The sequence below is a fragment of the Planococcus sp. TJ-302 genome, assembly GCF_058268455.1.
Genome location: NZ_JBZDOI010000003.1, coordinates 111,670 through 168,492, shown reverse-complemented (window position 1 = coordinate 168,492; position 56,823 = coordinate 111,670). Strand labels below are relative to the sequence as shown.

Sequence of the window (56,823 nt, the reverse complement as noted above, 5' to 3'; positions counted from 1 at the left end):
CGCCCATCAATTCAGGCAGTGTCAGCAAACGGATAGTGTGCCCGGTCGGCGCCGTATCAAAGACCAGCTTATCAAAATTTTTGCGCTCTTCCAAAATGATATGGATCAATTTGTCGAACAACGCCGCTTCATCCGCGCCTGGTGATGCTTTGGCCGTATCGAGCTGGCGATTCACTTCCTCCATCATGCTCGTATGGACCGTCCCTTTGATATTGGCTTTAACCCCTTTGATGTAATTATCTGTTTCGATTTCCGGATCAATTTCAAGAGCAAAGAGATTGTCAGCGATTTCGATGGTCTTGCCACCGATTTCACGGTTAAAGATGTCGCCGACATTATGTGCCGGATCAGTCGAAATCAATAAGGTTTTATTGCCTTCCTTAGCCGATTTCCAGGCGATTGCGGCTGCCGAAGTTGATTTTCCGACCCCGCCCTTGCCGCCGACAAAGATGATGCTTTTTGTTAAGACATCCATTATTTCCCCTCACTTCCTCAATGTTCAACAGCAGCGGATGCCGCTTAAAGGAGACTTTTCCATTCCCATCCGCAAGTGCCAATCGTGAAATTCTTCGATCATATACGGATACAATTCAAGCGTGTAATAGTAGACAGGATTCGGGATTCCGAGCATTTCCGAATACAGCATCAACAGGAACATGTCATCTTCAGCACGCAATTCGCGCGCGATTTCGGTGCGGTGCGGCAATTCCAAGACTTCCTCGTAATAAGCGATCAATTTTTTTAGCTTATCAAGCATGTCTGCACACCTCCTTCTTATGTATAAAGAGAAGGGATCACAACGTACATGATCCCTTCCGGCAGTCAAACCAGTTTATTCAATCTCTTCAAATCCAGGATCTTTTTTGCTGAGCAGCGCTTGTGCCGCTGTCAAGATGATCCACAGTGTAAAGACGAAAATGATAGCTCCGAAAACAAAGAGCAATGTATTAGGTGAATCTGCATACCAAGCCCACTGCAGGAATACCTGCTGGAACATCGCCCAAAGGGTCATGAACATAAGGAAAATCATCGGTATGATAGTGATCATATAATTTCGCCCGAGTTTTCTCAGCCAGATCGAGATCAGCAGCAAACTGATGCCGGCAAGCAGCTGATTGGCTGTACCGAACAGCGGCCACAGCAAGTATCCGCCTGAGCCGAAACCGTTCGGCCCTTCCGGAATCAACACAAGTGCTGCACTTGCCACAACAGCGATTGTTGTCGCTACGTGTTTTTTCTCCAATGAAGGAACATTGTACTCGACGCCCAGTTCCGAGATGATATAGCGCATCAAGCGGACAGAAGTATCGAGCGTCGTTGCAGCGAATGACACGACAATGATGGATACGATAGTCGCCGCGACATCACCAGGGATCAGCAGCCCTTCAGCCAATTTCGAAGCCCCTTGAATGAATGCCCCAAGGCCAGCTCCACTTGATGCCTGGAAGCTGCTGTAAGTCGCAAAGAATGTTTCGCGGTCCGGGAAGAAAGTAATAACAGCAATGATCGAGATCAGTGCCAGAACCCCTTCGCCTATGGCCCCTAGATAGCCGACAAAACGGGCATCGGTTTCTTTATCCAGCTGTTTTGATGAAGTCCCGGATGACACAAGTCCGTGAAAGCCGGAAATGGCGCCGCAGGCAATTGTGATGAATAACAGCGGGAACCAAGAGACATCTGCGTCAGGGTTTGACATTGGCGCTGTGATTTCCGGATTCGTGAACAATAGGCCAAGATATAGAATGGCCAATCCGACGATCAATTGATGCGAGTTGATAAAATCTCGCGGCTGGAGCAATTGCCAGACCGGCAACGTAGAAGCGATATAAACATAAATCATCAAGATGATGATCCAAATAAAGAACGCTGTTGAAATTGCGCCAAGGCCGAATAATCCTGCGCCTTCTTCCCCGCCCATATAGCGGACCAAGTCGATTTGCAAGAAATCTATCTGGCTCGAAATGACAGCAGTGAAGTACATGACCGCTAACGCGATAAGCGAAGGGACCAGCATTTTCTTGTTTTTCTTATAAACCGCATGGCCGATCCAAACTGCCAATGGAATTTGGATGAATACCGGCAATACGCTTGCCGGGAATGAAATGAATAAGTTCGCGATTACCCAAGCGAATACGGCATTGACCATAAGCACAAGGATGAGGATGATAAAAAGGAACAATATTTTTCCGCGCTGGCCGATTAGGCGATGTGCCAATGTTCCGACCGATTGCCCTTTATTGCGGACTGACAACACCAAAGTTCCAAAATCGTGGACTCCCGCTGCAAAAACTGTTCCCAGCACCACCCACAAAACGGCAGGCAGCCAGCCCCAATAGACAGCGATTGCCGGTCCAAGAATCGGCGCCGCTCCTGCCACAGATGTAAAATGATGTCCCCACAAGACAAATTTATTCGTCGGGACGAAATCCACGCCATCTTTGTACTTATGTGCCGGTGTCACGTAATTGGGATCCAATTTGAAAATCTTCTCCGCTACGAATTTCGAATAAAAACGGTAACCTAAAATGAATACAAAAATTCCGATTGCCGCTAACGCGATTGCATTCAAGCACCTCAACTCCTCGTCATTTTTTCAAGCAAAGTGCACGCTTGTTCTTCAAGCATAAATAACTTTCAGAAAAATGTAAACGTTTTCAGAGTAATTAATCAATTATTCCGTAAATTCATTTCGTAAATTTTTAATTTCGTATAAATCGCATCAAGAACTGGCACGGCGATTTTTTGGGCCAATGCTTTTTCCAAAAGGTATCCTTGGAGGTGGTCGGCTTCAATTGCCTGTCCCTTTTCTATGTCCCGCTGCATCGATGATTTCATGCCAGGCTGCAACGAATTGATCTTAGCCAGCTGGTCTTCTGCAATCGTCTCTTTTACAGGTGCACCGATCGCTTTCATCACCGATACAAGCTCATGCAAGAGGGCGGAAATGGTGCGCTGGCCGGATTCCAAATCGCGGATGGGGCCAATCGGCGATTCCATTGCCGCAGTGATGCCGGACATCGCTGTGATGAATAAATATTTATGCCACATGTCCTGTTCGATATTCGCGCTCAAAGCAAAATCTGCTTTTGTGCCCTCGAACGCTCCTTGCACTTCGAGGATGCGGGCTGTCTCTTTTCCTGATCGCTCTCCGAAGACTAACTGATTCATCGGGCTCGTCTGGACGATTGTACCGTTTTCGTCGAGCGTAGTTTCGATAAAGCAAAGTCCCCCGAGCACCCGCTCTTCCCCGAACGCTTCCACTAAGTCATCGACATGTGAAATCCCGTTCAATAATGGAAGAATCATTCCTGTTTCTCCTACAAACGGGCGAATATCTTCGATTGCCGCTTCCAGCTGGTAGGCTTTCGTCGTCAAGATGACCAGATCAAAGGGCTCGCCTTGCCGCTGTGCAGTAATCAGTTTCGGAACCAGCTTCACATCGCCGTTCACACTATTGATATTCAAGCCTGTCTTTTCGAGCTGCTCTTTCCTGCGGCTGCGGACCAAGAATGTGACATCCTGTCCAGCCTCCATCAGCCTCGCTCCAAAATAACCGCCGATTCCTCCGGCGCCCACTATTAAAATTTTCATCTTTATCCTCTCCCTTCGCTATATTGTCTCATTATTCTTGCAAATACCCAAAAGGTTTTTTCAACAGGCCCATTCAAAAAAGACAGAACGCCTATGCGCCTGCCCTTTCCGTGTGTCAATTTTCTAATCCGTTCCAATTGATTTCGCCTCAACAGTTTCTATCTTTGCAAAAACCGGCCGCTCCTTCTGCCCCTTTTAAGGCTTGAGTATGAGTTTGCCGATCGTCTTCCGGCCCTGGAGCATTTGATGGGCGTGCGCCGCTTCTTCAAGCGGATAACTCCCACCTATCGTCAATGTCAGTTGCCTGTTCGCCATATAGCCGAGCAGCTCTTTGAAGCTCTGGTGGAACAACTTCTGTTTGCGCATGATCTGCGGCAGGAAAAATCCGATGACGGATTGGTTCTTGCGCATTAATTGGCCTGGATTGAACGTGGCTTGCTGGCCGCTCGCCGCTCCAAAAATCACCAGACGGCCGAACGGGGCGAGGCATTTCACCGTTTGGTTGAAGACATCGCCGCCGACCATTTCCAAGGCGACATCAACGCCTTTTCCTTCGGTAATCTCTTTTACTTTCTCCACCCAGCCGTCTTCCGAATAATTCACCACATGCGTAGCGCCCATCTTTTTCGCGTGCGCCAACTTTTCATCAGTGCTTGCCGTAGCGATGATTTTGCCTGCTCCGAAGATTTTTGCCAATTGTACAGCAATTGCGCCCACTCCGCCAGCCGCCGCGTGGATCAACACGCTTTCGCCCGGCTCCAGGCGGCCCATTGTTTTCAGGATATGATAGGCACTCAGCCCTTGCAGCGGCAGGGCAACCGCTTGATCAAAGCCGACATTATCCGGTATCGGCGTCAACACTCGTTCGTCGACCGCAGCATATTGCGAATAGCCGCCGGATTCGATGAGCGCCACCACGCGCTGGCCTTTGCTGAAATTCCGGACTTCGCTTCCCGTTTCCACAATAACGCCTGCCACTTCCGAACCCGGCACATAAGGAAGCGTCGTCGGAACGACATACTGCCCTTCGCGCCTCGCCGTATCTGCATAATTGATGCCGCTCGATTTCACTTCAATCAAGACTTCGCCGCTCTTTGGCTGCGGTTTTTCTGCGTCGCTCCATTTAAGGACATCCGGTCCGCCGAATTCTTCAAATTTGATGACTTTCATTCCGTTCCTCCTTATGACGTGTATTGTTCCGCCGATAGTATTTTCTGTGCAATGCTGCGTTTCGCTGCTTTGGCTCCTGCACGCTGAAGCCTGCTCAACTCTTTCGTTATGACAGGAACATAATCATGCAGTTCTCTTTCAGAAGCCGTGCCTTGAAGAAGCTTGCGGGCGTTGATTTCAGTTTCGAGCAATGCTTCATCTACCAGCGCGTTTGCCAGCTTAGCCTTCAAAGCCTCCTGCTGTTCGCCATTAGCCTCCATCGCTTTTACTGTTCTCAAGACAGCCGATTCAACAGCGAACAAGGTAATGGCAATATCCGCCAATTTCATCAGTGTTTCCTGTTCATCCGCTAATTGGGGGCCATACGTCCGAGATGCGATGCCTGCACATAGCAGAAAGACGCGGCGAATCGCTTGTACCGCTTCTATTTCCCGGGAAATAACACTGATTGATCCGACTTTAGGCGACTGAATTTCTTCAATAGCCTTGGCTGCAGCGGCTTCAAGCGGCACTTGCCCTTTTGCAGCCGCTTTAAAAAGATTCCCTGGAATGAGCAGCCTATTCACTTCATTGGTGCCTTCAAATATACGGTTGATGCGCGAATCGCGGTAAATCTGCTCAATTTTATATTCTTTTATAAAACCGTAGCCCCCGTGCAATTGAAGCGCTTCGTCGGCCACAAAATCCAAAGTTTCTGAACCGTACACCTTGCAGATGGCGCATTCTGTTGCGTATTCCATCATCCGTCTGGCGGTAAGGCCATGGTCCCCTGAATCATACAGCCCTTCCAATGCATCTTCGAGATGCCCTCCTGTTCGGTATTGCAACGATTCCGCCGCATAAATCCGCATCGCCATGTCCGCGATTTTTTCTTGCGTTGCAGTGAAATCCGCAATCGCTTTGCCGAATTGACGGCGTTCTTTCGTGTATTTCACAGCTAGCTCCAAAGCGTATTTGGCTGCCCCCATCGTAGCCGAACCTAGGTTATAACGCCCCAGATTCAAGACATTCAAAGCGATGACATGGCCTTTTCCGACTTCGCCCAGCAAATTTTCAACCGGCACTTCGCAATCTTCGAAAATCACAGCACGGGTGGAAGACCCCTTAATACCCATTTTCTGTTCTTCGGCCCCAAGCGCCAATCCTGGAAAATCCTTTTCTACGATAAAAGCCGTAAAGGCACTATTGTCCACTTTTGCGTAGACGATGAACGTATCGGAAAATGCCGCATTCGTGATGAATATTTTTGTGCCGTTCAGCACATAATGGGTCCCCTCGCTATTCAGCGTTGCCGTCGTCTGGGCTGCCAAGGCATCCGATCCCGCATTTGGCTCTGTCAGGCAATACGCTCCGATAAATTCACCGGAGGCAAGCTTCGGCAAATACCGTGCCTTCTGATCAGCAGTACCGAAATAAGTGATCGGCAATGTTGCGATACATGTATGATTCGAATGCGCGACGCCATAGCTGCCGGCTGGGCCCAACGCCTCTCCGACGATGCCTTTGCTGATTTTATCCAAACCGAGTCCGCCGTACTGTTCTGGCACACTATGCCCCAGCAAACCAAGTACCCCTGCTTTATCTAATAAAGACTTGACCAACGTAAAATCCTGCAGCTCGATTCTCTCGTTATGCGGCCGCACTTCGCTTTCCAAAAAACGTTTCGCCGTCTTGTAAATCATTAGGTGTTCTTCTGTAAAATCTTCGGGAGTGAACACCTGCTTAGCAGCCGACGCTTCATATAAGAAGCTGCCGCCCCGGTATGCCAAAGTTTTATCACTGAACATTTCCGTCTGCCTCCTTTTTCTTCGCCGTCTTAAGGGCGTGGTGAATGAGGATTTTTACGAACGGGGCAAGCTGCGCAAACCGTTTGTCAGCGGTTTGCCCTTTTTTATACCGGTAATAAATTTGCTGGCAGATAGCTGCCAATTTGAAAGTTGCGAACGTCACATAGAAATCGATATTCGATACGTCACGTCCGCTTTTTTCCGCATAACGCTCGATAAATTCCTGTCTCGTATAAAACCCTTCCGTAACTGTCACTGGCGCTTTCCCAAAGCCTTTCTTCAATGCTTCCGGATCATCCGCTTCCATCCAATAACTCATTGCCGCGCCAAGATCGGCTAGCGGATCGCCGACAGTCGTCATTTCCCAGTCGAACAAGCCGGTAATTTCGCTGAAGTCTTCGGAAAACATGGTATTGTTCAATTTGAAGTCGTAATGGATGATAGCGGGTTCCGGCGATTCCGGAATATGCGCAAGCAGCCAACTGGCCAACTCTTCCGCTTCCGGTATGTCGTCCGTTTTTGCGCGTTCATAGCGGCTGATCCAGCCTTCCACTTGCCGTTCCATAAAGTCCTCGGGTTTGGCCATCTCAGCGAGTGGCGTTTCTGTGTAATCTATGGCATGCAGCTTCACTAGCTGCTCCACCATCAACTCTGAAATCCGGCGCCCCAAGTCAGCGGACGGCTCAACGCCTTCCGGAAAATCCGTATCGAGCACGAAGCCGTACCGCCTCTCCATGACAAAAAAAGGGCTTCCGATGATTTCCGGATCATGCGAAAAAACATAAGGCCGAGGTGCAGCCGGAAACAAAGGATGCAGCGCCGAAAGAATGGTGAATTCGCGTTCCATATCATGGGCTCTTGGCGCTACAGGTCCAAGCGGCGGCCGCCTCAATACCGCTTCCCAGTTGCCAATAGCTAATGCATAAGTCAAATTCGAGTGCCCTGCGCCGAATTGCCGGATTTCCAATTCACCTTCTGGCAACCCTTTAATCGATTTTTTCAGAAATTGATGCAGTTTGGCGTTGTCCAATTCCTCACCTGTCCGCACCGCAATCGTACCGTTCGAAGTTCCTGCCATTTCTTACACCTCTTCCACAAACTTTTCAAGTTGGCTGCGGATTGCGCTTGGAAGGCGTTCACTTTTCTGATTTTTAAAATCAAAGCAAACAGCCCCTGCCTCGCCTTCCGCAATCAATTGGCCCGTTTCAGCATCCTCAATCCGGTGGCCGGTCATGAAACTCGAATTACCGATTTTGGTGATAAATGAACTGACTTTCAACTTCTGGTCAAAAAATGCCTGATTGTTGAACGTACAGGCCGCAGACAGCAAGATGACATTCCACTTTTCAAGCTCCATCTCGAACCCCAGTGCTCTGAACAATTCAATCCGGGCTTCTTCCAAATAAATGAAATAACTGATATTGCTGACATGCCCGAGGGCATCTGTTTCGCTGAAGCGGACCTTTACCGTGATTTCATGTGCTGCCATCTCTGCTGCACCCCTTTACCTGTTTTTGAATTGCGGTGTTCTTTTTTCGATAAAAGCCTGTACGCCTTCCCGGACATCGGCAGTCTGAAACACCTCTTCGAATAATCCGGCTTCGAGTTCCACCCCTTGTCCGACTGTCAATTCCATCCCTTCGCCAACCGCTTTTTTGATGCGGGACAAAGCGGGAAGAGAAAAGCCGCCGATGCGTGCCGCCATTTTTCTGGCAGCTTCCATGCCTTGGCCTTTAGGGGCTACTTTGTTGACCAGGCCGATTTTTTCCGCTTCTACTGCAGAAACAGCTTGCCCTGTAAACATCAATTCCTTGGCTTTCGATTCTCCGACAAGGCGCGGCAGACGCTGGGTTCCCCCTCCGCCCGGAAACAGCCCAAGCGTTATTTCAGGGAGTCCAATTTGGGCATGTTCCTCGGCAATCCGAATATCGCAGCAAAGCGCCACTTCGCATCCCCCGCCGAATGTCAGTCCGTTCAGCATGGCAATCACCGGTTTTTCAAAGCGTTCAATCCGATTTAAAATCTCATGCGTTTCCATGAACTTGCCCTTCAGTGCAGGCTGCCCGATCAGGTTCGGGAACTCTTTTATATCTGCGCCTGCGGCGAATACGTTTTCCCCTTGGCCGGTTAGAATAACCGCATTAACACTGGCGTCTTCTCCCAACTCGCCGAACGCTTCATCCAGCTCTTTGAACACTTGGCTGCTGATAACGTTCATCGGCGGATTCGCGATTTTGACCACCGCATAGCCTTCCCGTTTTTCTATATGTACAATTTGCGCCATTCCTCTTACACCTCAACTTTCTGATAATCGTAAAATCCTTTGCCCGTTTTCCGGCCCAGCTCGCCATTATCCACTTTTTCTTTGATGAATCCTGCTGGTTTGTCCGCAGGGTCGCCAGTTTCCGCGTATTGTTGCTGCATGACGTCGTAGACGATATCAATGCCCGATAAATCCATCAGTTCAAACGGACCGATGGGATGGCGCAGCGCTTTTTTGACAATCAAATCGATTTCCTTGAAATCCGCTATGCCGCCTTCATATAAATGGAGTGCTTCTTTTTGAAGCGCCCCCAGCAAGCGGTTCGCTACAAAGCCTGAAATTTCTTTGCGCAATAAAACGCCAGTCCTGTTTATGCGTCTGCAAAGCTCCAGTGAAGCTTGGGCTGTCGCTTCCGATGTTTCATCGCTCATGACGACTTCCACGCAGTCCATGACCAGCGGCGGGAAAAAGAAATGCAGGTTGCAGACCCTATCCGGCCGCTCTGTCGCTTCAGCAATCAGCGAATTGACGATAGTCGAACTATTGGATGCCAAAATGGCGTGAGGCGGTGCAAGCTGGTCTAAGCGTTCGAAAATCCCGCGCTTTACATCCAATTTCTCAACAACTGCTTCGATGACATAATCTGCGTCCCCAGCTGCAGTCTCCAGACTTTCAGTAAACGACAAATTGCTGAATGCGGTGTTTTTTTCTTCTTCCGTCAACTTCTTTTTGGCGACCCATTGATCCATTATTTTACGGAGCGCGCCTTCCGCTTTGGCCAATGCTTCAGCATTGACGTCGTTCAATGCTGTTTGGAATCCGCCCAACGCACAAAGCATTGCGATCTGCTGGCCCATCTGCCCTGCTCCGACGACGCATACTTTAGTGATTTGAAATTCTGCCATGCCCTTTTTCCCCCTCGCTCATAATGCCATTCAAAATCATATCGCTGAAAATTTCAGCGAGCTTTCCAGCTGGAATGCTGCCGCCCGGATTGAACCATTGGTAGCTCCAATTGGTCGCGCCCAGAATCGCGAATGCCGCCATGTCTGGCTGGATTTGGCGCCTGAATTCCCCGGACGCCACGCCTTCACGCAGCACTTCTTCAATATTCATGCGGAACTGTTCCCGCTTTCTTTTCACAGCCTCTGCATTGTCTCTTTTCAGGTGTCGCATTTCCCGGAAAAACACCCGTCCGCTTGGGCCATGCTGCTCAATGTCGCCAATCAGCAAGCCAATGATGCCGGTAATCTTTTCGCGGCTACTTGCCTCCGACTGCCGGATAGCCTCCTGCCGCATAAGCAAGTCGCCGATATAATCCGAGTGGATGTCCATCAGCAATTGCTCTTTGCTTTGAAAATAATAATAGAACGTTCCTTTCGTCACGCCAGCAGCTTCGACAATGTCTTGCACTGATGTCTCGCTAAATCCCTTTTCTTCAAACAACCGGATGCTTCCCTCTTTCAGTTTCGTTTTCATCCCAAGCCCCCGCATTCTAGATGGCGTGCATGCCGCCGTCGACAATGATGACATCACCTGTCACGTAATCCGAAGCTTTAGATGCCAAGAACAGTGCGGCTCCTTTCAAGTCTTCTTCTGTCCCGAAACGATTGAGCGGCGTCAGGTCCAATAGCCCGCTGCCTCCTTTTTCAATGAGCCCTTTCGACATCTTCGTCGGAAAAAATCCAGGCGCAATCGCATTGACGTTGATATTGTGCTGGCCCCATTTAGCAGCCAAGTCTTTCGTAAACGTGATGACTGCTCCTTTGCTGGTATTGTAGCCGATGGTGTCCATCAAACGCGGATCAATGCCGCCAAGACCCGCGACAGATGCGATATTGATGATTTTCCCGCTGCCTTGCTTGACCATCGCTTCGCCCGCTGCCTGGCTCATCAGAAATGTCCCGGTGATATTGACATCGAGCACTTTGCGCCAAGCGTCAAGCGGCATCTCCAGCACAGGAGCTCCCCATGTCGCGCCTGAATTATTAACGAGAATATCAATCGTCCCAAACTCTTCCAGCGTTTTCCTTACGACGTTCTCCACATCTTCCGGTTTGGTGACGTCGCATTCCAGCGCCAATGCCCTTACACCTTTTGCTTTCAGTTTTTCTGCCATTTCTTCGCAAGCTTCCACTTTCCTTGAGCACAGCACCACGTTTGCTCCAGCCTCTGCAAAGCCTTCGGCAATTTGCGCACCGAGCCCTCGCCCGCCCCCTGTCACGATAGCCGTCTTGCCATTCAATTTAAAAAGATCCATTACGTTCATTGGCCATTCCCCCATCCAAATTAACCGTTTTCCACATACTAACTAGTTGGTATGTTCAGAATACTTAATTTAATGGTACCGTTTTCATTTGATGATTGCAAGACCGGCGGAATTTATACGGTCATATAGAAAAAAGGGCTGTCCAATAAGTCGAATAACAGACTTATTGGACAGCCCTTTTTTCTACCGTAGGGTAAGGGAATACTATTGCTCCTGTTCCTGTCTCTGTCTCTGTCTCTGTCTCTGTCTCTGTCTCTGTCGCTGCATCGCTGCGCTAGCTTCGACGCAAAGGAGGTCCCCCGAATCACTTTTGGGGCACTTCCTTTATTCCGGCAAAAATGCTTGCAGCCTTTTCAAGTCAACGTTGCCGCCAGACAGCACCACCGCAGCTTTCAGATTCGCGCCTTTCAATTCCCCAAACAGCAGCGGGGCTGCCGCCACTGCACTTGACGGCTCCACGAGCTGCTTGGTTCTTTCCGCTAAAAATTGGAACGTTTTTTTAATGTCGGCTTCAGACACTAATAGAAGGTCGTCTAGGTATTGCTGCAAAATCGGGAAGGTCATGGCTCCGGGTTGAGTTGTCCGGAGCCCGTCCGCAATGGTAAAGCTTTCCGGAATCGATGTGATGTGCCCGTTTTGGAGCGACAGCCACGTATCATTCGCCTCCTTAGGTTCTACGCCGATTACCTTGATGCCGGGATTCACGTTTTTCACAGCTGCCAGAATGCCGCTTATCAATCCGCCCCCTCCAACTGGCACCAGCAACACATCGAGCCCCTCCACTTGCTCGAGCAGTTCGAGCCCGATCGTTCCTTGTCCCGAAATGATGTCTTCATGGTCGTATGGCGGAATATAAATGCCGCCTTTTTGCGCAGCCAATTGCTGCGCTTTCGGGATCCTGTGAGCTGAAGTCGAGCCGCAATAGACGACTTCAGCGCCGTACGATTCAATGGCTGCCACTTTAACCCGGCTGGCATTTTCCGGTACGACGATGACAGCCGGAACACCAAGCTGTTTTGCTACATAGGCTACCGCTTGTCCGTGATTGCCTGAAGAAGCAGCAGTAATCGACGCCGCTCCACCCCGCACCGCGTTTTTGACAGCGTTAGCAGCTCCCCTGATTTTAAAAGAACCGGTTTTCTGCAAATGCTCCGCTTTAAAACAAGTCCTGTTGCCGCTTGCCAGATCGAATTGTTCAGAAGTCAAAATCGGTGTGCGGTGGATAATATCCGCAATGTTCACTTGAGCCCTTTTTACACTTTCGAGGTCCACCATGGTTAACGCCTCCTTTTATGCCCTCATTTTAACACAACGCAAAAAAAGAGTAATCGATGTGTATTGAATCTAAGTTGTTTCGCAATTTAGCTTTATTATTGTTGCCCAGTGGGTAGTATATACTGATAGAAGAATGCGGAAAGGAAGGTTACAATGATTAAACGTTTAGTGGTGACCGGCTATAAGCAGCATGAGCTCGGCATCTTTGACGACAAAAACCCCGGCATACGCATCATTAAAAAAACCCTTAAAGACCGGCTTCGGGTGTTTCTGGACGAAGGCCTTGAATGGGTGATTTTAAGCGGCCAGCTCGGCGTAGAGACATGGGCAGCGGAAGTCGTGCTTGATTTGAAAGAAGAGTTTCCTCACTTGCAATACGCCATCCTCACCCCTTTTGTCGATCAGGAAAAGAAATGGAATGAATCTAAGCAAGAAAAATACCAAATGATCTTAGAGCTGGCGGATTTCCATCGCAGCCTCACCAACCGCCCATATGAAGCGCCATGGCAATTTATCGAGAAAAGTAAGTTTTTCCTCCGCAACTCGGATGCCATGCTCATTGTCTACGATGAGGAAACGGACGGTTCCCCAAAATTCACAAAACGGGATGCCGAAACTTATGCGGAAACCCATGACTACAAAGTGTTCACCATAACGGCGGATGATTTGCGCATTGCCGCTGAAGAAGAACAAATGAACGAATGGGACTGATCGACCCGACCTTATTGTTTGACCTGATGTTGGTTTATCGTTACGTTTACAAGTCATCTAGAAAATATCCACAGAAGGAGAAACTATGAAAAAAGCTTCGAAAGTCTTTTACATCGCATTCACTTTAGTCATCTTGACCGTCGCATTCGGCGTCATCGCACCCCAAGCCTTTGAAAAAATTACAGGCGATATCCGTTCTTTCATCGATACAGGATTCGGCTGGTATTATTTAATGCTTATGGCTTTGATTTTAATCTTCACATTCATCATCATCATCAGCCCTTACGGCAAAATCCGGCTCGGCAAAGATTCAGACCGCCCGGAATTCTCGACCATTTCCTGGATTTCCATGCTGTTCTCGGCAGGAATGGGGATCGGCCTCGTCTTCTACGGAGCGTCAGAACCTCTTAGCCATTTCGCCGTACAGCCGGCCACTGCTGAACCAGGCACTGACGCCGCATTCAAGGAATCCTTGCAGCGCACATATTACCATTGGGGAATCCACGTCTGGGCAATGTACGGCATCGTGGCATTGGCACTCGCCTTCTTCCAATTCCGTAAAGGAGAGCCTGCGTTAATTTCATCAACACTGAAGCCGATTTTCGGCAAAAAAATGGACGGCCCGCTTGGCACCCTCGTAGACGTACTCGCTGTTTTCGCAACCGTCTTCGGCGTGGCCACTTCACTCGGCTTTGGCGCTGCTCAAATTAACGGTGGGCTTGCCTACCTATTCGATGTACCGCAGTCTTCAACCGTGCAATTCATCATTATCGCTGTCGTAACCGTGCTGTTCATCAGCTCTGCATGGTCCGGGCTCAACAAAGGCATCAAATACCTGTCCAATATCAATATGATACTGGCTGTTATTCTACTGATCTTGATGCTTGTCCTCGGTCCGACATTGCTGATTTTGAATATGTTCACCGAGACTTTCGGCAATTACGCACAGAATTTAATCAGCCTGAGTTTCCAGTCAGCGCCGCTTGATGCAGAAAACCGTCAATGGCTCAACAACTGGACAATTTTCTACTGGGCTTGGTGGATTTCCTGGGCGCCGTTTGTCAGCATGTTCATCGCCCGTATCTCGAAGGGCCGTACGATTCGCGAGTTCCTGATCGGCGTCGTCTTGACACCGACTATTTTCGGAGCATTTTGGTTTGCAGCTTTCGGCACAACCGCCATCGACTTGCAAAAAAGCGGAACTGATCTGGCCGGATTCCCGCCGGAACAAACTTTGTTTGCGATGTTCAATGAAATGCCTCTCGGATTCGCTATGTCGATCGTCGCTATATTGCTGGTCAGCACGTTCTTCATCACGTCAGCTGACTCCGCAACATTTGTTCTTGGCATGCAGTCGACAAAAGGGTCGCTGCACCCAAGCAACCAGATTAAGATCCTTTGGGGCATTGCGCAATCCGCAATCGCGGCCATTTTACTCGCTGTCGGCGGATTAGCCGCTGTGCAAAACACCATCATCGCAGCAGCTCTGCCGTTCTCGCTGGTCATGATCTTAATAATTGTGTCCTTGTTCAAGGCTTTGAATACTGAGATGAAAACAAACAGGACCCGTAAATAAAAAGAGCTGTCGAGAAATTCTCGACAGCTCTTTTTTACGTTCCTTCCGTCCGCCTTTCATGGGAAATGGAATATGCCAGTGAACGGAATGCGAGAATCCGGTCTTCCGAACATGCTATTCCAGGGACCATCACTGTTGGATCAAAAAGAATGTGGTCATCCCTCAGCTGATTGCGGCTTATTTCCAAATGCCCCGCGACGATTTTCCGCCGTTCTTTCGGCCATTCTTTTGTCGGGTCTCCCGTCGGATCTTCCGGCTCGCCGATGATGACGTTCAGCCTGAAACCGGCCGGCCCGTTTTTCAGACGGCTTTCAAGCTCTTGTTCAAAATGCCCCCGTCCCATTGCTTTTGCATCTTTCGGCGATAATGTCGCCACTCCGGCGTCTGGCTCCCACTCGTATTTGACAGGTGTGCGGCGCCCTTCCTGGTCGATGAAATAAAATGCATGCATAGAATAATAACGCCCTTTGGCAAAGCTTGCCGGCGCATGCATTTTCCGCAATACTTTAATAGCCGCGCGGCTGTCCGGGTATTTGATCAGCAATTTTGCTATTGCAAACAGCCGCAGCCTGCCTTTTTTGAGCGATTTCGCAATGCCGAGCATTTCGGTGAAGGTTTCCGGTGTCTTGGCGAAAAAAACCGGCGCATTGACGCCGACAATATTCGTCAGCTCTCCACCGGGCAGCTGAAACTGCACCGCCATTCCTTTGACCGGCGACATGGCGTCGGTCCATACCGGATCCGGTGAACTGTGCGAAAAGCGTACGGCCGCCTTCGTTTCCTCTCTTGCTTGCAGATGCGCCGCTGTTGTCAAATGAGCCACATCTCCTGTAGCTGTGAACACTGCTTCATAAATGACACCGCGCGCATGCGCCCGCCGATAGCCATTATGCTTGCCGAAAACTTTCTCAATGCGGTCGATGGCCATTCCAGCCAATTGCTTTTTCTCCATGCTATCACCTCTTTATTAAAAGCTATACCCGCTCATGAATAATTTTAAGTATTTCGGGAATACTAAAGAAGGCATATTTTTCAGAGGAGGAAATCACATGGATATCAAACATAGCGAAAACAAGTTCACGATTGTAAAAGACGGCGAAGAACTCGGCGTGTTGTCATATGTTCCAAGCGGCAACGTTCTGACGGTTGACCACACGGAAGTCTCGCCTCATCTTGAAGGCCAGGGAATGGGCAAAAAGCTGGTCGAGCATGTTGTAAATTATGCGCGCCAAGAAGGCAAATGTATTGACCCACAATGCCCGTTCGCCAATGGCGTTATCGAAAAGACTCCGGAATTCCAGGACGTCTTGCAATAAATCATCGGACATCCGCCAAGAGCGGATGTTTTTTTATGCCCTTTGCCGGACGTCGTTTCAATTGCGGCTATACGGGAAAACCAAGAGTAATAGCGGAATAGAAAGGGGTTTTAGTTGTGGATATGTCGCTTGAAGAAGCCATAAAGAAACACGCCCTGCCTTATCGATCTTCCGAAGACTTGAACCGGATCGTTGATGCCATCGGCAATTCCAAAATCGTTTTGCTCGGAGAAGCGACCCACGGCACTTCCGAGTTTTATACAATCCGTGCCGAATTATCCAAAAGGCTCATCCAAGAGCGGGGTTTTTCCATCATTGCCATTGAAGGCGATTGGCCGCCTTCCTATGTAGTCAACCGCCATGCCAAAGCGGATAGCGATGCGGACCAAGAAGGCCGTGAAGTGCTCCAGGCTTTTAATCGCTGGCCGACCTGGATGTGGGCCAATGAAGAAGTAGCTGATTTTATTGAATGGCTGCGGCTGCACAATGGTCAAAGCGCACAGAAGACGGGGTTTTACGGCATCGATCTATATAGTTTATGGGAATCGATGGAGGAGATTATCCGGCACCTCTCCGCAGCCGGTCCTTCCGGAAGCCATCTGGAACTGGCAAAAAAAGCCTTCGCCTGCTTTGAGCCGTTTAGCCGCGACCCGGAAAAGTATGCGAGGTCTTCCATCCATCCATTTAACCGGTGCATCGATGAAGTCGACAAGCTATTGTCAGCGCTGCGACAAGACGAAGCACTTTATAAAGATGAACCCGAAACCGCGCTCAGCTTGAAAATCAATGCACTCGTCGCCAGAAATGCGGAAGATTATTACAGCGCGATGGTGCGGGACGACACCTTGTCGTGGAATGTCCGTGATGGGCATATGGCTGCAGCCATAAACGAAATTAGGGATTCCCATGGCAAGGATGCGAAAATCATCATCTGGGAACACAATACTCATATTGGAGATGCCCGCGCCACTGATATGCACAGAGAAGGCATGGTCAATGTAGGGCAGTTGATGCGTGAACAGCAGCATGCCGAGGGTGTTTTCGCGGTCGGCTTCGGCACTTATATGGGCTCAGTTATTGCAGCAAAATCCTGGGGTGCGCCTTTCCAGAAGATGCGCGTTCCTCCCGCGCGCCTCAATTCGTGGGAGGAATTGCTTAACCGCACTGGCGCCCACGACAAGCTGCTGCTTTTCGGCGATGACAATCACGCCCTATTCGACCGCTGGGTCGGACACCGTGCCATCGGCGTCGTTTACCATCCGGAATATGAAGCGCATGGCAATTACGTACCATCGAAAATATCCCAGCGCTACGATGCCTTTATTTTCATCAATGAAACAACAGCGTTGACTCCGATTCCGATTGAAGAACCGAATTTATGACAAGTATCTCTTTGGGAGGAGAATACGATGGACAAAAGACGAGGTCTTATGCTGATTACTGCCACCGTCCTGCTGATTGGTCTGGCTTTGCTGCTTATTACGGGAACTGGGTTTCTTGATAAGCCCCAAGGCTCCAGTGCACCAGAGAAAGAATCCGAGCCGCCTGCTACAGGGGAAGTTTCCGAACCTGTAGAGGAACCCACCCTTCCAATTGAAGAGCGCTTCCCTGCTGAAAAGGAAATGGTGGTCCAAGTGGAAGGTACCGAAGAAAAAATCACCGGTCGCCTGAATATCGGAAAGAATGAATCTTATATCATATACATCGATGAAGAACGCTATAAAATGGTGGCCGGGCAAGAAGCGGATCCCGACATGATCATTCCCAAAGAAGCGCTCCCGAAAGGCTATCCTGAAGTATCGATGGCAATCCTGCATACCCCTGACACTGCCCCGGCTGAACAGACCGCGGAGCTTGCCGAACAATTAAAAGCTTCTTTTCCAGACTTGAAAGAGGCGGAAAGAGTCGAGGAACCTGTCCAAGGCTTTCTCCTTCATGGCATCGCAAATGGCGGCCAGGAATGGGATGACCCAGTCATCCACGCTTACGTTGTCAGTGACGGGCAGCAAGGCAGCTTTACCCTGACGGAAAAGTATTTCCTGGAAGCCGCTGAAGGCCACGGTGCCCGATTCTACTCGATCGCCAAGGAATTCATGGTAGTTGCAACTGAATAATGGCGAAATAGCTTATGAGGGACCCCTTCCATTTCCGGGTTAGGGCAAAAAAATGCGGACCGCTTTGGTCCGCATTTTTTCATTATACTAACTCATCCGCTCCTGAATTGAGGGAATAAAGGAAACTCCAATTATCCGCTTTGTATAATTGGCTGAATGTCATCTTATCGCCTGTACCCATTGTGGCTACATCTTGTTCAATCGCCACGACCATAGTGGTTGCGCCATTTTCAAGATTCAGGTAGACATCCCCTATAGAAGGTTTGATGGCATTCTTTTCTTTCAATTCCTCTTCCAGCCCTGCATCTTTTTCAAGTTGCTCTGCTGGCACTTTGGATTTGTCATAATAAGCGATATCGTTGCTTCCAGACACTTGGCCTGGCGCCATGACGAAAAATTCTTTCGCTTTAACCGTATTCTGGCGAGTCGTGATAACGTCTCTGCCTTCCACCAATTCAACTCTCTCGAATTCATTCAGCGCATAATGATCGGTATAATCCGGATCCGGCTTCGAGATGAAAATATAGCCGCCCTGCTCTGCTTCAAGGTCTTCACGCAATGTATAGCGCGTCCCCATCAGCATGAACGAATCCATGTGTTTCGGCTTATAGAAGGTCACATCTTCCGCTTTGCTTTCAAACTGCTCCATGTCTTTGATCCGGTACATCAGCACCGACTTTTTAGCCAATGGCTTTACCGAATACACTTTATGCAGCTCGTTGTTGAAGTAGACGAATTGTCCCTTCCTGACTTGCAATAATTTCATGTTATGCCCTCCGATCTCAGCTTTGCTCTCGCGTTTATTCTAGAGTAAATGAACATAGAAGTCCATGCATGTACTCGAATTGGCTGTTTTGTTATAGTAGGACAAGGAAACAAATTGCAAAGGATGTGATGAAAATGGAATTCGAAAATCGTGAAGAATACATTATCAAAAAATACCAGCAAGATGAAAACACCATGATCCAGCTGTTTGTCCACTGGTGCGCAGCCCGCCAATTGGACCCTATTGCACTTTATCAAAAAGCCTACCCCCATCAGGAAAAGAACCCGGCTTTGCTTCTCGCTGTAGAAGAATCCGCTGCCGAAATGGAAGAAATCGAGGTCGGTGATGACACGATGCTGGAAATCCTTCAGATGTTCGGCAACGACGATCTGGCCTTCGCTGTTTCCGAGGAAATCAGTAAAACGCCGCGCAAAAAATAAAGATCCAATGCGTTTCGCATTGGATCTTTATTTATGTTTTTTCCGCAATGCCTTCGCTTTGTTTTCAATGGAGCTTGTCCGCAAATTCTCATAGCGATTCGACGCTATATTGCTATAAATTTTATCGAGATAAGAATCATCGTCTTTGGTTTCTTCCTCTGTTTCTTCTTCTACCTCTTCTACTTCTTCCACTTCTTCTGTTCCCTCCGGTTCAACCAATTCTTCTTCCTCTCGCTTCTTGTCCATTTTCAACGCCCTTTCTTGTTATTCACTTTATTACTGGGTTTTTCCCGGATAAAGCAGGCCTTAAACAAAAATGAGAAGGCACCATCTCAAAGAAACGGTACCTCCTCCATTAAACAACAGCCTTTGCGCCTTTCAGTTCTTTGCCAAGAAAATTCGCCAATTCCAGCATGCCGTACTTGCCGTATGCTGCTTCAGCATCTGCATTGTAATTTGTATTGGTGTTCACATCATATGTGAAAATATCCCCCGCGCTATTACGAATAAATTCGATTCCTGCTACCGCAATATTATTTTGGCGCAGAAACTCTTCATATTTAGCGATGATCGGGTCATTGAATCCTTCAACCACTTGGAATTTCGGTTTTTCTCCTACTTCTTCGCCAACCGGGCAGAACAAGTCATCAATTCGGCATGCATCTGCCGGACAGAGTTCGAAGCCTTCTGATGTATCCACTTGCACCGCATAGACAAACTTGCCGCCGACGAATTCACAGCGGGTGATAAACGGTTCAGGCGCCTGAATGTATTGCTGGACCAGTGTGATGCCATCAATCGACGGTTCGAATCCGCCGCCGTCCAAGTATTCATGCAAAGCTTCCATTGAATGGAATAATTGCACGCCGAGTCCTTTTCCGGCACGGTTGTGTTTAATAATGAATGACGCTTCGCCCAACTTTTCTGCCGCTTTCACGATTTGCTCCTTGCCGTTTGCCGCAATTGTTTTCGGCGTATGGATGCCGGCAGCGTTGAGTGCCATGTATTGATTCACTTTGCTGACTTCCAGACGCAGCGCGCGGCTGCCGTTGAACACTTTGCGCCCGTGGTGCTCGAGCCAGACAAGCACGGATTCCGTCAATTCCGGCGCATAGCGGTGGCCCCGCGTATGCGATGAAGCACTCATACGGCTGTAAAATACACCTTCTGGCGGCGTTTCGTTCAAATCCACCAAGCCTTCATCGATAAACCAGTTCTCGTAAGGCAATTCCAGTTCATCAAGCCGCTTGAATAAATGCGTGGTCCATTCTTCGTTTTCATGAATGACGTATATTTTTTCAGTCATCGTCTTCCTCCTAATTCGAAAGCGCTTGTAGCGCTTTGCGTTTTTCTTCCACCAGTGGCATCACTTTTTGGGAAAAGCGCTCCATCTCTTCCAATTGCGGAGAGAATTGCAGCAGCAATAAACCAAGCCCCGCTTCTTCATAAGCAAGGATGCGATCGGCAATTTGCTCCGGCGTACCGATCAAGTTCGGCCGCAGCCCTCGGTTTGAAACGGAATAGTCTTCCAGTTTCACTTGCTGCTCCAATTGTGATTTGCTGACAAAATCATTATACCCGACATAACCGCTGGCATCTTTCATGTCTACGATACGGGCGTATTCTTCTTGCACTTCTTCTTCCGTATCGCGGCATACCACGTAAGCTGCCATGCCGAACGATTGCAGCGGCTCTTTCCCTGCCGCTTGGCGCAGGCTTTTCATATCTTGGATTTTCATATCGATTTCTTCCACGGTACCGCCATGCATAACATAGGCGTCGCAAGACTCGACAATCGATTTTTTGCCACGCGGGCTTTCGCCTCCTGCATACAAAATCGGATTCGGACGCTGAACAGGTTTCGGCTCAAGACGTGCATTCTGGATGTCGTAGTATTTCCCTTTAAACGAAAACTCTTTTTCGCTCCACATGCCTTTGACAACTTGCAGGAATTCATCGGTTCGGTCGTAGCGTTCGTCATGTTCAGTAAAGTCGCCGCCGTATTGGCGCGCTTCTTCTGCCCACCAAGCTGAAACCACATTCAATGTAAAACGGCCATTGGAAATACGATCAATATTGGCAGCCATTTTCGCTGCAATGGCCGGGTTATGGAAAGCCGGCCGAATCGCAGTCATGATTTCGATTTTTTCCGTTACCGCCGCCAAGGCTGCTGCAGTCGACCAAGCTTCAAGGGAATCAGCTTCCATTCCTTTTATATCATTCAAATTCAATTCAGCAATTAATGTTGTGTCATAGCCCCATTGTTCAGCCCTCTGCACTACTTGTTTCGCATACTCAAAAGTTGCTGGCATGTTTTCATCTTCCACATTGCGCAGCCATCCGCCAAAAATCGGTAACCAAAAACCATACTTCATCTATGATCGCATCCTTCCGCATCTTACTATCAAAATCGTGAAAACATTCACTTTATTTAACAGAATAAATTGATTATATAGCAAACCTACTATTCTTACTAGTAAACTAGGTTATTAATGCAAAAAAAGCCCATCCTATCAAGATGGACTTTTTGCGCTGTTAAAATCGGTTCAATAAGATTCACTGATTCGCAAAAGAAGCCGGCATAACTACTGCTACTACTTCCCCTTTCGCACAGAGCACTTCTCCCACAAACACTTCGACAGCCACTTTGAATTTCTTCGGATGGATTTCTTCCACTGTCCCAACCGCTTTCAGCACTTGCCCATCAGGTGTCGGCTTCAAGAAATCTACATGCAGCGAAGCAGTCACAAAGCGTGGAGGCTCTTTACCGCTTCCGGGTTCAAAGCCATTTTTGCGGTGCAGCGCAAGTGACGCGGAACCCGTGCCGTGGCAATCGATCAATGACGCAATCAGGCCGCCGTACACGAATCCGGGAATCGCCTTATGTTGCGGACCGGGTTTATAGTAGGTCACTGTCTCGTTGCCGTCCCATCCCGTGCGGAAATGATGCCCTTCCGTATTCAGCCGGCCGCAGCCGTAACACCAGGCAAAATCTTCTGGATAGTCGTCTTGAATAGCATGTACGATTTCTTCTATCATCGGTCTCCCTCATTTCTGCGGAATCCGTTTATGTATGCATGTTGTTCCGCTTATTTCCACATTTTACCACAGCAACCCGAAATCATCTGATTACTCTGACTAGTATCCATTAATTTAAGGCAAAGGAAAAAGCATGACCCTTTTCATCAGGCCATGCCCTTCCTTTTACCGCCCCTCGAATTGTTCCCTGGAGGGGATCGCACGCGGAAAATTTCTATTCAATTCTTCTACAATGTTGATGCCTGACGAAATTTGGTAACCCTCGCCAATGCATTGTGTTGCGCTAACTGTCATTTGCCATTAAGGCTTTTGCTTCGCATGTACCTCTCAGCGAAATTGGTGTTTCTGCAGTTAGACGTACTAGATGCACTTCCACAAAAAACTTACTGTTTACTGATTTGACACTGTCTGGATAGAAACCTTGTGTTGCAGTTGGTCCCTGACAAGAGTTGCATATCGCCAGTAAAGCAAAATTTTCCGCCAAGGCTGTGCAAGTCATCGTCTGGATGCGTTCATAAACTTACTTCGCTTATACGCGTTTCCCTACGTTATTCCGCCTTGTACTTCATGTATTCCACGTAAACATTTTGTTAAACCTATTTTTTAGAATTTTTTAATAGATTCTAAAAATATTTTTACAATCGCCTTGACGCTCTATATACTGATAGATAGTTCGATATCCGTAATATGTAGAGGAGAGATAATATGGTTAAAAGTTTGCCCCTGCGCTCAGAGGTACCAACAGAAGAAAAATGGGATTTAGCTAGTTTGTTTGCATCCAGCGAGGAATTCGAGCCTGTGCCAGAAGCGCTTGAAAAAGAAGCTGAAGCTTTCAGCGCACAATTCAAAGGAACGTTGGCAGAGCCAGCTCTCATCGTTGAAATGCTGGAAGCCTATGCTGTTTTATATGAAAAGATTACGCAGGCAGGCGCTTATGCAAGCCTATCGCTTAGCACTGACCAATCGAACGATGAAGCCCAGATGCGCGCGAGCCGGTTCGGTTCGGCAGCCGCGAAAATCGGCAGTCAGCTGTCATTCGTCGCAAGCGAGCTATTGGAACTTCCAGAAGCCACATTGGAAGCGGCTATCGCACAAGCACCGCCTTTTGAAAACTACTTGAAAAAATTGCTGCGGCGGAAACCGCATCAATTGCATCCTGAAGCTGAAAAAGCCTTAGCAGCTTATTCGGCCACTTTTAATGCTCCTTATGGGCTTTACAACACAACAAAGATGCTCGACGTGTCGTTTGATGATTTCGAAGCAGGAGGGCAGAAATATCCGCTTAGCTACGTGTCTTTCGAAGGGGATTGGGAGGCCGAAACCCGTACCGATCTTCGCCGTGCGGCATTCACCGCCTTTTCGGACAAACTTGAGGAATATCAGCACACGGCAGCCAAGACTTACGATATGGAGCTTCAAACCGAGAAGACAACGTCCGATTTGCGCGGCTACGACTCCATCTTCGACTATTTGCTGTTCGACCAGGAAGTCGACCGCTCGCTTTACAATCGCCAAATCGATTTGATCATGAAGGAATTGGCGCCGCATATGCGCAAATACGCCAAATTGCTACAGCAAGTGCACGGCCTCGACAAGATGACTTTCGCCGATTTGAAGATTTCGCTCGACGCTTCATATGAACCTGAAATCACTGTCGAAGAATCAAAAAAATACATTAACGAAGCCTTGGCTGTCATGGGTCCGGATTACTTGGAAATGGTGGAGCGCTCCTACTCGGAACGCTGGATCGATTTTGCTCAGAACACAGGAAAATCGACAGGCGCCTTCTGCTCGAGCCCGTATGGAAGCCATCCTTACATCCTGATTTCCTGGACCGGACGCATGAACGAAGTTTTCGTGCTTGCACATGAGCTTGGCCATGCCGGCCATTTCCATAACGCCAACCGTGAACAGAACATCTTCAACGCCCGCCCTTCGCTTTACTTTATCGAAGCGCCTTCCACAATGAACGAAATGCTGGTCGCAAACCACCTGCTCGCCAACTCGGACGACCCGAAATTCAAACGCTGGGTCATTTCTTCAATTGTCGCCCGGACCTATTACCATAACTTCGTCACCCATTTGCTTGAAGCAGCCTACCAACGGAAAGTATACGAACGAATAGATGCTGGCGAAAGCGTCAATGCGGGGATTCTCAATACAATCAAACGCGGAGTTCTTGAAGAATTCTGGGGCGACGCGGTCGAAATCACTAGCGGCGCGGAACTGACATGGATGCGCCAGCCCCATTATTATATGGGCTTGTACCCGTATACATATAGCGCAGGGCTAACGATTTCAACCCAGGTTTCCAAACGCATTCTGAGCGAAGGCCAACCGGCGGTCGACGAATGGTTGAACGTCTTGAAAGCCGGTGGCACGAAAACCCCAGCTGAACTCGCTCAAATGGCCGGAGTGGACATTACCACCGAACAGCCGTTGCGCGACACGATCGCCTACATAGGCGGACTGATCGATGATCTCGTTTCACTGACAGAAGAAATAGAAAAGGCATAACGCATTAAAAGCTGCCGAAAAAGCTGTTTCATCAGCTTTCTGGGCGGCTTTTTTAGCCAAACAAAAAAGCCCTGATTGCTCAGGGCTTTTTGTCTGGGCGGTTTTCGGCATCGCCGGCATCCGCTTTATGCTGTTGGGTTGTCGCTTCTTCGCCTTGCTGCTTATTGGCAGGTTCCTCAGCTTCGTTATAAAACGCAGGATAGCCCTGTTGTTCCAATTTCTGTACTTCTTTTCTTGACGCTCGGATCAGCAACCGGACAATGAATATAGACAATACGAAAATCACCAAAATTGAAATGATCCCCGGAATGTACTCTGACTTATCTTCAGGAAAATATAGAAATTCCATGTTTTCGTTTCCCGCCTTTAATGAGTGAATTTCTTTTCATTATACAGGATTGGCTTTTCCTGCTGGGCATTGAACGTGAACATTTAATGGCAAACTGCCTCAATGCCCTTCCGACACGACCGTGAATCGTTTGTTCAAGTGGCGCGGATGCTCGATTTCATCTACCAGTGCCACCGCGTAATCCGGGTAACTGACATAGCTTTTGCCTTTGGAATTGAACGTGATGCTGTCTTCGCCGATCTGATAGCGTCCTGTCCGGCCTCCGGTTGGGTCGAAGAAAGCCGCCGGGCTTAGAAATGTCCATTTGATGCCTTCAGAAGCTTCCAAATCGGAAAGGTTCTGCGATTGCCCCGCGGCAATCGCTTTAAAGGCGTCTGGAAACTCGGGCGTATCAATCAGCCGCGTTGTCCGGGCCTCATCGACAAACAAACTGCCGGCGCCGCCAACGACGATCAAACGGGTACCGGGAGCCCCTTTCATCGAATCAATCAAACTTTTCCCTGCTACAACATGTAGCCGGGCTTTTTCCGGGGGAACGCCGAACGCATTGACGACCACATCAAACTCCCGTAAATCTTCAGTAGTCAGCTCATCAATGTCTTTTTCTAAAACTGCTGCTCTTTTTTCAACCAGCTTCGAGGCGTCACGCACTATCGCTGTGACGTCATGCCCCCGCAGGAGCGCTTCTTTCATAATAAACCCGCCCGCTTTTCCTGTTGCTCCGATAATCCCGATTTTCATGTCTACCGCCTCCATTAATTAGAGTTGATCTACAGCTTCTTTCAAGATTTCAAACGAACGCTTTCTCTTGTCTTGATCATAAATATACGATACTGCCATCAATTCATCAATCTGCAATTCTTCAATAAACGGTGCTAACTGGCGCGCAATCGTTTCTTTGCTTCCGCTGAATGTATACTGGGCCATGCCTTGCACCATATTTTCTTCAGGGAAGGTCCATCGGCCGTCCATTGTTTGGACTGGCGGCTGCAAGGGATTCTTAGTGCCGCGGATGACATTCAAGTAAAACATTTTGCTGGAAGTCCCGAGCATTTCCGATTCTTCATCCGTTTCAGCGGCCACTGCGTTGACGCAAACCATTACGTAAGGGTTTGCCAGATATTCAGAAGGTTGGAATTGGCTGCGGTAAATCTGCAGCGCCTGCTTCAGCTGCTGTGGCGCAAAATGCGCTGCAAACACATACGGCAAGCCGAGGCGTGCGGCAAGCTCTGCGCTTGAAGTGCTTGAGCCCAAAATGAAAATCGGCACTTCTGTCCCCACTCCCGGATAGGCATGGACCATTCCTTGGTGTTCAAGCGGCTTCAAGTAATTCTGCAACTCCACTACGTCTTGCGGAAAAGCGTACGCAGTTTCCTGTGAAGTGCGGCGCAGCGCGCGGGCAGTCTGCATATCGGTTCCAGGTGCGCGGCCCAGCCCTAAATTGACGCGGCCCGGATGCATCGTTTCCAATGTGCCGAATTGTTCGGCTACGACGAGCGGCGTATGGTTCGGCAGCATGATGCCGCCTGAGCCGGCTTCAATCGAGTTCGTGCTGCCCAATACTTTGGAAATCAAAATCGATGTAGCTGAACTTGCAAGCGTTGGTGTATTGTGGTGCTCGGACAGCCAAAATCGGCGGTATCCAAGTTGTTCGACATGCTGTGCCAAGTCCACCATGCTGTCAATTGCCTCTTTTGCTGTTTGTCCTTGTGAAATGGCAACCAGATCCAAGACGGATACTGGCAATGTTTTTATATTTTGGTCCATTGTTAAACTTCCTTTCAACGAAATCTAGTTTAACAATAAGACTAATATATCTCGAAGACAAACTATCTGCTTGCCTTGCTTCTTGCGAAAGCTTTTACAGATTTTTGCTTTCGCCAATTGCGGCAAATTGCGCAGTGCCACTGTAAAAAGAGCGGGCCGCTTCCAAAATTTCGTTGCAGTCGCCGTATTGCGGCAGATGCGTGAGCCACAATTCGCGGGCTCCTGCACGTTCAGCAAGCTCTCCGGCCTGTTTCCCGCTCAGATGGCCTTTGATGATGCCGACGTATTTTTCATACAGGTTCGCTTCAGAGACCAGGAGATCCACGCCTTCCGAAAACGCCACCAATTCTTCTTTCCACTCTGTATCCGCTGTAAAAACGACCGATTTCCCTTCAGCAGTGAATTTCAACGCCAGGCAATACACCGGATGAATCGTTTCACAGAACGATACTTGCCAGGGTCCGATTTCGATTGTTTGTTCGGCCTGAAGAGCCACCCCTTGCGTCACTCCTTTATAGGACAGGCTATCGAACAGGGCTTTATCCCGGTCGTGCGCATAAATTGGGAAAGGCGTCCGCCATTCTTTCAATTGCATGCCGACCATTGCCGCGTGTTGAAGCACACCAATGTCCGCTACGTGATCCGGATGATAGTGGCTGATGACCGCCGCATCAAGATCTTTCAGTTCCGTATAATTTTGGACAGCCGCGAGCACACCGCTGCCGCAGTCGACCAAACAGCGAAAACCATCCTGTTCAAGTAGAAACGACGAGGTCGCTTCATTTTTATTGGGGTAGCCTCCCCATATGCCGATTGTGGTGATTTTCAAAAAATCATTCCTTTCTGCCAACGCATTTTTTCCATTATAACGGATTCCACCGATTCCCACCTGTTTACAGCTAAGGGCAATGGGTATATAAAGTATGTATTTAAAACCCATTGGAGGGATTACTATGATAGTAAAACTGACGGTTGAAAACGCATTGCAAGCAAAAAAGGAAATTGAAAAGTTGGAGAGCCAAGGATACGATGATGACAATATCTATCTTTTTGCTCACGACCCTAAGCGCCAACACGATATCGCTGACGCATTGGACGCGGAAGATCCGGATTCCGGCTTTATGAACAAACTGAAAAACCTCACCACTTCACGCGGCGATCAATTGCGTTCTGAAATGCAATCTGTCGGATTGACTAAACAGGAAGCCGACCAGTATGAAGAAGAATTGGACAAAGGCAAACTTCTCATTGTCGCTAAAAAAGAATAACAGCAATACCAGCCACTCCTTTGGGAGATGGCTTTTTTTATGAAATAGTTTAAAGCGATTATTAAATGCTATTCAATTCTAACTATTGCAACACTTTACTTTTGAATAACATAAGAAAAACCCACTAGTAAGATTGACACACCAACGATTTATGCCATCCTCATCATTGTGCCTCGTACACATTTTTGCTATATTTGAATAAGGTTAATTTTCCAAATTATTTTATAAGGGGACATTCGATGAAGAAGAGTTTTAAAATGGCAAGCGCTTTCATTGGCATCATTGTAGGAGCGGGCTTTGCATCAGGACAGGAAATTATGCAGTACTTCACAAGTTTTGGCATCCTCGGAATTGTAGCAGCACTTATCTCGACTGCGCTGTTTGCTTACTTAGGCATGAATTTAACACGTTTAGGAAGCCGGATGCAGAAAGCATCCCATAAAGAAGTGGTCTATGGCATCAGCGGCAACATCGTAGGCCGCCTTGTCGATTACATAATTATTTTAACTTTGTTCGGTGTAGGTGTAGTTATGATTGCCGGAGCGGGTTCAATCTTCTCCCAGCAATTCGGCTGGTCGCCGGTACTCGGAAGCACCATCATGACAACTCTTATTCTCATGACAATCATGCTGAACGTGGATAAAGTTATCGCCATCATTGGCAGCATTACCCCATTTCTTATACTGATGGTAGTAGGCTTGACGATATATAGCCTTTTGACAATGGATCAGTCGTTCACGGCATTGGATCCGATTGCTAAAGAACAGCTATCGGCTATTCCAAACTGGTTCCTGTCTGCCATCAATTACGCGTCGTTCAATATCGCCGTGGGAGCTTCGATGTCCATAGTCATGGGCAGCACGGAAAAAGATGAAAAAGTAGCAGCGCGAGGCGGTTTGCTTGGCGGACTTGGACTGGGTGTTTTAATTCTCCTCAGCCATTTGGCCATATTCTCGAAAATCGATGTTGTCGGCAATTCCGAAATGCCGATGCTGCAAATTGCCAATGACATCTCCCCTGCATTAGGGATATTCATGTCTATCATTTTGTTCGGCATGATCTTCAATACCGGTGTCAGCATGCTGTATGCATTTGCTGCACGATTCTTTCAATCGGGCACATCGAAATTCAAGATTTTCGTCATCGTCATTTGCGTAGCAGCGTTCGGCCTAAGCTTTGTCGGCTTTACCGAACTCGTCAATATGTTCTACCCGGTTGTGGGCTATCTCGGATTTTTCCTGGTCGCCGCTTTAATCTGGTCAGACATCAAAAAAACGGGCAAACCCGAATTAGCAGCCGAATAAACCAAACCAAGCCGCCAAAGCATGCTATACATGCTTTGGCGGCTTTTCATGTTATGGTTTTAGAAACACTTGCCGGAAGGAGCTTTTTATGGACTCGTTTATAAAAACACCTCAGCAGCAAAAAATAATTGAGGAAATCCATTCCTTGCAAGGAGCGTTCGAAATGCGGGAACCCCAGCTGGATGCCATCGGTTCATTTCCTCACCAAAATATACAGGATTTGAAAAAAATCGATTACCATACGCTAACGCTGCCTGCGGAATACGGCGGCCAGGGCTTCGGCATATACGAATACATATTGGCCCAGGAAGCGATCTCCGAAGCTTCTGGCCCCACCGGTCTGGCAATCGGCTGGCATAATGGCATTGTTCTCGAATTTGCCGAGAACCGCCATTGGCATGCCGAACCAGCCAAATGGCTGCTTGAAGCAGTAAAAGGAGGCGCTCTCGTTAATACGGCAGCTACAGAAAGTAATGCAGGAAGCCCCACCCGCGGTGCATTGCCGAAAACCACAGCGGTTCGCGACGGCGATTACTTTATCGTCAATGGCGAAAAAATCAACACTTCGATGGCCCCGGCGCTCGATTATATATTCGTCACGGCCAAAGCTGAAAGGGACATGGTGCTGACGGTGGCTATACCCAAAGATACTCCCGGCGTCTCGATTGAAGAAACTTGGGATATGCTGGCCATGCGGGGAACAGCAAGCCAGACTTTGGTGCTCGAAAACGTCCGGATTCCTGCTTCCTACGTTTTAAAAACTGCAGCCGCGAAAGCTCCTGCCAAAGGCTGGCTTCTGCATATTCCGGCCTGTTACATCGGGATCGCCGCTGCCGCACGGAATTACGCGCTCCAATTTGCTGCATCTTATATACCGGCTTCACTCGGCAAGCCGATTTCAGAAACGCCAAGCATCCAAGGCCTTATCGGAGAAATGGAACTGGAGCTCGCAACAGCCAGGCACCTTTTATATGGCACAGTTGAGCGCTATGAACATGCAAAGGACAAGGGTGCCATGCAGTGCCCACTTGATGCAACCAAAATAGCGGTTACACAAGCAGCCATCGGCGTGGTCGACAAAGCCATGAAGATTGTCGGTTCCCGCGCCCTTTCCGAATCCAACCCCATGCACCGATATTATTTGAACGTTCGCGCAGGCCTTTACAATCCCCCGATGGAAGATATGGTCAAAGCGCAGCTGGCACAAAAAGCGCTAACCATTTTTCATCACACTGATAAGGAGTGAACAATTATGGGCATACAGATCCATTTGAATGATCATATTTTCGATGCGCTGAATTTTTCAGAGGAGTCGACCATTGATCCCACCAGCCAAAAATTGCGCCGTAAAATCATTTTTGATTTCAAGGTTACAAGCGAAAGTTACCATGATGTTGCCGTGCTGCTCTATGAAATGGAGTTTCATGTGTGCATACCGGAAAAAGACTTGGATTTCCAAGCAACCATCTCAAATTATTCAACATCGGTCACGAACCTTTACTTGGATGGCCAAGTGGCTGACTATCATCTGGAATTGATTGAAAAGCCATAGCAGTCAGTCTTTAGAAAACGACAGAAAAAAAAAAACAGGAAGCGGGCAGATTTCACATGCCGCTTACCTGTCTTTTTTCATTCACTTCTCTTAAAGCGGCTTTTACCGCGTTTCGCTTTCAGCCTTCTCATCAACGCTTCCGCCTTGTCCTCTTTTGCCGCTGCAGTCTCCGCATCCAGCGCAATCGATCTGATTTCTTGGCCTTCCAATTCAATGTCGAACCAGGAATGGACCTGGCTCCCCTCAGGCAGCCAGGCTGCGGGCAGGACGATTTCCCTCTGCAGCTCTTCTATCAAAATGACTGCCAAGCAGCCGTCTTCAATCCGATCGAGCATCCCTTTCATCCCATCATCCCCCTATGCATGCCAATCCTTGTTCTTCTATCGCGTCAATCTTCCCTTGCCCAATGCCTTTGATGCTATCCAACTCTTCAATCGTGTCAAACGGCCGTGCTTCTATAATGGCTTCTGCCAGCGCAGTGCCAATCCCTTCGATTTCCTGTAGCTCAGCGGACGAAGCGATATTGATATCAATGCAGCGGTTTTTCCCTTCCACAGTGATGCCGTCTTTTTCGGTCAATACTTCATAGGAAACGCCATCCGTTTCAATGCGGACAGTTCCGTTGACATCAGTGCCATACACTTTGGCTCCAGCATTTTCAGCGGCAGCAATCACTTCTGCGTGTGGATGGCCGTATGAATTGTCGATGCCTGCACTGTAAATAGCTACTTCAGGACTGACAGCTTTCAAAAACGCAGTTCCGCTCGATGTATTCGAACCGTGATGGCCCAAATGCAAAATTTCCGCGTTCAGCTCAGCACCGCTATCGATCATTTCCTCCTCTTCTTTGACGCCAGCATCGCCTGTCATGATAAAGCTTACGTCTTTATAAGTGAGTTTCAAGGAAATGGATTCCTCATTGCCTTTGCCTGTCACTTCAGCAGGGTGCAGCACTTCGATTTCCATGCCGCCGACATCAAACGTTTCCCCGGTGCGCGGTTCATAATAATCGATGCCATTCGCTTCGATGGCTTCCAGTGCACGGATAAAGGTATCTGACGTTCCGACATTGCCCGACAGCCACACTTCGCTGACTTCGAATTGTTCAATTATCTTATCCAGCTGCCCGATATGATCCGAATCGGGATGCGTGCCGACAACGATATCGATTTTGGACACACCCAGCTTTTCCAGGTAATCGACGGCATCGGTATCATTCCAGTTTCCTGTATCGATCAATATCGCGTAATCTTCAGTTTCGAACAAGGTAGCATCCCCTTGGCCGACATCAATGAAATGCACGGTCAATTCGCCGGCGCTCTTTTCCTGGAACGACGGCTTTTCCGTACCGCTATCGGCCGGTGCCTTTACACGTTCAAGGCATCCCGCCAATAACAGCGCCATGACAAGTATACCGAATAAAAATAGCCATTTTTTCTTCACAATCGCTCTCCTCTTTCCTTATGGAAATTTTACCATATCAGCCCTTTTGCATTCTCGCACAAACACTTTTATGGCAGAAAGAAAAGTGGACACAGCAAAAGGGAGGATGGTTCTGAATTTCTCCAAAACCGTCCTCCCTTCTTTTAAGATGACATATAATCTCCACCGTTGATATGCAGAAATTGTCCGGTCATATAGGAATTTTGCGGATCCGCCAAGAACACGAATGCTTTCGCAAGTTCATACGGCTGTCCTGGCCGTCCGGCAGGAACATCCTGTCCGAATCCCTCCCCGATATCGTCGTATAAAGCTCCGAAGGTTTCCGGGATCAACGGTGTCCAAATAGGTCCCGGCGCAATGCCATTCACCGCAATTTCCTCGCGCACGAGCCGTCGCGCAAGAGCACGGGTCATCGACACAATCGCGCCGTTTGCGCCCGAGTAGTCGATCAAATCCGAATGTCCACGGTACGCATTGATGGAGGCGGTATTGATGATGCGCGACCCTTTTTTCATATGGGGCAGCACGGCCCTTGTGAGATAGAGCATGGCGAACGCTTTAATTTCAAAGGTTTTCAGTATATTTTCGTCTTTCAAGTCAAGCGGTGACGTTTCCGGGTATTGGTATCCAGCATTATTGACCAGAATATCAATTTGGCCAAACGAGTCCAACGCAAACTGGACCAGCCGGCTGCTGTTTGCCGCTTCCCGCAAGTCGCCGCTTTGCGCCACCGCTTTGCCCCCGTAACTTTCTATGAGTTGGATAGTTTTCAGCGCACCTTCCTCATCGCCCAAAAAGCCGATGACTACTTTTGCGCCTTCTTTGGCGAAGGCAATAGCAGCCGCCTGGCCGATGCCGCTGCTGCCTCCGGTAACAATCGCTACTTTCCCCTCAAGAATACCGCCAGCCTTATAATCTCTCAAATCGGTGTTATCAAATTCTAAATCCGCCATACTTAACCTCCTTCCCGCTATAAAAGGTTGCTTGACACCCTGCTGAGTTGCCATACTTCATCCGAGTATTCCTGTATAGTGCGGTCGCTTGAAAAAATTCCGGATTGCGCAATATTGACTACAGACATCTCCTGCCAAGCCTGGCTGTTTTCAAAGGTACTGAGCAATCGCTCATGGGCTTTTTCGTACTGCAGGATATCTTTCAGTACGAAGAACGGATCATTACAGTCGACCAGCTGGTTTCGGATTGCGGATATATTTTCCGCACCGTCCGAGAGGCCGCCGTCCAATAATTGTGCCATTACTAGCTGCAAGTCCTGCTCGTGCTGGATGATATCCGGCGGATAATAGCTTTGTTCTTTTTCAAATTGCATCACTTGCCGGGCAGTCAATCCGAAAATGAATGCATTATCTTCCCCGACTTGTTCCACAATCTCTAAATTTGCGCCATCAAAGGTTCCTAAAGTTATGGCGCCGTTCATCATAAATTTCATATTGCCGGTGCCTGACGCCTCTTTCGAAGCAGTCGATATCTGTTCACTGACATCCGATGCCGGAAAGATTTTTTCCGCCTTGCTGACGCTATAGTCTTCAATAAATACGATGTGGAGGTGCTTTTTCGCCAACGGATCGTTATTGACTTGTTTTGCAATGGTGTTGATGAGTTTTACCACTTGTTTGGCGTAATGATAGCTAGGGGCTGCTTTGCCCCCAAAAATGAATGTCCGAGGGTAAGGACGGAATGACTGATCCCTTAAGATGCGGTTATAAAGCATCTGAATATGGAGGATGTTCATCAATTGGCGTTTATAGCCATGGATTCGCTTGATCTGAGCATCAAATACTGATTCAGGATCCACAATAATATCCTGATGCGTTTTAATGTAATCTGCCAGCTGCCGCTTTTTGGCAAGCTTTACCGCTTGAAGATCCTGGAGGAATGCCGGATCCTGGCTGAAACGATTGAGTTTATGCAATTTGATCGGCTCACGGATCCACTCATCCCCGATAGCCGACGTGATTAATCCGGACAACTCCGGATTCGCTTTCAAGAGCCAGCGTCGATGGGCAATGCCATTCGTGATGTTATGGAATTTGTGGGGAAAATGATCGTTCAGTTCTTTCATTTCACGCATTTTCAGAATTTCGGTGTGCAGTTTAGCGACGCCATTTACTTTATAACTGCCTACCACAGCGAGCGTCGCCATATGAACGACGCCATTTTCAATGATGGCAAGCTTTTTGCGCCGCCACTCATCTAACGGCTCCTGCTGGGTTTTTTCTTTGAAGCGGCGGTCTATTTCCTGGATAATCATATACACTCTCGGCAATAGCCGTTCCAGCAAAGAGCTGCTCCATTTCTCCAAAGCCTCTTCAAGGATTGTATGGTTCGTATAGGAAAACGTATGGGTCACAATCCCCCATGCTTCTTCCCATTGCAAGCCTTCTTCATCCATTAAGATGCGCATCAACTCCGGAATCGCCAGTGCTGGATGCGTGTCATTGATTTGAATGGCGACATGTCGCGCTAAATCACTTAGTGGGCAATCGCGATTTTTGACGATTGTCTGGAGCGAGGCGCTGCATAGAAAATATTGCTGCTTGAGGCGCAGTATTTTTCCCGCATCTAAGGAAGCATCAGGATATAGCCGGTCGGTCACCGCAGCGATTTCCTGCTCATACAGCGATCGCTGTTTGCCTTTAGGCAAAGGGCGGCTAGACACTTCCGCTTGCCACAGACGCAATGTGTTTACAGTCTTTCCCGCAGCTCCGACAACCGGATAATCATACGGCACCGCTTTGATCCATTCCGCGTCCTTCAAAACAGGTTGTAACAGATTGCTTTCAAGGCCGGGTTCAATGAAACCGAAAAAAGGGATGTCCAACGACAATTCTTCTCTTCTGATGCCCCAACCCTCTTTTTCCTCAATCCAGACAGTCGGCTGTTCTGTTTGAAACCCGTCGTGGAAAATCTGCGTGAACAAACCGCCCTTATAGCGCAGGCCGCAGCCATGCCCCGGCAGTTGGAGAGAAGCCAATGAATCCATAAAGCAAGCAGCCAGGCGGCCAAGACCCCCATTACCCAAACCGGGTTCAGGCTCCAGCTCTTCGATGGCATGCAAGTCGAAGCCAAGTTCTTTCAGACCTTCCCCTACGAATCCATGCACATCCAAATTCATCAGGTTCTGTCCTAAAATCCGCCCCACTAAAAATTCAATGGAAAAATAATATAATTGCTTGCGCTTCTGATCTTTGTATTGTTGATTCGTCTTCTCCCAGTCATCATACGTCCACTCTTTCACCATAGCCGTTAGAACCGAATAAACAGTTTGCAGGGACTCTTTGTCTTCCCGTTGTTCGAGGCGCGCCACAAAACTCTCTTTGAACCGCTCTTTTGAACTGAACATCCCCATCCTCACCTTTCGGCAATCACATTATAGGCCTCAGCATAGATTTCCGCAGAACGCTTCCATGAAGAATCGCGCTGCATGCCATTTTTTTTGATGACTTCCCAATGTTCCGGGTTCTGATACAACTCCAACGCCCGCTCCAAAGCTTCTTCAAAGCTTTCATTCGCAGAAAAATCACTTAAAAATCCATTGCCAGTTTGTGCTGCGACGTCGTATTCGACTACCGTGTCTTTTAATCCACCGGTTTTATTGGCGACGGGGACAGTGCCGTAACGCATCGAAATGAGCTGGCTCAGCCCGCACGGTTCAAAATGAGATGGCATCAGGAATATATCGGCTCCCGCGTAGAGGAGATGGGCGAGGTCCTCATCAAAGCCGATGTATATAGCCACTTTTTCAGGAAACTCTGTGGCTAGGCTTTTGAAAAGCTGAGCAACTTCTTCATCACCAGATCCCAGCAAGATGAATTGCACATCCCTTTCCTTCAACAGCTTCGGCAGCAGCTCCTGCAACACGTCCATCCCTTTTTGTTTTGTGAGCCGGGAAACGATAGCCAATAACGGAATATCCCCCCGTACCGGAAGCTTGAATCTTTTTTGGACGGCGCGCTTATTGATCGCTTTTCCTTCCATCGAAGTTTCGTCGTATTCCATTTCAATCACCAAATCGGTAGCCGGATTGTAGAACTCGGTGTCCAGCCCGTTCAAAATGCCAACGAGGCTTTCGCCCTTCTCCTGCAGCAAAGTTTCAAGCCCTTCGCCGTAGCGGGCAGTCAAAATTTCATCTCGATAAGTCGGACTGACAGTCGTCACTTGATCAGCAAACAAAATTCCCGTCTTCAGGATATTAAAATATCCTTTCCACTCGGCGGTCCCGTCCTCGTAATACGCGCCATCCATTTCATATTCCTCGGTCAATACGCTTTTCGGCGAATTTCCTTGGAATTGCAAGTTGTGGATGGTCAATATGGTTTTTATTTTTTTGTTCATCGCCTTGTAGCGCGAATCTTTCTCCATCAGGAATGGGATAAGGGCCGTGTGCCAATCGTGCAAGTGCAAAATGTCCGTTTGCTCTCTCTGGTTTTCTACGATTGCCAGTACTGCGCGGCTGAAGAACGCGAAACGCGTATGGTCGTCCGGTTGGCGGTAAATCAGATCCCTATCAAAATAGGCGTCGTTTTCAACGAAGATGTAGTCGACTCCTTTCAGCTCATAGCTGAAGGTCCGGCAACGGTGATTCTGCCCTTTGAAAGGCACTTCCACTTCTTCTCCCAACGTGAATTCCTTTTGGTATTCTTGTGGGATCAAACTGTATTTCGGCAAGACGACCGTCACTTCACAGCCAATTTCCACCAGCGCTTTCGGCAAGGCACCCAATACATCTGCCAAGCCCCCCGCTTTTACAAAAGGCACACATTCTGCGGCCGCCATTACAATTTTCATCTGACTTCCTCCTTCAAAATCCGTTCCCCTTTGCGCAGCACAATCGGCTCTTCCGCTGTGCCTTTAAGTACTGTCCCCGCTTCAATAAAGACATTTTTATCAGCGATGACATAGGCCAAATCGCAATTTTCTTCAATCGTGCATTTCTGCATGATGATACAATGGTCAGCCTTCGTATTTTCCTTGATAACGACAGCCCGGCTGATGATGCTGTCGACGACAGTCCCTCTGATCGTCGACCCATTTGCCATTAACGCGCGCTTCACTGAAGAACCTTTCATATAACGCGTAGGTGGTTCGTCTTTCACTTTTGTGTAAATCGGACGTTCCGGCAGAAACAGTGCATTGCGTTTTTCCGGCTCCAATAAATCCATGGATGCTTTGAAATAACTGTCGATAGAATCAATGACAGCGCAATAGCCCTTGTATTCATAGACACCGAATCTATAGCTGCTTTTCTTCCTTCTGACACAATCTTCCACACTGAACACCTGGTTTTGGCGGTAGTTCTTCAAAAACTCAATGAGCAGGCTTCTCTTCAGGATATAGCTTCTAAGCGGCTGGCCATTGCTCACCGCTTCCGTCACATCCGCACCGGACTCGATATGCGATTCCAACATGTCTTCATAATCTATTTGGGAAACCGTAAAACAGTTTGTGATCACTGCGTATTCCTGGCGGCTTCTTTCGAAAAAGACCATATGCTCTTCCAGCGCTGCAAATCCCCCTACGCTCATTTGGCCACTGTCTTTAGTGGACACAGGCAAGAAGAATAGACCGTCTTTCCGGCGATCAAGGTCCCAGCTTTTCCCTCTTCCGATATGGTCCATCAACGAAACAAACGGATAAGAAGGGAAAACGCCTACGGATGTGATGCCCGAATTGACGATGTTGGATAAAGTGAAATCGATGAGCCGGTATCGCCCAGCGAACGGGATGGACGCAGCTGACCGGTATAAGGTCAAATCTTCCAGACCCGGCAATTTTACAGTGGCATCAATGATTGCAACTAATTTCATACTTCCGCACTCTCCTTCCATTCATCGATTATCTCTTGCGTCAAAAGGATGATTTCTCCTTCTGGATCGCCAATTTCAAAGTTTTCCGGGATCATCAGGCCAGGCGGGATAATCGTTCTTGCTAATTTCGCACCAGAACCGATGACTACACGGTTCATGACAACGCACTCGTAAAGGGATGCGCCTTGTTCAATGTGGACTTCCTGGAAAATGATCGATTTTTCGGCTTTGCCTTCAATGACGCAGCCTTCGTTGACAAAGACTTCCTGCAATTCTCCTGTTTCCGTCACAACTTGAGGCGGCAATTGCCGATTGGAGGAAAAGATTCGCCAGCCCGGATCATGCAAATTTAAACCTGAATGGGCGTCCAGCAAATCCATATTCGCCTCCCACAGGCTTTCAACAGTCCCGACATCTTTCCAATAGCCCTTAAATGGATACGCGACTAATTTTTCGCCTGCTTCGAGCATCAACGGAATGATGTTTTTTCCGAAGTCATGGGAAGAGTTTTCATTGGCATCATCTATAGTCAAATATTTTTTCAACTTTTGCCAATTAAAAATATACACGCCCATCGAAGCCAAATTGCTTTCTGGCTCTTTTGGTTTTTCAACAAATTCCGTGACATTCAAGTCAGCATCTGTATTCATGATGCCAAACCGGCTTGCTTCATTCCATGGTACTTCAATGACCGAAATAGTGGCATCCGCTTTATGTGATTTATGGAAATCCAGCATTTTTTGGTAATCCATTTTGTAAATATGATCACCGGACAGGATGAGGACGTATTCAGGGTCTTGTTCCATTAAATAAGTAAAGTTCTGGTAAATGGCATTGGCGGTGCCGTTATACCATTTGATGCCGTCCATTTCCGCATATGGAGTCAGCATGGTTACGCCGCCGCTTCTTCTGTCCAAATCCCAAGGTGTTCCAAGCCCTATGTAGCGGTGCAGTACATGGGGCTGGTACTGGGTAAGCACACCGACCGTGTGGATCTCCGAGTTGACGCAATTCGATAAAGGAAAATCGATAATCCGGTATTTTCCGCCAAATGGAATCGCCGGCTTCGCGATATTATAAGTCAATGATTTCAAACGGCTTCCCTGGCCGCCAGCCAGCAGCATGGCAACTACTTTGTTTTTCAAGTTCATCCACTCCTATCTTTTTTTGTTTTCCAAACACTCATTGTATAAGCGGGCAAGTCGATGGCTATGGAATAATCCTGTCCATCCCAAGGCTTTTCGCGGGCATTATGAACAGTTCCGAGCCGCGGTTCCTTGCCGCCATAAGCGGTGTCATTCGTCGTAAAAATTTGTTCGTACGGGAAATCAGCAGGGACCCCCACTTCAAATTTGCTATAGCTGCGGTCCGAGAAATTACAGACGATGATACATTCATCTGCCGGAGCCCGCCCCCTGCGGATAAACGCAAGAACGCTTTGCTCATGATTATGCGGATCCAACCACAAGAATCCATCCCGGACATCATCAAGCTCATGCATCGCTTTTTCCGTCCGGTAGAAAATCAGCAACTCTTTGGTGAACAGTGCTATCTGGCGGTGGGCTTTATAGTCGAATAAAAACCAATTCAACTCAGGCTGGAATGTCCATTCTTCGTCATGCCCGAATTCCTGCCCCATGAAAAGCAATTTCTTTCCGGGATGAACTGCCCAAAAACCAAGCAGTAAACGCAATTGCTGAAACTTCTCTTCCAAATCTCCTGGAAACTTATGGAGCAAAGATTTTTGGCCATCCACCACTTGGTCGTGCGAAAAGATTGAGATATAGCGTTCCTCGTAATAATAGGTCAATGCGAAACTCAACATATGGTGGATATCTCTCCGTTCAGTGGATGGGGTCTGCATATAGCCTAGCGTGTCGTGCATCCAGCCGAAGTTCCATTTATAGTGGAAGCCGATCCCGCCATCTTCGACTTCGCCGGTTACCTTCGGATAATGCCAGGCATCTTCGGCAATGAGAAGCGCTGCGGGATGCTGCTGGCGCAAGCGGGTCGTCAATCTCTTCAAAAAAGATACCCCTTCTTCGTTGGGAACCCGGCCCTCGTCATTCGGCACATACAGCAGCTTCATCAGCGCATCCATCCTGAACCCGTCAAACTTGAATTCTTCCAGCCAATAATTTGCGCTTGATAACAGGAAGCTTACAACTTCCCCACGCCGAACATCGAAGTTCAATGTGCCCCATTCCGGGTTGAACCGCCGCCCCTCGCGAGAATCCTCGTAGAGAGCAGTGCCGTTGAACAATGCGAGTCCGTGAATATCTTGACAAAAATGCCCTGGCACCCAGTCCAGAAAAAGACCGACTCCATTTTCCGCACATTTGGAAACGAAAAATTTCAAGTCATCCCCTGATCCGTATCGGCTTGTCGGCGCAAAATAGCCGGTTGTCTGATAGCCCCACGATTCATCGAGCGGATGCTCGGTGATCGGCAAGATTTCAATGTGGGTGAATCCCTGCCTTTTAATATAAGGAATCAATTCACCTGCCAATTCACGGTAAGTCAGGAATTTTCCGTCTTTTGCTTTTTTCCATGTGCCGATGTGCAGTTCGTAAATCGCCATAGGTTTTTCAAAATGCCCTTTGGACTGGATCGTCTTGTAATTCAACGCCGATTTGGACCATTCGTGCTTGGAACTTCCAGCAACTACGGAACGATTAGCCGGCCTGATTTCCCCGGCGCGGGCAAAAGGATCGGATTTCGTCAAGATTTCCCCCTGAAGGGTTTCGATTTCATATACGTAAACGGCATCTGCCATTCTCCGGGGTATCCGGACCTGCCAAATGCTGACATCTTTCGGATGATGTTCCATCGGGTATCGATCGTCCAGTTCTCCTGCAACAGAGCTGCAAAGAACCGAGACACGCTTTACGCCCGGTACCCAAACGACGAAAACTGTTTCATCTTGATAAGCATGAGACCCAAAATATAAATAAGCGTCCATCATGCGCCCATTGTGGAAATCTGCTAATTTTTCATCCGTTAGCTCTGTTTTGCCATTGCCCAAAAAAACACCTCCCAAAACTGGCGCATATTATCCGCATCGTCATCCCATATTCCGGACTCTGTTCATTCGCTTTCGATTCCATTTTTAAGCGCCGCTGCGCCCCCTAATCTGACCGCTGCGGGTATACATGTCTATACCCTGATTGCACCTTAAATGCACTCCAGAATACAGCAAATATATAGATAATAGTATTCTGCACAATAGGCAATAAATCCTTGTAAAAAATCGGAATTTAAAAAAGTATTGAAATTATAGGAAGCAAGGAGCAGATTCTTCTTCACTTTTCGTTCTTAATATTTACACATAAAAAGCATTTCAAGGTCTTGTCCGATGGCGAATATTGTTCTACCCTTAAGGCATGCGTGTTTAATAATAGAAAGGATCTGGATCAATTGAGCAAAAAATTCTGGATTATTGCGTTCTTGCTGCTGCCCTTTGTGCTCGCCGGGTGCGGCAATGGCATTGAAGACCCCCTTAATTGGGAAATAGAAGATTTCACTTATACGAATCAGGAAAACGAAGAATTCAGCCTCGCAGATTTAGAAGGCGAAGTCTGGCTGGCTGATTTCATCTTCACGAATTGTACGACTGTGTGTTTACCCATGACTTCGAATATGGTGGAGCTGCAAAAGCAATTCAAAGAAGAGGGCCTCGACATTAACATCGTATCTTTCAGTGTAGATCCGCTTGTCGACAAACCGGAAGAATTGAAATCCTATGCTGAAAATTACGGTGCTGATTTAGCATCGTGGAATTTACTGACTGGCTACACCCCGCAGTCCATCGACAAATTCGCTATGGAAAATTTCCGCACTATCGCTAGAAAACCGGAAGATTCCGACCAAGTGCTCCATGGCACGGAATTCTATCTCGTGGATAAAAACGGGGTCGTCATGAAAAGCTATAACGGCGTCAATCCTGTTGTCGAAGATATTATCTCTGACGCAAAAATCCTGCTGGCGGAGGAATAGGCCTTGAACAAGAAAACTGTATGGGGGGCCGCTATTATCCTGGTATCCGCAGCCTTGATTGCTTTGCTTTTCTTGCCGCGGGAAAATAATCCATCACCTGATGAGCGTGTGGTATTGGAACACACATACCGCACATACATCGCTCCTTCATGCTTTGAAGAATCAAATCCCACTAATTTCATCGAAGACAGTACACTCCAACAAGCGCGTGAACTCGGCTACCCGCCTGACACCGCTTGTACAGAAAAGGCATTTCAAGGCAATCATGACAGCTTCTTCATCGATTTCCTGAAAGAGCTGGAAATTCTGAAAGATGGCACGCCTGATTGGTAAGAACAAAAGCGGACAGCGAAACGGCTGTTCGCTTTTTTCCGCTGTCGGCAAGCATCCAATCCCAATATTCAGTCCAGCCCTTCACCACTTTTTTCAGCGTGTTCCCGCATACCTTATACAAACCGGCGCTTTCGTATGGACCGGTTTGCCATGAAGCTGCGGCATTCCCGCATCGTCAATCTTCAGCACCGTCAGAGACCCGGATTTTTCATTGGCGGCGATAAGCCATTCATTGCCAGGGGCCAAGGCGAAATGGCGCGGCCCTTTACCCCCGGTTTCTGCGAATCCCAATGCATTCAATGTTCCATCTTCTTCGATCGAGAAAGCGGCAATGCTGTCATGCCCGCGGTTTGAAGCATACAGGAATCTGCCGTTTTCCGAGACCACCAGTTCTGCGCTAGTATTCTGCCCTTGCCAGCGTTTGGGCACGAGCGATAGGGCCTGCAGCTTGTCGATGCCCGCCCCTTCCCTGATTCCATAAACCGCAAGCGTCGAGCTCAGTTCTTCCAACGCGTAAAAAACCTTCAGAGATGGATGGAAAGCCACATGGCGGGGCCCTGCACCGGGCGCCGTTTCAATAATACGCTGATGTTCCAGCTTGCCGTTTTTGCGGTCCATTTTATATATGTGAATTTTGTCCATGCCTAGATCCGGTACTAGAAACAGCTGTGTCCCCGGAATTTGGGAAACGGAATGTGGGTGGGCTGCATCCTGCCGCAGTTCATTCGGCCCCGCTCCTTCATGTTTGGCTGAATCTGCCAAAGCGCCGATCACTCCATCCTCATCCAGCGGAAAGACATTTACATTGCCTCCGGAATAATTAACAGACAGCAGCCATTTGCCTGATTCATCAACAGCGGCATGTGCCGGATGGGCACCATTAGACGGCTGTCGGCTGATTTCCGTTAACGTTTCGGCTACTAATCCGAAACGCCACGACACAAGTTCCCCGCTATCCGTTTCGCTGCAGGTAATGAATATTTCACCAGCCGGGTGGAACGCCAAGTATGAGGGCCGCTCCACTCCCCCTGCCCCTGTCTTTTCTGTCAAACTCCCGTCCGCCGGATCGAACTGCCATAGCTTGACTCCTGGCTCATCAGCTCTGGAATATGACCCCGTCAAAAAATATTGCATCCATCCGCCCCCTCAAGCTGTATTTCATTTAGAATATTCCGTCTTCTCCCAGTATACGGGAACCGTCCATATCTTTCAATTTCATCCGGGGCGATTTAAAGTTAGGAGGAAGAGCACCCATCGACTATAATAAGAAGTGGGATTCTGTAAACGTTTTCCCTTTCCGACAACGCTGTAAAACGATTCTTCGCCGGCGTTTCGCCTAATGGACGAAGAGCAAAACAGCAGATTACCAAACTCATGTATTAAATAAGAAATCATGGCGGCAGCTGCGTCTTTTATTTCGGGAGGCTTCAGGCATCCGAAAAGTATAGGAGGAAAAAAAGTGGGGTTAACTAAAGACTTTTTTATTGCTTTGTCAAAGAACCAGGTTTTGAATAGCGGGGCAAAAAAATGGGGGCTCAAATTGGGCGCCAGCAAAGTGGTAGCAGGCACGGATATCGACAGCATGCTGAAATCGGTCAAAGAATTGAATGCGGACGGAATCAGCGCCACAATAGATAATTTGGGCGAATTCGTCTATAGCAAAGAAGAAGCGCTGGAAGCGAAGACCAATATCCTGGCCACCTTGGAAGCCATCCAGCAACATGGTGTTTCCGCGCATATGTCTGTTAAGCTAACTCAGATCGGGTTAGATGTCGATCACAAGTTTTGCTTGGAAAATATGCGTGAAATTGCCGAAGCGGCAGCGCGTTACGCAATTTTCATCAATATTGACATGGAAGATTACAGCCATCTTCAACCGACACTCGATATCCTCCACGCACTGGTGAAGGAATTCGATAACGTCGGCACTGTCATCCAAGCTTATCTGTATCGTTCTGAAAAAGATTTAGAGCTTCTGAAAAATGTCCGTTTGCGCTTGGTTAAAGGCGCCTATAAGGAAATCTCAGAAGTGTCTTTCCAAAGCGCGCAGGACATTGACAGCAATTATTTGAAGCTGATCAAAATCCGCTTGCAGCAGCCAGGCTTTACGTCGATCGCAACCCACGACCACGTGATCATCGATGAAGTAAAACGCTACGTCAAAGAACACAATATCCCGCTTGACCGTTTCGAGTTCCAGATGCTTTACGGTTTCCGTACTGAACTTCAAAAGCAATTGGCACAGGAAGGATACACATTCACCGTTTATGTACCGTTCGGAGAAGACTGGTATGGCTACTACATGCGTCGCCTGGCAGAGCGTCCACAAAACATCAACCTTGCGTTGAAAAGCCTCGTCTCAAAATAAAAAAGCGCATTTCGGAAGCCAAGCTTCCGAAATGCGCTTTTTCTTTTATTCCACTTCTCTGATCACGAGTGGAGCAAGATCCTGCTTCAGCCGATTGCGGTATTGTTCGTATTGAGGCGGCAGCATCAGGTCTTGCCCCATTGCCTCCTGTGTTTCATCCACTGCGAAACCTGGCGGATCTGTCGCGATTTCAAATAACAAATCGCCGTATTCACGGAAATAGATGGCATTAAAATAATTCCGGTCTTGTACAGGTGTTACACCGAGACCATAAGCTTCAATATGATGCTTCCACTCCAGCTGGTCTTTATCATCTTTTGCCCGCCAAGCAATATGATGGACTGTTCCGACACCAATCTGCCCGATTCCGACAGATGCCAATTTTACATCGACTGTATTCCCGAGTTCAGCCGGAGAGCGGAAACGCAGCACGCCGCCGTCTTCGCCAATTTTTTGGAGGCCCATTGCCGTTTGGAGAAGCTCAGCAGTCTTTTCAGCGTTGGACGTGTACAAAACAGCTCCGGCAAAGCCTTTGATTGCTGTTTCCGGCGTCACTTCACCGAACTTCCAGTCGTTCGCCTTCCCTTCTGCGCGTTCAACCAGCTCCAGTTGCAGACCGTGCGGATCATTGAAAGTTAAATAATGTTCGCCAAAGCGCTCAACTTTTTCAACCGCTACTTCGAACTTAGCCAATCTCTTTTCCCAAAATTCCAAGGCACCTGATGGAACAGCATAGGATGTCACGCCGACTTGCCCGTCGCCGATTTTCCCTTTGTAGGCATTTCCCCAAGGGAAAAATGTGATGATGGTCCCCGGCTCGCCTAAAGAATTCCCGAAATAAAGATGATACGTTCCGGGATCGTCAAAATTAATGGTCTTCTTAACTAAACGCAAGCCCAACACACCTGCATAGAAATCAGCATTTTCCTGCGCATCTCCTACAATGGCGGTGATATGGTGAATGCCTTCTATTTGTTTTGCCATAAATACTCAGCTCCCTTACTTTTGCTATAGATTTATTTTATCATCATGATATCTCGAATTCAAGATAGTGAACAACCACCCAGTACCCCGAAGTTTTTGGCAAGACCGGTAACCTTCTTACACATTCTTTCCTTCTTTCTTTAATGCTTCTTTCAGCTCTTTAATTTCTTCTTCCTTCTCTTCCTGTTCTTCCATTTCACGTTCTTTAATCTCTTCTACTTTCTCCATTTCTTGCTGGTATTCTTCTTCCACCTCTGATGTCGATGGCAAAAACGGTTCATCGTTGTAATCGGTACGTCTTCCGTAACGCAGCATTTCGTAAATGATCATGCCGTTATTGGGCTTACCATTGGCGGTTTTCATCGGCACTATATCAAATAGCACAAAATAAAAGGCGTAGAAGATGAACCGGCTCCAGAATGTTGCATAATCTTGCAACATGTCGTTTGCGAGCATGGCGTTAATAATGACAGCTACTATGACATTAATCAGTATTGGACTGGCGTATAATGCTACATATGCAAAACGGCTTGTTCTTTTCAGCGAATCGTATGAGTACCAGCTATATAAATGATAGTACTTTCTAATATCGAATATCCAAAACCTCATAATTCGCGGCCCTGAGCCGATTGTGAGGCGCGGATTCTGTACACCGACAATTGGGCTGATGACCAAATATCCCAATTCTCTTATGAAAACAACTACCGGTAAAATAATGAATGCTGATATAACCAAAGCCACCAAATCTGTTAATCCGAACATTTTTCCCACTTCCTCTTTTTGCGTTCAACTCACAATACCCGGCATCTGCAGAATTGAATCTTATCAAAATTATCAAATAAATTATTTGTATCACTTAAATTAGTTCAATAGACCCTATCTTCCCTCCTATACTCCTAGATAAGATAGGATAAATATTTAAAAGCAATTTTACCTTGTAAAGGAAGTGGACTATGGCCAGCCTGCATAAAAACTTAAGCCTCCATAAACGGATAATCTCTTTCTCTTTTATCGCTGTGATGCTGGTAATGGTCATTTCGGAATTATTCATAACTTCTTTTGACGCATCCGCTTCCAAAAAAACAGCCAGCTCTTCTGTCTACACCGCTCCGCCAAATCTTGCAGCTATTGAAGATAAGGTCTTAGCAGCAGAAAACCTGGTTTACAGCCCCCTGGAAGACAGTGTCATGGACATTTATTATCCGGAAACAATTGATGAAGCGCTTCCTGTCGTCCTGTGGATCCACGGAGGCGGATATATTGGCGGCACGAAAAACATGCGCAAGCATTACGGCATGGCATTAGCTGACGCTGGCTATGTAGTGGCCAACATCGATTATGCCCTTGCACCCAAGCAATTGTATCCCGGACCAATCATCCAAGCGAACGCAGCCCTTGAATACCTGCAAGTGCATGCAGCCAAGTATGGCGGCGACATGTCCCGCATTTTTATCGGCGGTGATTCCGCTGGTGCGCAGATTTCCAGCCAGATGGCGGCAACCATAACCAATCCAGCCTTGGCCGCTGCAGTTGGCATAAACCCGGCCATTGATCCTGAGACACTGCGCGGCACGATTCTTTTCTGTGGTTTATACAATATGGAAACAGTCAGAGCCACCGCTTACCCGCGCATTGACCTGTTTTTGAACACTTATACGGGTACCGAGCGCTTTGAAGCCTTCAGCCGCATCAATGAGTTATCGACGGTCGATCATGTGACTGAGGCTTACCCGCCTACATTTATCAGTGCTGGCGATGCTGACCGCCTGGCTTCCCAGTCGGTTGAGCTTGCCGAGACTTTGAAAGCAACAGGCATTGCCGTTGACGATGTGTTTTTCGAGGGCAGCGGCAAAGGACTAGGCCACCAATATCAATTCACACTCCATACCGAAGAAGCACAGGCGACTTTCGATAAGACATTGTCATTCCTAGCCTCGCATTCTGCGCCTCAGTAAATAGCAAAGGAATCCCTGAAAGCGCATAAACAAGCTTTCAGGGATTCCTTTTTTAGAGATGCTTCGAGACTGCATTAATGCTGCTCCTCGTATCGATGGCTTTCCAATTCCTTGCGGAGGCTGTCAGGAATGCTTTCAGATTTTTGCCTTTCCAAATCATAATTTACATAGACCACTGTATTTTTTGCGCATAATTCGTTCTTTTGATACAGCTCTTCGTAAAGCTCTAGACTGCTATTGCCGATGTTTTTGACCCAGGTTCGGATTTCCACATCTTCCCCGAAATATATTTGCCCAACAAATTCCAAAGTCGTTTTAACAATGACCAGTTTCCATTTGGCAAAATCGTGGTCTGGAGTGAACAGACGGAACAGCGGATTTCTCGCGGCCTCGAACCAGACCGGGAGAGCGGTGTTGTTGATATGGCCCACTGCATCTGTTTCTGATACCCTTGGCGTCAAAATTGTACGATACATGAACATCCTCCTTTTAACTGATTATGCTTCTAGTCTACCATTTGCAGACGCCGATCAGGTTTCTTCTCATTTCATAAGGGATGGATGCGTGCTCTCTTCAATTTTCAAATCTGTATTTTTCGCTTTAGACTACTACGCTGAAATCAGGCATTGATTTACAGGATGGAAAGTCATATATTTAGAGAAGCGAAATATTTACGTACCGAAATGGGTGAAACTTAATGATTCTTTGGGCAAACGAATGGAAAATGAAAATCTTGTCCTTCAACCGCAATATTAAATTGTTTATGCTGGCGAATGTCCTGCTACAAAGCGGTTTGGGTGTCTTCATGGTCATGTATAATCTTTACATAAAAGAGCTGGGCATGCCTGAAACGGTGAACGGCAACGTCATTTCCATGACTGCCGCAGCCGCAGCGATCATGCTGATTCCAGCCGGATTCCTAAGCGATAAATTCGGCCGCAAATGGATGCTTCTCGGCGGGGGCGCGGCCGGTGCTGCAACATTGTTCTACCGCAGCTTTGCAGTTGGCGAAACACAATTGGTGGCTGCTGCTTTCTTCACAGGATTATTCATGGCATTCGTACAGGTATCCGGAATCCCGTTCCTCGCCGAGCATTCCAAATCCTCAGAGCGCGTCCATCTGTTCAGCGTCTATTTTGCCTTGATGACGTTGGCAAATGTAGCAGGAAGCCTGTTGGGCGGCGCAGTGTCAGATATTTTCCAGTGGCTTTTGGCAATGGATGCGGTAGATGCCATCCGCTGGTCGTTGTTTGTCGGCGCCCTTCTTTACACGGCCGGGCTTATTCCTTTGCTGCGGTTGGACAACAAGCCACCACCTTTGAAAGAAAAAGTGAATACGCGCATCGACATTGACATCGACGATGCCGGCTTAAAGAAAAACCTGGTGGCTATTTTCCACTTCTCTTTTGCCAGCCTGCTGATCGGGCTGGGCTCAGGTTTGGTCGTGCCTTATTTGAATCTCTACTTCGCCAATCGCTTTGATGCTTCGAATTCATATATTGGCCTTATACTGGCTTTCGGCTCCGCGATGACCGTCGTGGCGATGCTGATCGGGCCGCTGCTGGTTGCGAAAGTGGGAAAAGTGAAAGCGATGCTCCTATTTCAGTTGCTGTCGATTCCGTTTCTCATTTTAACGGCTTATACAACTTCGCTGTTGCTGGCGTCCCTCGGCTTTCTGCTGCGCCAAGCATTGATGAATGCCGGGAATCCTATCCAAAGCGCAATTGCGATGGAAGTCGTCCATGATAAATACAAAGGGCTCGCCAACTCCGCCAACCAAGTAGTGTTCAATATCGGCTGGGCTACAATGGGGCCAATCGCGGCTGGCCTGGTGATTGCATTTGGATCCTACTGGGGATATGCCTACGCTTTCACCATCACTTCCGGCCTCTACCTGATTTCCGCAAGCTATTTTTATTTCGTTTTTGGCAAACGAAAACTCCAAGAATAACAAAAAAAGGATGGCCCGGTTTATGGGCCATCCTTTTCCTTATCTTCTTTTTTTGCTTTTTTTCGTCATGCGGCCGAGCAGGAATGCTCCCGCAACCAGGCCAATCGCCTTGTTGGTGCGTTTGTTGAACACTTGTTTAACAACAAGATTCAAGTTTTGCGGGCGCTCTGCCAGGCGGCGCATGAAATAGCCGTACCAGTCGTCGCCGAATGGCACATAGACACAGAAATGATAGCCTTTATTCGCTAAGTCCAATTGCATGTCTTTACGGAATCCGTAAAGCATCTGGAATTCGAATTTGTCGCGCGAAATGCTGTTCTTTTCCACGAAGTCGATAACGTGGTTGATGATGTTGTGATCGTGCGTCGCGATGGACGTGAATTTCCCATGAAGCAAATGATATTCAATCAGCTTAATGAAATTCGCATCGATTTCTTCTGCAGTTTGGTAAGCGTATTCAACGGGCTCTTTGTAAGCGCCTTTGACGATGCGCAGCCGAAGATCCTTATGCTTTTCAATATCGTCCATTGCCCGGTAGAAATAAGCTTGGATCACCGTTCCGACATTGTTGTAATCTTTCAGAAGAGTATCCATCAAATCATATGAAGGTTGTAAATGTCCATAATCTTCCATGTCCAAATTGATGTGCATATCATACTTGCTTGCCGCATCGACGATTTCACGTAAATTTTCATAGCAGAAATCATAATCGATGTCTAAGCCGATTTGGGTAGGTTTTAAGGAAATATGCGCATCTACTCCATTTGAATGAATGCTTTCAATAACTTCCAAAATGCTATTTTTCGCTTTGAGGGCTTCTTCTTTTTCAAAAACAAATTCTCCTAGGTTATCAACTGTGCAGCTGATGCCTTTCGCATTCAATTCACGGATGCTTTTGATCGTCTCTTCGATATCCACTCCCGCTACAACAGTTTGCGCCCCTAATTTAAGGCCATATTTTTTGGCCGCACTGGTTAGAAATTGGTTTTTTGATAAACCGATAAATACGTCTTTTAACATAATTTCTCCTCCTAATCCAATTCACCCAAAAGCTGATTCTGCCCAATGGCATCTGGAATGTTTCCCACTTTATTCACTGTTCGGTATAAGCAAATTTAATTGTAATCTTTTTTCTCGGAACCTGCATCAAAAAACTTCAGTCAATCTCGAAAAGAGCTATGGCATCGCCATAATTTCATCAAATTTCGGAAACGCTTCCCGATATCGCACAGTGTATCATGCGGCCGGCAGCCTCGCCTAATCATAGCTTAAGCTAAAAAAAAGCCTTGCCGCCAATTGTTGGACGGAAGACTCTTTGCAGATCAATTATTGATATACTTTTCGAACACATCGCCAAAGTCTTTGACGTGGTATTGGTTGCGTACCGATGACATCCACGTAAAGCCGAAGTCGGTCAGCTTGGAATACTGCACATCCAAAGCGACATCGTTTGGACGCGAATTCTGCAGCACGACGACAGCTTTGTCCAAGCTTTCATTGGCCATGGAAATCAAGATTTTGTTTTCATAAGTGATTTCCGCAATACGCAGCAGCGATTTGTAAAGGTCCGTCAATTTCTCAATCTGATTTTTTTGAACATCGATCTTGAACGGAATTTGGCCAAGTTTAAAGCCGATTTCAACGTCCAGATCAATTTTCCCTGCTGTTTCCATAAAGACATCCGAAATGAAATGCTGGGAATATGGGTAGCGCCTCAAGGTGCGCTTTGAAGACATTGCGCTTTCGCCGTCAACGTGAATCAAGGCGAGGTTCGTAAAGCAGTATTCATCCGCTTTGGTTTTAATCAGGAAAAAGATTTTTTCCTGGTCTTCATGCATGACATAATCGTCAGCGTCTGTCTTGTCATAGTCCTGTGGGTCGATGATTTTCCCGACATCCGATAATCCTAAAGCGTCTGCAGCCATTTTCTTGAACATGTTTCCATTCCCCTTTTCATGAAAAATAATAATCCTTATGTAAGAAACTGTATACAATTTTCTCCATTTTATCAAATGCTAGCAAGCCGCTGAACAACAAAAAGCCGTTGGAAGTTTCCCAGCGGCCCCTTTCCTTATCCTTCATTTATTCAGCTTCCAAATCGAAGCGTTCAAGCCCATTGCGAATGCCACCCAGGCGATGTAAGGGACCATGAGATTGCCGGCCGTTTGATCGTATTGATAAAATTCATACGTCGTCCAAGTTATTGCCGCGAGCATCAATGCCATTTCCGCAAACGCTGTGCCGCGCAGCCCCCATTTGAAGAAAAGGAATGACCACAGAAAATTCAGGCCCAATTGCAGATTGTAGGGAAGCAGCACTTTCTTCGCTTCGTTTTTCGGTGCGGATTTTTCCGCCGCCCGGTATTTTGCAACTCCCATGGAAGTGTATAAAGCAGTCCAGGCCAACGGAAAAATCCAAGGCAGAGGGGAAAAAGAAGGCTTTTTCAATTCAGCATACTTTTCTTGAGTATTGCAGTTTGCGAACGCGCCGGCTAATGAACCTCCGACAACCGGCACCATTATGCTCAATGCCAGTTTTCCGGGTTCAATCTTGCCATCCACTTTCAGGAATTCCATGCTTTTTCCTCCTTTAGTTTCCATCAGGCTCTTTACAGGGGCCGCGGATTTTCTTCGCTGCCTTTGTCCACTACATATGTGAACTCCACTGCTACCGATTTCCCTGCGCCCACCCACACGCGGAATTCAACAATCCGCGAACTTTTCACCTCGTAATCGTGCGATGATGACTCCATCTTCCACAAGGTTTCGAAAATCTCATGGTCGATATCGATCTTCACACCTTCTTGTTTTTTGTTCTTCACTTCGTAGATGCACGTCACAACTTCCAAATTGCCGCGCCGTTCGCGCAGCGCTTCTCGGCTTTCCGACAAAATATCCACTGCTTGCCCGATTTTCAGCGACACGGTTTCCCCATTTGCCGTATGCTCCAAAAAATCTTCTCCGGCAAATTCCAGTTCTCCGTCCGTGTCCTGCTCAAAAACTTTCACGAGCCCCTTCGGCAGCGGAATGCCCAAACCGTTGGCGCTGCTGTTCTTAAACTGCAGCTTCACGGCCGCCTGTCTGCTGTTCCGTTCAACCACATAAGCTTTCTTGAAACTCGCGCCTTCCATCCGCATGAAATTGATTTGCTTTAATTGGCCATTCATTAGCGTGACCGGCCGTTCCAGTGTAAAGGCGTGGTAGTCAGCGAAGCCATGTTCTTCGAACGGCAGGTCGGCGTCCATGTTTTTTTGCTGCATGAAACTCGACTCACGGAACAGATGTGGCGTTTCATAACGGTTCACTTCACCGGAAATGAATTTGAACGCCGCATCCGGAAAGTTGGTTCCGGTATCATTGCGCAGCTTGACCCACCCCGAGAGGCTGACCGTTTCGCTGGCGATTTCAGCAACATAAGATGCCTCCCATTCAATCCCTTTCGTCATATAAGAGACTTGGATTTCTTGCCGCAAGGGCATCGGATCAATTTGGAAAATCAATGAAGGTTTTAGGAAAAGCCCATCCGGCAATGCTGGCAAGACTAAGCCCCCTGGCGGATTGATGAGAATCTCACCATTATAAGTGCGTTCACCAACGATGCCGTCCGACGTACTCAACAGGCGCATCGCCATTTCTTCGCTAGCTTCCTGATTGCGGACCGTCACGACCTGCCCGATGTATTTTGCGAGCAGCTTTTGCCCATCAGCCAAGTCATAATCATAATTCTGCTCAAGCACTTGAAGGCCCCGGACCATGACCGAATCCGCCTCGATATGCTCCGCGATATCCATGAACTGGATTTCTGATGCCGGTTCGGATGACTCAAGCAACCGCACTTCTTTCACCAACCCGAAACCGCCATTGTAAACCGTTAGCCGAAGTGATTTCCGTTCTTCTTGCGTTGATTGTATTTTCATGAAAACACATCCTCTCAGCAATTTAAGCCCATCAAAACCGCACATCCTATTTTCCATATAGTAGCATAAATCCAGCTTTTCTATCACATTCATCTGAATATTGTCTACAATTTCACCGCATAGCGATTGAACGGCGCGCAAAAAGACCGCTTCAGCGATTGAAGCGGTCTTTTAAATAGGCGATGACGTATTGCCGGCAGCCGTCTGATAATGGCGAATGCTGTGGATGGACGAATTCGCCATACAGCAAATCGCCCAAAAACCGCACTTCTTCCTGAAATTGACGCTCGGTTTCTGCGTCGTATACCGCCAGTTGAATATAAAGCGAGGATCCGCGTTCGACAAAGTCAATCAATGAAACCCTATGTTCGTTGGCCATGCTTCTATTAAAACAGCCCGACTGCTTTGCCTTCTGAGTCGACATCCATATTCAGAGCGGCCGGCAGTTTTGGCAAGCCTGGCATCGTCATGATATCTCCCGTCAGGCAAACAAGGAATCCAGCGCCCAGTTTCGGGATGATTTCACGGATCGTGATGGTGAACCCTTCCGGGCGGCCTAAAAGCTTCGGCTGGTCAGATAACGAATATTGTGTTTTCGCCATGCAAATCGGCAATTCATCCCACCCGTATTTCTTCAGCTCCAGCAATTGCTTTTGTGCTTTATCCGATAACTGGACATCTGTGCCGCCGTAAACTTTCTGTACAATGGCACGCAGCTTTTCTTCTACTTCATCGCTTTCGTTGTAGAGGAATTTGAAATTAGTTGGGCGTTCCAGCTCTTGTTTTACCAATTTCGCCAGCTCAATCCCGCCTTTTCCGCCTTCAGCCCAGACATTGGTCATGGCAATCGCGACGTTCTGCGCTTCTGCCCATCCCATAATCTCAGCAAGTTCGCCTTCTGAATCTCCGACGAAGCGGTTCAGAGCAACCACCGGTTCGATGCCGAACTGGCGGATGGTATCAATGTGTTTTGCCAAATTGACCATTCCGCGGCGAACCGCATCCGGATCTGTATTCGCCAAGTCGCCTTTTGCAACGCCGCCATGCATTTTCAACGCACGCACAGTGGCCACGATGACCACTGCATCGGGATGGAAGCCGCCTTTTCTCGATTTGATGTGCATGAACTTCTCAGCACCCAAATCTGCTCCGAAACCAGCTTCCGTAACTACAATGTCCGCTAATTGGCGGGCCGTGTTCGTCGCCACCAAGGAATTGCAGCCATGGGCAATGTTCGCGAACGGTCCCCCGTGGATCAATGCCGGCGTCCCTTCGATCGTCTGCACCAAGTTCGGCTTGAAGGCATCTTTCAGCAATAGCGCCAATGCGCCCTCCACTGCAAGTTCGCGCACGGTTACCGGCTCCCGTCCGTACGTATAGCCGATGACCATCTGTGCAAGGCGCTCTTTCAAGTCGTCCATTGATGTTGCAAGACACAGCACAGCCATAATCTCAGAAGCCACCGTGATGTCAAAGCCATCTTCACGCGGCACCCCTTGAGCAGGGCCTCCAAGCCCGATTGTCACATGGCGCAGCGCCCGGTCGTTCATATCAAGCGCACGTTTCCACGTAATTCGCCTCGGATCGATGGACAATTCATTTCCTTGGTGCAAGTGGTTGTCGATAAATGCCGCCAATGCATTATTGGCTGACGTGATGGCGTGGATATCTCCTGTAAAGTGAAGATTGATGTCTTCCATCGGCAGCACCTGTGCAAAACCTCCGCCAGTGGCCCCTCCTTTGACACCCATGACCGGCCCAAGTGAAGGCTCTCGGAGTGCCACTACAACTGATTCTTCCAGTTGGTTGAAAGCATCCGCCAAACCGACCGTCACTGTCGATTTCCCTTCGCCTGCAGGGGTTGGGCTGATTGCCGTCACAAGGACGACTTTCCCAAGAGCTCCCGCCGGAGGCAATGAATTGACATTAATCTTCGCTTTAAAGTTTCCGTAAAGTTCCAGAGCATCTTTTGAAATTCCCGCACGTTCTGCAATTTCCTGTATTGGCAGCATTTTAGCGCCAGCAGCTATCGACAAATCCGTAAATGGCATCCATGTCCCAACTTTCAATTTTTCTTTTTAGTATAACCTGACAACCTGAAAAATAAAATCAACTGCCGAGCAAAAGTGAACGCCACCTGCAGTTCTGCCCATAAATCCTGCTTTCGCACTATTCTCGCAAGCAAAAATCCCGCACGCCAGAGATCGGCAAGCGGGATTGCATTGTTTAAGGAATCATTTTTGATCTTTTTCGTCTGTTTCGGTTTCTTCCTTTTTACCATGTGAGAAACGAACTTCTTCCATCGACTCCTGGGCTTGTTCTCTGAATTCATGTTCGAGCACATTGTCTTTCAATTCGTCTTTGTTTTTGTCTCTAGCCATGTAATCCCTCCTCTTTGGTGTTAGTCCTTTTATTCCCTAATCAGACCTGATAAAACTGGAAAATCTTTTTAAATTTTTCTGAGTTTCGCAATCTTGCTTTCTCATCCAACAAACCTCATTGCACCAACGAAAAGGTATATACTGTAGAAGAGGTGAAGACATCATGGCCAAACTGAAACCGATTCTGGTCCCGGATACTTTCTGGAAAGCGATTGTGGACAATGATGATTCTTTTGACGACCAATTTTTCTACGGCGTCAAAACAACAGGCATCTTTTGCCGCCCTTCATGCAAATCACGCCTCCCTAAAAGAGAAAATGTCCGCATTTTTAAAAACGCTTTTGTTGCGCTCGACGAAAATTTCCGTCCATGCAAACGCTGCCGGCCGGACGGCTTGAATCTTCCCGCTGAAGAATGGATTGATCAAGTGGCCGAGTGGATTGACTCCCATTTCACCGAGACTGTGGCTTTGGAAACATTAGCGGAAACTTTCCACGGCAGCCCGTATCATTTGCAGCGCCTGTTCACGCATTTTAAGGGCCAATCGCCTTTGGCTTACACCCAGCAGAAACGTCTTGAAAAAGCACTTCAGCTCTT

The 56,823-nt window shown here is 47.9% G+C and carries 59 protein-coding genes (2 of these 59 cut by a window edge); 17 read left to right on the top strand and 42 right to left on the bottom strand.

The features are described from left to right. The 13 genes from AC4EHB_RS13690 to AC4EHB_RS13630 form a co-directional block, all read right to left on the bottom strand. Positions 1–475, bottom strand: partial view of an ArsA family ATPase gene (locus AC4EHB_RS13690; RefSeq protein WP_490981851.1) — the 5' portion only. 458 nt of this gene lie to the left of the window's left edge; the window shows 475 of its 933 coding nt (coding positions 1–475); its start codon is at positions 473–475; its stop codon lies off the left edge, out of view. 24 nt (positions 476–499) lie between these two features. Continuing rightward, positions 500–778, bottom strand: a complete 279-nt coding sequence (locus tag AC4EHB_RS13685; RefSeq protein ID WP_490976364.1) for a cory-CC-star protein — start codon at positions 776–778, stop codon at positions 500–502. 54 nt (positions 779–832) lie between these two features. After that, the gene (locus AC4EHB_RS13680) at positions 833–2,569 is read right to left on the bottom strand and encodes a carbon starvation CstA family protein (protein WP_490976197.1); all 1,737 of its coding nucleotides are present in this window, start codon (positions 2,567–2,569) and stop codon (positions 833–835) included. A gap of 98 nt (positions 2,570–2,667) precedes the next feature. Next, positions 2,668–3,591: a ketopantoate reductase family protein gene (locus AC4EHB_RS13675; protein WP_490981850.1), complete on the bottom strand. Its 924-nt coding sequence runs from the start codon at positions 3,589–3,591 to the stop codon at positions 2,668–2,670. 195 nt (positions 3,592–3,786) lie between these two features. Next, the gene (locus AC4EHB_RS13670) at positions 3,787–4,761 is read right to left on the bottom strand and encodes a quinone oxidoreductase family protein (RefSeq protein WP_490981849.1); all 975 of its coding nucleotides are present in this window, start codon (positions 4,759–4,761) and stop codon (positions 3,787–3,789) included. Between the two features lie 11 nt (positions 4,762–4,772). Further along, complete coding sequence (locus tag AC4EHB_RS13665) at positions 4,773–6,548, bottom strand: acyl-CoA dehydrogenase FadE (protein WP_490981848.1); 1,776 nt, start codon at positions 6,546–6,548, stop codon at positions 4,773–4,775. Continuing rightward, positions 6,538–7,626 carry a phosphotransferase family protein gene (locus AC4EHB_RS13660; protein WP_490981847.1) on the bottom strand — a complete coding sequence of 363 codons (1,089 nt, stop codon included), beginning with the start codon at positions 7,624–7,626 and terminating at the stop codon, positions 6,538–6,540. Before AC4EHB_RS13660 ends, AC4EHB_RS13665 begins: the two co-directional genes overlap by 11 nt. A 3-nt stretch (positions 7,627–7,629) precedes the next feature. Continuing rightward, positions 7,630–8,037, bottom strand: coding sequence for an acyl-CoA thioesterase (locus AC4EHB_RS13655; RefSeq protein WP_490981846.1), 408 nt, complete (start codon positions 8,035–8,037; stop codon positions 7,630–7,632). A gap of 15 nt (positions 8,038–8,052) precedes the next feature. Continuing rightward, a complete protein-coding gene (locus AC4EHB_RS13650) occupies positions 8,053–8,832 on the bottom strand; it encodes an enoyl-CoA hydratase/isomerase family protein (protein WP_490981845.1) in 780 nt (259 codons plus the stop codon). Positions 8,833–8,837: 5 nt separating this feature from the next. After that, positions 8,838–9,716, bottom strand: coding sequence for a 3-hydroxyacyl-CoA dehydrogenase family protein (locus AC4EHB_RS13645; RefSeq protein WP_490981844.1), 879 nt, complete (start codon positions 9,714–9,716; stop codon positions 8,838–8,840). After that, positions 9,694–10,290: a TetR/AcrR family transcriptional regulator gene (locus tag AC4EHB_RS13640; protein ID WP_490981843.1), complete on the bottom strand. Its 597-nt coding sequence runs from the start codon at positions 10,288–10,290 to the stop codon at positions 9,694–9,696. Before AC4EHB_RS13640 ends, AC4EHB_RS13645 begins: the two co-directional genes overlap by 23 nt. Before the next feature lie 16 nt (positions 10,291–10,306). Then, entirely contained in the window at positions 10,307–11,080 is a 774-nt protein-coding gene (locus AC4EHB_RS13635) for an SDR family oxidoreductase (protein ID WP_490976206.1), read from the bottom strand. A 324-nt stretch (positions 11,081–11,404) separates the two neighbouring features. Continuing rightward, the gene (locus AC4EHB_RS13630; RefSeq protein ID WP_490981842.1) at positions 11,405–12,355 is read right to left on the bottom strand and encodes a threonine/serine dehydratase family protein; all 951 of its coding nucleotides are present in this window, start codon (positions 12,353–12,355) and stop codon (positions 11,405–11,407) included. A 153-nt stretch (positions 12,356–12,508) separates the two neighbouring features. Here AC4EHB_RS13630 and AC4EHB_RS13625 point away from each other — a divergent pair, with 153 nt between their 5' ends. Both AC4EHB_RS13625 and AC4EHB_RS13620 read left to right on the top strand, forming a co-directional pair. Continuing rightward, positions 12,509–13,066, top strand: a complete 558-nt coding sequence (locus tag AC4EHB_RS13625; protein WP_490981841.1) for an SLOG family protein — start codon at positions 12,509–12,511, stop codon at positions 13,064–13,066. A gap of 85 nt (positions 13,067–13,151) precedes the next feature. Beyond that, positions 13,152–14,642, top strand: coding sequence for a glycine betaine uptake BCCT transporter (locus tag AC4EHB_RS13620; protein ID WP_490976209.1), 1,491 nt, complete (start codon positions 13,152–13,154; stop codon positions 14,640–14,642). Positions 14,643–14,676: 34 nt separating this feature from the next. Here AC4EHB_RS13620 and AC4EHB_RS13615 read toward each other — a convergent pair whose 3' ends face one another. Next, complete coding sequence (locus AC4EHB_RS13615) at positions 14,677–15,594, bottom strand: catalase family peroxidase (RefSeq protein ID WP_490981840.1); 918 nt, start codon at positions 15,592–15,594, stop codon at positions 14,677–14,679. Positions 15,595–15,691: 97 nt separating this feature from the next. On the opposite strand from AC4EHB_RS13615, the gene AC4EHB_RS13610 reads away from it, so the two are divergent. From AC4EHB_RS13610 to AC4EHB_RS13600, 3 genes are all read left to right on the top strand, one after another. Next, complete coding sequence (locus AC4EHB_RS13610; protein WP_490976211.1) at positions 15,692–15,958, top strand: GNAT family N-acetyltransferase; 267 nt, start codon at positions 15,692–15,694, stop codon at positions 15,956–15,958. A gap of 122 nt (positions 15,959–16,080) precedes the next feature. After that, positions 16,081–17,340, top strand: coding sequence for an erythromycin esterase family protein (locus AC4EHB_RS13605; RefSeq protein WP_490976365.1), 1,260 nt, complete (start codon positions 16,081–16,083; stop codon positions 17,338–17,340). A 27-nt stretch (positions 17,341–17,367) separates the two neighbouring features. After that, positions 17,368–18,072 carry a hypothetical protein gene (locus AC4EHB_RS13600; protein ID WP_490981839.1) on the top strand — a complete coding sequence of 235 codons (705 nt, stop codon included), beginning with the start codon at positions 17,368–17,370 and terminating at the stop codon, positions 18,070–18,072. 82 nt (positions 18,073–18,154) lie between these two features. Here the strand turns inward: AC4EHB_RS13600 and AC4EHB_RS13595 are convergent, their stop codons facing one another. Continuing rightward, entirely contained in the window at positions 18,155–18,838 is a 684-nt protein-coding gene (locus tag AC4EHB_RS13595) for a hypothetical protein (RefSeq protein ID WP_490976213.1), read from the bottom strand. Positions 18,839–18,972: 134 nt separating this feature from the next. Between AC4EHB_RS13595 and yxiS the strand changes: the two genes are divergently transcribed. Next, complete coding sequence (gene yxiS, locus AC4EHB_RS13590) at positions 18,973–19,278, top strand: protein YxiS (protein WP_490976214.1); 306 nt, start codon at positions 18,973–18,975, stop codon at positions 19,276–19,278. Positions 19,279–19,305: 27 nt separating this feature from the next. Here yxiS and AC4EHB_RS13585 read toward each other — a convergent pair whose 3' ends face one another. The 4 genes from AC4EHB_RS13585 to AC4EHB_RS13570 form a co-directional block, all read right to left on the bottom strand. Continuing rightward, a complete protein-coding gene (locus tag AC4EHB_RS13585) occupies positions 19,306–19,524 on the bottom strand; it encodes a hypothetical protein (protein WP_490981838.1) in 219 nt (72 codons plus the stop codon). Between the two features lie 109 nt (positions 19,525–19,633). Then, positions 19,634–20,584 carry an ATP-grasp domain-containing protein gene (locus AC4EHB_RS13580; RefSeq protein WP_490976216.1) on the bottom strand — a complete coding sequence of 317 codons (951 nt, stop codon included), beginning with the start codon at positions 20,582–20,584 and terminating at the stop codon, positions 19,634–19,636. A 10-nt stretch (positions 20,585–20,594) separates the two neighbouring features. Further along, entirely contained in the window at positions 20,595–21,653 is a 1,059-nt protein-coding gene (locus tag AC4EHB_RS13575; RefSeq protein WP_490976217.1) for an LLM class flavin-dependent oxidoreductase, read from the bottom strand. A gap of 181 nt (positions 21,654–21,834) precedes the next feature. Beyond that, positions 21,835–22,317, bottom strand: coding sequence for a PaaI family thioesterase (locus AC4EHB_RS13570; RefSeq protein ID WP_490981837.1), 483 nt, complete (start codon positions 22,315–22,317; stop codon positions 21,835–21,837). 705 nt (positions 22,318–23,022) lie between these two features. Here AC4EHB_RS13570 and pepF point away from each other — a divergent pair. Further along, positions 23,023–24,834, top strand: a complete 1,812-nt coding sequence (gene pepF / locus AC4EHB_RS13565) for an oligoendopeptidase F (RefSeq protein ID WP_490981836.1) — start codon at positions 23,023–23,025, stop codon at positions 24,832–24,834. A gap of 79 nt (positions 24,835–24,913) precedes the next feature. Here the strand turns inward: pepF and AC4EHB_RS13560 are convergent, their stop codons facing one another. From AC4EHB_RS13560 to AC4EHB_RS13545, 4 genes are all read right to left on the bottom strand, one after another. Continuing rightward, positions 24,914–25,183, bottom strand: a complete 270-nt coding sequence (locus AC4EHB_RS13560) for a hypothetical protein (protein ID WP_490981835.1) — start codon at positions 25,181–25,183, stop codon at positions 24,914–24,916. Positions 25,184–25,282: 99 nt separating this feature from the next. Continuing rightward, entirely contained in the window at positions 25,283–25,924 is a 642-nt protein-coding gene (locus AC4EHB_RS13555; protein ID WP_490981834.1) for an NAD(P)-dependent oxidoreductase, read from the bottom strand. Between the two features lie 18 nt (positions 25,925–25,942). Beyond that, complete coding sequence (locus AC4EHB_RS13550) at positions 25,943–26,950, bottom strand: LLM class flavin-dependent oxidoreductase (RefSeq protein WP_490981833.1); 1,008 nt, start codon at positions 26,948–26,950, stop codon at positions 25,943–25,945. A 94-nt stretch (positions 26,951–27,044) separates the two neighbouring features. Then, entirely contained in the window at positions 27,045–27,779 is a 735-nt protein-coding gene (locus AC4EHB_RS13545; protein ID WP_490976223.1) for an MBL fold metallo-hydrolase, read from the bottom strand. 124 nt (positions 27,780–27,903) lie between these two features. Between AC4EHB_RS13545 and AC4EHB_RS13540 the strand changes: the two genes are divergently transcribed. The 4 genes from AC4EHB_RS13540 (at position 27,904) to AC4EHB_RS13525 (ending at position 31,074) form a co-directional block, all read left to right on the top strand. Continuing rightward, positions 27,904–28,218 carry a YflT domain-containing protein gene (locus tag AC4EHB_RS13540; protein ID WP_490976224.1) on the top strand — a complete coding sequence of 105 codons (315 nt, stop codon included), beginning with the start codon at positions 27,904–27,906 and terminating at the stop codon, positions 28,216–28,218. Between the two features lie 239 nt (positions 28,219–28,457). Next, complete coding sequence (locus AC4EHB_RS13535; protein ID WP_490981832.1) at positions 28,458–29,522, top strand: YkvI family membrane protein; 1,065 nt, start codon at positions 28,458–28,460, stop codon at positions 29,520–29,522. 88 nt (positions 29,523–29,610) lie between these two features. Then, the gene (locus AC4EHB_RS13530; RefSeq protein ID WP_490981831.1) at positions 29,611–30,768 is read left to right on the top strand and encodes an acyl-CoA dehydrogenase family protein; all 1,158 of its coding nucleotides are present in this window, start codon (positions 29,611–29,613) and stop codon (positions 30,766–30,768) included. Positions 30,769–30,774: 6 nt separating this feature from the next. Then, the gene (locus tag AC4EHB_RS13525; protein ID WP_490981830.1) at positions 30,775–31,074 is read left to right on the top strand and encodes a DUF3219 family protein; all 300 of its coding nucleotides are present in this window, start codon (positions 30,775–30,777) and stop codon (positions 31,072–31,074) included. 77 nt (positions 31,075–31,151) lie between these two features. On the opposite strand, the gene AC4EHB_RS13520 is transcribed toward AC4EHB_RS13525, so the two are convergent. The 8 genes from AC4EHB_RS13520 to glgB form a co-directional block, all read right to left on the bottom strand. Then, a complete protein-coding gene (locus AC4EHB_RS13520) occupies positions 31,152–31,418 on the bottom strand; it encodes a DUF3006 family protein (protein WP_490976228.1) in 267 nt (88 codons plus the stop codon). Positions 31,419–31,422: 4 nt separating this feature from the next. Then, positions 31,423–32,517 (bottom strand): MBL fold metallo-hydrolase, encoded by a 1,095-nt coding sequence (locus AC4EHB_RS13515; protein ID WP_490976229.1) that lies wholly within the window; start codon positions 32,515–32,517, stop codon positions 31,423–31,425. A gap of 143 nt (positions 32,518–32,660) precedes the next feature. Then, positions 32,661–33,470 carry an SDR family oxidoreductase gene (locus tag AC4EHB_RS13510; protein ID WP_490976230.1) on the bottom strand — a complete coding sequence of 270 codons (810 nt, stop codon included), beginning with the start codon at positions 33,468–33,470 and terminating at the stop codon, positions 32,661–32,663. A gap of 17 nt (positions 33,471–33,487) precedes the next feature. Continuing rightward, on the bottom strand, positions 33,488–35,878 hold the full coding sequence (locus AC4EHB_RS13505) for a glycogen/starch/alpha-glucan phosphorylase (protein ID WP_490976231.1): 2,391 nt from the start codon (positions 35,876–35,878) through the stop codon (positions 33,488–33,490). Between the two features lie 8 nt (positions 35,879–35,886). After that, positions 35,887–37,323, bottom strand: coding sequence for a glycogen synthase GlgA (glgA, locus tag AC4EHB_RS13500; protein ID WP_490981829.1), 1,437 nt, complete (start codon positions 37,321–37,323; stop codon positions 35,887–35,889). Continuing rightward, positions 37,320–38,342: a GlgC family sugar phosphate nucleotidyltransferase gene (locus AC4EHB_RS13495; RefSeq protein WP_490976233.1), complete on the bottom strand. Its 1,023-nt coding sequence runs from the start codon at positions 38,340–38,342 to the stop codon at positions 37,320–37,322. Before AC4EHB_RS13495 ends, glgA begins: the two co-directional genes overlap by 4 nt. Continuing rightward, positions 38,339–39,487 carry a glucose-1-phosphate adenylyltransferase gene (locus AC4EHB_RS13490; protein WP_490976234.1) on the bottom strand — a complete coding sequence of 383 codons (1,149 nt, stop codon included), beginning with the start codon at positions 39,485–39,487 and terminating at the stop codon, positions 38,339–38,341. The genes AC4EHB_RS13495 and AC4EHB_RS13490 overlap by 4 nt, the downstream gene beginning before the upstream one ends. A gap of 2 nt (positions 39,488–39,489) precedes the next feature. Then, positions 39,490–41,367, bottom strand: coding sequence for a 1,4-alpha-glucan branching protein GlgB (gene glgB / locus AC4EHB_RS13485; protein WP_490981828.1), 1,878 nt, complete (start codon positions 41,365–41,367; stop codon positions 39,490–39,492). A 392-nt stretch (positions 41,368–41,759) separates the two neighbouring features. Between glgB and AC4EHB_RS13480 the strand changes: the two genes are divergently transcribed. Both AC4EHB_RS13480 and AC4EHB_RS13475 read left to right on the top strand, forming a co-directional pair. Beyond that, positions 41,760–42,338, top strand: coding sequence for an SCO family protein (locus AC4EHB_RS13480; protein ID WP_490981827.1), 579 nt, complete (start codon positions 41,760–41,762; stop codon positions 42,336–42,338). 3 nt (positions 42,339–42,341) lie between these two features. Beyond that, positions 42,342–42,671: a hypothetical protein gene (locus tag AC4EHB_RS13475; protein ID WP_490981826.1), complete on the top strand. Its 330-nt coding sequence runs from the start codon at positions 42,342–42,344 to the stop codon at positions 42,669–42,671. A gap of 93 nt (positions 42,672–42,764) precedes the next feature. Here AC4EHB_RS13475 and AC4EHB_RS13470 read toward each other — a convergent pair whose 3' ends face one another. Continuing rightward, a complete protein-coding gene (locus AC4EHB_RS13470) occupies positions 42,765–43,805 on the bottom strand; it encodes a lactonase family protein (RefSeq protein WP_490981825.1) in 1,041 nt (346 codons plus the stop codon). A gap of 325 nt (positions 43,806–44,130) precedes the next feature. On the opposite strand from AC4EHB_RS13470, the gene AC4EHB_RS13465 reads away from it, so the two are divergent. Further along, positions 44,131–45,039, top strand: coding sequence for a proline dehydrogenase family protein (locus tag AC4EHB_RS13465; protein WP_490981824.1), 909 nt, complete (start codon positions 44,131–44,133; stop codon positions 45,037–45,039). A gap of 45 nt (positions 45,040–45,084) precedes the next feature. On the opposite strand, the gene AC4EHB_RS13460 is transcribed toward AC4EHB_RS13465, so the two are convergent. Then, positions 45,085–46,023 carry a ring-cleaving dioxygenase gene (locus AC4EHB_RS13460; RefSeq protein ID WP_490981823.1) on the bottom strand — a complete coding sequence of 313 codons (939 nt, stop codon included), beginning with the start codon at positions 46,021–46,023 and terminating at the stop codon, positions 45,085–45,087. A gap of 117 nt (positions 46,024–46,140) precedes the next feature. Beyond that, positions 46,141–46,785, bottom strand: coding sequence for a hypothetical protein (locus tag AC4EHB_RS13455; RefSeq protein ID WP_490976241.1), 645 nt, complete (start codon positions 46,783–46,785; stop codon positions 46,141–46,143). A 191-nt stretch (positions 46,786–46,976) separates the two neighbouring features. On the opposite strand from AC4EHB_RS13455, the gene AC4EHB_RS13450 reads away from it, so the two are divergent. Then, the gene (locus AC4EHB_RS13450; RefSeq protein ID WP_490981822.1) at positions 46,977–47,978 is read left to right on the top strand and encodes an alpha/beta hydrolase; all 1,002 of its coding nucleotides are present in this window, start codon (positions 46,977–46,979) and stop codon (positions 47,976–47,978) included. Positions 47,979–48,052: 74 nt separating this feature from the next. Here AC4EHB_RS13450 and AC4EHB_RS13445 read toward each other — a convergent pair whose 3' ends face one another. After that, the gene (locus tag AC4EHB_RS13445; protein WP_490976243.1) at positions 48,053–48,454 is read right to left on the bottom strand and encodes an acyl-CoA thioesterase; all 402 of its coding nucleotides are present in this window, start codon (positions 48,452–48,454) and stop codon (positions 48,053–48,055) included. 221 nt (positions 48,455–48,675) lie between these two features. Here AC4EHB_RS13445 and AC4EHB_RS13440 point away from each other — a divergent pair, with 221 nt between their 5' ends. Then, complete coding sequence (locus tag AC4EHB_RS13440; RefSeq protein WP_490981821.1) at positions 48,676–49,929, top strand: MFS transporter; 1,254 nt, start codon at positions 48,676–48,678, stop codon at positions 49,927–49,929. A gap of 39 nt (positions 49,930–49,968) precedes the next feature. Here AC4EHB_RS13440 and AC4EHB_RS13435 read toward each other — a convergent pair whose 3' ends face one another. The 7 genes from AC4EHB_RS13435 to AC4EHB_RS13405 all read right to left on the bottom strand — a co-directional run bounded on the left by AC4EHB_RS13435 (position 49,969) and on the right by AC4EHB_RS13405 (position 56,226). Further along, positions 49,969–50,949: a proline dehydrogenase family protein gene (locus AC4EHB_RS13435; protein ID WP_490981820.1), complete on the bottom strand. Its 981-nt coding sequence runs from the start codon at positions 50,947–50,949 to the stop codon at positions 49,969–49,971. A 302-nt stretch (positions 50,950–51,251) separates the two neighbouring features. Further along, on the bottom strand, positions 51,252–51,866 hold the full coding sequence (locus AC4EHB_RS13430) for a PH domain-containing protein (RefSeq protein WP_490976246.1): 615 nt from the start codon (positions 51,864–51,866) through the stop codon (positions 51,252–51,254). 141 nt (positions 51,867–52,007) lie between these two features. Continuing rightward, positions 52,008–52,505: a TspO/MBR family protein gene (locus AC4EHB_RS13425; RefSeq protein WP_490981819.1), complete on the bottom strand. Its 498-nt coding sequence runs from the start codon at positions 52,503–52,505 to the stop codon at positions 52,008–52,010. 32 nt (positions 52,506–52,537) lie between these two features. Continuing rightward, entirely contained in the window at positions 52,538–53,845 is a 1,308-nt protein-coding gene (locus tag AC4EHB_RS13420; RefSeq protein ID WP_490981818.1) for a DUF4139 domain-containing protein, read from the bottom strand. 151 nt (positions 53,846–53,996) lie between these two features. Beyond that, complete coding sequence (locus AC4EHB_RS13415) at positions 53,997–54,224, bottom strand: hypothetical protein (RefSeq protein ID WP_490976249.1); 228 nt, start codon at positions 54,222–54,224, stop codon at positions 53,997–53,999. 7 nt (positions 54,225–54,231) lie between these two features. Next, complete coding sequence (locus tag AC4EHB_RS13410; protein ID WP_490976250.1) at positions 54,232–55,896, bottom strand: formate--tetrahydrofolate ligase; 1,665 nt, start codon at positions 55,894–55,896, stop codon at positions 54,232–54,234. Positions 55,897–56,079: 183 nt separating this feature from the next. Further along, on the bottom strand, positions 56,080–56,226 hold the full coding sequence (locus tag AC4EHB_RS13405) for a hypothetical protein (protein WP_490976251.1): 147 nt from the start codon (positions 56,224–56,226) through the stop codon (positions 56,080–56,082). Positions 56,227–56,389: 163 nt separating this feature from the next. On the opposite strand from AC4EHB_RS13405, the gene AC4EHB_RS13400 reads away from it, so the two are divergent. Further along, positions 56,390–56,823, top strand: partial view of a bifunctional transcriptional activator/DNA repair enzyme AdaA gene (locus tag AC4EHB_RS13400; RefSeq protein WP_490976252.1) — the 5' portion only. Its footprint extends 166 nt past the window's final position; the window shows 434 of its 600 coding nt (coding positions 1–434); it begins with the start codon at positions 56,390–56,392; its stop codon lies off the right edge, out of view.

What these genes read in the sequence shown, in the direction of transcription:
- AC4EHB_RS13675 (WP_490981850.1), bottom strand. Translation starts at nt 3,591, where the DNA reads ATGAAAATTTTAATAGTGGGCGCCGGAGGAATCGGCGGTTATTTTGGA.
- AC4EHB_RS13670 (WP_490981849.1), bottom strand. Translation starts at nt 4,761, where the DNA reads ATGAAAGTCATCAAATTTGAAGAATTCGGCGGACCGGATGTCCTTAAA.
- AC4EHB_RS13665 (WP_490981848.1), bottom strand. Translation starts at nt 6,548, where the DNA reads ATGTTCAGTGATAAAACTTTGGCATACCGGGGCGGCAGCTTCTTATAT.
- AC4EHB_RS13660 (WP_490981847.1), bottom strand. Translation starts at nt 7,626, where the DNA reads ATGGCAGGAACTTCGAACGGTACGATTGCGGTGCGGACAGGTGAGGAA.
- AC4EHB_RS13655 (WP_490981846.1), bottom strand. Translation starts at nt 8,037, where the DNA reads ATGGCAGCACATGAAATCACGGTAAAGGTCCGCTTCAGCGAAACAGAT.
- AC4EHB_RS13650 (WP_490981845.1), bottom strand. Translation starts at nt 8,832, where the DNA reads ATGGCGCAAATTGTACATATAGAAAAACGGGAAGGCTATGCGGTGGTC.
- AC4EHB_RS13645 (WP_490981844.1), bottom strand. Translation starts at nt 9,716, where the DNA reads ATGGCAGAATTTCAAATCACTAAAGTATGCGTCGTCGGAGCAGGGCAG.
- AC4EHB_RS13640 (WP_490981843.1), bottom strand. Translation starts at nt 10,290, where the DNA reads ATGAAAACGAAACTGAAAGAGGGAAGCATCCGGTTGTTTGAAGAAAAG.
- AC4EHB_RS13635 (WP_490976206.1), bottom strand. Translation starts at nt 11,080, where the DNA reads ATGAACGTAATGGATCTTTTTAAATTGAATGGCAAGACGGCTATCGTG.
- AC4EHB_RS13630 (WP_490981842.1), bottom strand. Translation starts at nt 12,355, where the DNA reads ATGGTGGACCTCGAAAGTGTAAAAAGGGCTCAAGTGAACATTGCGGAT.
- AC4EHB_RS13625 (WP_490981841.1), top strand. Translation starts at nt 12,509, where the DNA reads ATGATTAAACGTTTAGTGGTGACCGGCTATAAGCAGCATGAGCTCGGC.
- AC4EHB_RS13620 (WP_490976209.1), top strand. Translation starts at nt 13,152, where the DNA reads ATGAAAAAAGCTTCGAAAGTCTTTTACATCGCATTCACTTTAGTCATC.
- AC4EHB_RS13615 (WP_490981840.1), bottom strand. Translation starts at nt 15,594, where the DNA reads ATGGAGAAAAAGCAATTGGCTGGAATGGCCATCGACCGCATTGAGAAA.
- AC4EHB_RS13610 (WP_490976211.1), top strand. Translation starts at nt 15,692, where the DNA reads ATGGATATCAAACATAGCGAAAACAAGTTCACGATTGTAAAAGACGGC.
- AC4EHB_RS13605 (WP_490976365.1), top strand. Translation starts at nt 16,081, where the DNA reads ATGTCGCTTGAAGAAGCCATAAAGAAACACGCCCTGCCTTATCGATCT.
- AC4EHB_RS13600 (WP_490981839.1), top strand. Translation starts at nt 17,368, where the DNA reads ATGGACAAAAGACGAGGTCTTATGCTGATTACTGCCACCGTCCTGCTG.
- AC4EHB_RS13595 (WP_490976213.1), bottom strand. Translation starts at nt 18,838, where the DNA reads ATGAAATTATTGCAAGTCAGGAAGGGACAATTCGTCTACTTCAACAAC.
- yxiS (WP_490976214.1), top strand. Translation starts at nt 18,973, where the DNA reads ATGGAATTCGAAAATCGTGAAGAATACATTATCAAAAAATACCAGCAA.
- AC4EHB_RS13585 (WP_490981838.1), bottom strand. Translation starts at nt 19,524, where the DNA reads ATGGACAAGAAGCGAGAGGAAGAAGAATTGGTTGAACCGGAGGGAACA.
- AC4EHB_RS13580 (WP_490976216.1), bottom strand. Translation starts at nt 20,584, where the DNA reads ATGACTGAAAAAATATACGTCATTCATGAAAACGAAGAATGGACCACG.
- AC4EHB_RS13575 (WP_490976217.1), bottom strand. Translation starts at nt 21,653, where the DNA reads ATGAAGTATGGTTTTTGGTTACCGATTTTTGGCGGATGGCTGCGCAAT.
- AC4EHB_RS13570 (WP_490981837.1), bottom strand. Translation starts at nt 22,317, where the DNA reads ATGATAGAAGAAATCGTACATGCTATTCAAGACGACTATCCAGAAGAT.
- pepF (WP_490981836.1), top strand. Translation starts at nt 23,023, where the DNA reads ATGGTTAAAAGTTTGCCCCTGCGCTCAGAGGTACCAACAGAAGAAAAA.
- AC4EHB_RS13560 (WP_490981835.1), bottom strand. Translation starts at nt 25,183, where the DNA reads ATGGAATTTCTATATTTTCCTGAAGATAAGTCAGAGTACATTCCGGGG.
- AC4EHB_RS13555 (WP_490981834.1), bottom strand. Translation starts at nt 25,924, where the DNA reads ATGAAAATCGGGATTATCGGAGCAACAGGAAAAGCGGGCGGGTTTATT.
- AC4EHB_RS13550 (WP_490981833.1), bottom strand. Translation starts at nt 26,950, where the DNA reads ATGGACCAAAATATAAAAACATTGCCAGTATCCGTCTTGGATCTGGTT.
- AC4EHB_RS13540 (WP_490976224.1), top strand. Translation starts at nt 27,904, where the DNA reads ATGATAGTAAAACTGACGGTTGAAAACGCATTGCAAGCAAAAAAGGAA.
- AC4EHB_RS13535 (WP_490981832.1), top strand. Translation starts at nt 28,458, where the DNA reads ATGAAGAAGAGTTTTAAAATGGCAAGCGCTTTCATTGGCATCATTGTA.
- AC4EHB_RS13530 (WP_490981831.1), top strand. Translation starts at nt 29,611, where the DNA reads ATGGACTCGTTTATAAAAACACCTCAGCAGCAAAAAATAATTGAGGAA.
- AC4EHB_RS13525 (WP_490981830.1), top strand. Translation starts at nt 30,775, where the DNA reads ATGGGCATACAGATCCATTTGAATGATCATATTTTCGATGCGCTGAAT.
- AC4EHB_RS13520 (WP_490976228.1), bottom strand. Translation starts at nt 31,418, where the DNA reads ATGAAAGGGATGCTCGATCGGATTGAAGACGGCTGCTTGGCAGTCATT.
- AC4EHB_RS13510 (WP_490976230.1), bottom strand. Translation starts at nt 33,470, where the DNA reads ATGGCGGATTTAGAATTTGATAACACCGATTTGAGAGATTATAAGGCT.
- AC4EHB_RS13505 (WP_490976231.1), bottom strand. Translation starts at nt 35,878, where the DNA reads ATGTTCAGTTCAAAAGAGCGGTTCAAAGAGAGTTTTGTGGCGCGCCTC.
- glgA (WP_490981829.1), bottom strand. Translation starts at nt 37,323, where the DNA reads ATGAAAATTGTAATGGCGGCCGCAGAATGTGTGCCTTTTGTAAAAGCG.
- AC4EHB_RS13495 (WP_490976233.1), bottom strand. Translation starts at nt 38,342, where the DNA reads ATGAAATTAGTTGCAATCATTGATGCCACTGTAAAATTGCCGGGTCTG.
- AC4EHB_RS13470 (WP_490981825.1), bottom strand. Translation starts at nt 43,805, where the DNA reads ATGCAATATTTTTTGACGGGGTCATATTCCAGAGCTGATGAGCCAGGA.
- AC4EHB_RS13460 (WP_490981823.1), bottom strand. Translation starts at nt 46,023, where the DNA reads ATGGCAAAACAAATAGAAGGCATTCACCATATCACCGCCATTGTAGGA.
- AC4EHB_RS13455 (WP_490976241.1), bottom strand. Translation starts at nt 46,785, where the DNA reads ATGTTCGGATTAACAGATTTGGTGGCTTTGGTTATATCAGCATTCATT.
- AC4EHB_RS13450 (WP_490981822.1), top strand. Translation starts at nt 46,977, where the DNA reads ATGGCCAGCCTGCATAAAAACTTAAGCCTCCATAAACGGATAATCTCT.
- AC4EHB_RS13445 (WP_490976243.1), bottom strand. Translation starts at nt 48,454, where the DNA reads ATGTATCGTACAATTTTGACGCCAAGGGTATCAGAAACAGATGCAGTG.
- AC4EHB_RS13440 (WP_490981821.1), top strand. Translation starts at nt 48,676, where the DNA reads ATGATTCTTTGGGCAAACGAATGGAAAATGAAAATCTTGTCCTTCAAC.
- AC4EHB_RS13435 (WP_490981820.1), bottom strand. Translation starts at nt 50,949, where the DNA reads ATGTTAAAAGACGTATTTATCGGTTTATCAAAAAACCAATTTCTAACC.
- AC4EHB_RS13430 (WP_490976246.1), bottom strand. Translation starts at nt 51,866, where the DNA reads ATGTTCAAGAAAATGGCTGCAGACGCTTTAGGATTATCGGATGTCGGG.
- AC4EHB_RS13425 (WP_490981819.1), bottom strand. Translation starts at nt 52,505, where the DNA reads ATGGAATTCCTGAAAGTGGATGGCAAGATTGAACCCGGAAAACTGGCA.
- AC4EHB_RS13420 (WP_490981818.1), bottom strand. Translation starts at nt 53,845, where the DNA reads ATGAAAATACAATCAACGCAAGAAGAACGGAAATCACTTCGGCTAACG.
- AC4EHB_RS13415 (WP_490976249.1), bottom strand. Translation starts at nt 54,224, where the DNA reads ATGGCCAACGAACATAGGGTTTCATTGATTGACTTTGTCGAACGCGGA.
- AC4EHB_RS13410 (WP_490976250.1), bottom strand. Translation starts at nt 55,896, where the DNA reads ATGCCATTTACGGATTTGTCGATAGCTGCTGGCGCTAAAATGCTGCCA.
- AC4EHB_RS13405 (WP_490976251.1), bottom strand. Translation starts at nt 56,226, where the DNA reads ATGGCTAGAGACAAAAACAAAGACGAATTGAAAGACAATGTGCTCGAA.